At 52.0% G+C, this 48,062-nt stretch carries 50 protein-coding genes, 2 pseudogenes, 1 riboswitch and 1 other annotated feature; of the genes and pseudogenes, 12 read left to right on the top strand and 40 right to left on the bottom strand.

Features of this window, described 5'->3' with window-relative positions:
* Positions 1-122: 122 nt before the first annotated feature.
* From JZI27_RS18565 to JZI27_RS18550, 4 genes are all read right to left on the bottom strand, one after another.
* On the bottom strand, positions 123-1,316 hold the full coding sequence (locus tag JZI27_RS18565) for a M20 family metallopeptidase (protein WP_251243712.1): 1,194 nt from the start codon (positions 1,314-1,316) through the stop codon (positions 123-125).
* Positions 1,317-1,365: 49 nt separating this feature from the next.
* Positions 1,366-2,601, bottom strand: a complete 1,236-nt coding sequence (locus JZI27_RS18560) for a Zn-dependent hydrolase (RefSeq protein WP_280208635.1) — start codon at positions 2,599-2,601, stop codon at positions 1,366-1,368.
* A gap of 119 nt (positions 2,602-2,720) precedes the next feature.
* Entirely contained in the window at positions 2,721-3,254 is a 534-nt protein-coding gene (locus tag JZI27_RS18555; protein WP_251243711.1) for an HXXEE domain-containing protein, read from the bottom strand.
* Positions 3,255-3,270: 16 nt separating this feature from the next.
* Complete coding sequence (locus JZI27_RS18550; RefSeq protein WP_280208627.1) at positions 3,271-3,861, bottom strand: TetR/AcrR family transcriptional regulator; 591 nt, start codon at positions 3,859-3,861, stop codon at positions 3,271-3,273.
* 129 nt (positions 3,862-3,990) lie between these two features.
* Positions 3,991-4,256: a binding site (T-box leader), on the top strand.
* A 69-nt stretch (positions 4,257-4,325) separates the two neighbouring features.
* On the opposite strand from JZI27_RS18550, the gene trpS (JZI27_RS18545) reads away from it, so the two are divergent.
* Positions 4,326-5,312, top strand: a complete 987-nt coding sequence (trpS, locus tag JZI27_RS18545; RefSeq protein WP_280208626.1) for a tryptophan--tRNA ligase — start codon at positions 4,326-4,328, stop codon at positions 5,310-5,312.
* A gap of 330 nt (positions 5,313-5,642) precedes the next feature.
* Positions 5,643-6,545, top strand: a complete 903-nt coding sequence (gene trpS / locus JZI27_RS18540) for a tryptophan--tRNA ligase (protein ID WP_280208625.1) — start codon at positions 5,643-5,645, stop codon at positions 6,543-6,545.
* 98 nt (positions 6,546-6,643) lie between these two features.
* Here the strand turns inward: trpS (JZI27_RS18540) and JZI27_RS18535 are convergent, their stop codons facing one another.
* Entirely contained in the window at positions 6,644-7,324 is a 681-nt protein-coding gene (locus JZI27_RS18535; protein ID WP_280208623.1) for a queuosine precursor transporter, read from the bottom strand.
* A gap of 201 nt (positions 7,325-7,525) precedes the next feature.
* Entirely contained in the window at positions 7,526-8,098 is a 573-nt protein-coding gene (locus tag JZI27_RS18530) for a ferritin-like domain-containing protein (RefSeq protein ID WP_280208621.1), read from the bottom strand.
* Positions 8,099-8,248: 150 nt separating this feature from the next.
* Between JZI27_RS18530 and JZI27_RS18525 the strand changes: the two genes are divergently transcribed.
* On the top strand, positions 8,249-8,602 hold the full coding sequence (locus JZI27_RS18525) for an SDR family NAD(P)-dependent oxidoreductase (RefSeq protein WP_280208620.1): 354 nt from the start codon (positions 8,249-8,251) through the stop codon (positions 8,600-8,602).
* On the opposite strand, the gene JZI27_RS18520 is transcribed toward JZI27_RS18525, so the two are convergent.
* Positions 8,582-8,980: a VOC family protein gene (locus JZI27_RS18520; protein WP_122910759.1), complete on the bottom strand. Its 399-nt coding sequence runs from the start codon at positions 8,978-8,980 to the stop codon at positions 8,582-8,584. The genes JZI27_RS18525 and JZI27_RS18520 overlap by 21 nt on opposite strands.
* A 109-nt stretch (positions 8,981-9,089) precedes the next feature.
* On the bottom strand, positions 9,090-10,382 hold the full coding sequence (locus tag JZI27_RS18515) for an NCS2 family permease (protein WP_481752825.1): 1,293 nt from the start codon (positions 10,380-10,382) through the stop codon (positions 9,090-9,092).
* A 142-nt stretch (positions 10,383-10,524) separates the two neighbouring features.
* Between JZI27_RS18515 and JZI27_RS18510 the strand changes: the two genes are divergently transcribed.
* Positions 10,525-11,394 (top strand): LysR family transcriptional regulator, encoded by an 870-nt coding sequence (locus tag JZI27_RS18510; protein WP_251243705.1) that lies wholly within the window; start codon positions 10,525-10,527, stop codon positions 11,392-11,394.
* On the opposite strand, the gene JZI27_RS18505 is transcribed toward JZI27_RS18510, so the two are convergent.
* On the bottom strand, positions 11,375-12,028 hold the full coding sequence (locus JZI27_RS18505; RefSeq protein WP_251243704.1) for an FMN-binding negative transcriptional regulator: 654 nt from the start codon (positions 12,026-12,028) through the stop codon (positions 11,375-11,377). The two genes, JZI27_RS18510 and JZI27_RS18505, sit on opposite strands and share 20 nt — an antisense overlap.
* Positions 12,029-12,114: 86 nt before the next feature.
* Between JZI27_RS18505 and JZI27_RS18500 the strand changes: the two genes are divergently transcribed.
* The gene (locus JZI27_RS18500; RefSeq protein WP_280208618.1) at positions 12,115-12,513 is read left to right on the top strand and encodes a GNAT family N-acetyltransferase; all 399 of its coding nucleotides are present in this window, start codon (positions 12,115-12,117) and stop codon (positions 12,511-12,513) included.
* On the opposite strand, the gene coaA is transcribed toward JZI27_RS18500, so the two are convergent.
* Positions 12,508-13,434, bottom strand: a complete 927-nt coding sequence (gene coaA, locus JZI27_RS18495; RefSeq protein WP_280208615.1) for a type I pantothenate kinase — start codon at positions 13,432-13,434, stop codon at positions 12,508-12,510. The genes JZI27_RS18500 and coaA overlap by 6 nt on opposite strands.
* Before the next feature lie 239 nt (positions 13,435-13,673).
* Here coaA and JZI27_RS18490 point away from each other — a divergent pair, with 239 nt between their 5' ends.
* Positions 13,674-14,411, top strand: coding sequence for a cyclase family protein (locus tag JZI27_RS18490; RefSeq protein ID WP_122910764.1), 738 nt, complete (start codon positions 13,674-13,676; stop codon positions 14,409-14,411).
* 36 nt (positions 14,412-14,447) lie between these two features.
* Here JZI27_RS18490 and JZI27_RS18485 read toward each other — a convergent pair whose 3' ends face one another.
* The 8 genes from JZI27_RS18485 to JZI27_RS18450 all read right to left on the bottom strand — a co-directional run bounded on the left by JZI27_RS18485 (position 14,448) and on the right by JZI27_RS18450 (position 22,611).
* A complete protein-coding gene (locus JZI27_RS18485; RefSeq protein ID WP_251243702.1) occupies positions 14,448-14,705 on the bottom strand; it encodes a hypothetical protein in 258 nt (85 codons plus the stop codon).
* Between the two features lie 266 nt (positions 14,706-14,971).
* Positions 14,972-15,424 (bottom strand): Dps family protein, encoded by a 453-nt coding sequence (locus tag JZI27_RS18480; protein ID WP_251243701.1) that lies wholly within the window; start codon positions 15,422-15,424, stop codon positions 14,972-14,974.
* A 79-nt stretch (positions 15,425-15,503) separates the two neighbouring features.
* Positions 15,504-16,706, bottom strand: coding sequence for a M20 metallopeptidase family protein (locus JZI27_RS18475; protein ID WP_251243700.1), 1,203 nt, complete (start codon positions 16,704-16,706; stop codon positions 15,504-15,506).
* A complete protein-coding gene (locus JZI27_RS18470; RefSeq protein WP_280208611.1) occupies positions 16,703-17,632 on the bottom strand; it encodes a S66 peptidase family protein in 930 nt (309 codons plus the stop codon). The genes JZI27_RS18475 and JZI27_RS18470 overlap by 4 nt, the downstream gene beginning before the upstream one ends.
* A gap of 19 nt (positions 17,633-17,651) precedes the next feature.
* Entirely contained in the window at positions 17,652-19,289 is a 1,638-nt protein-coding gene (locus tag JZI27_RS18465) for a peptide ABC transporter substrate-binding protein (RefSeq protein WP_280208610.1), read from the bottom strand.
* A gap of 338 nt (positions 19,290-19,627) precedes the next feature.
* Entirely contained in the window at positions 19,628-21,046 is a 1,419-nt protein-coding gene (locus tag JZI27_RS18460; RefSeq protein WP_280208609.1) for a HAMP domain-containing sensor histidine kinase, read from the bottom strand.
* On the bottom strand, positions 21,027-21,716 hold the full coding sequence (locus JZI27_RS18455) for a response regulator transcription factor (RefSeq protein WP_122910773.1): 690 nt from the start codon (positions 21,714-21,716) through the stop codon (positions 21,027-21,029). The genes JZI27_RS18460 and JZI27_RS18455 overlap by 20 nt, the downstream gene beginning before the upstream one ends.
* A 163-nt stretch (positions 21,717-21,879) precedes the next feature.
* The gene (locus JZI27_RS18450) at positions 21,880-22,611 is read right to left on the bottom strand and encodes a stalk domain-containing protein (RefSeq protein ID WP_122910774.1); all 732 of its coding nucleotides are present in this window, start codon (positions 22,609-22,611) and stop codon (positions 21,880-21,882) included.
* A gap of 393 nt (positions 22,612-23,004) precedes the next feature.
* On the opposite strand from JZI27_RS18450, the gene JZI27_RS18445 reads away from it, so the two are divergent.
* The 6 genes and pseudogenes from JZI27_RS18445 to JZI27_RS18420 all read left to right on the top strand — a co-directional run.
* Entirely contained in the window at positions 23,005-23,502 is a 498-nt protein-coding gene (locus JZI27_RS18445; protein WP_280208608.1) for a cation:proton antiporter regulatory subunit, read from the top strand.
* 2 nt (positions 23,503-23,504) lie between these two features.
* A complete protein-coding gene (locus tag JZI27_RS18440; protein WP_122910841.1) occupies positions 23,505-24,743 on the top strand; it encodes a cation:proton antiporter in 1,239 nt (412 codons plus the stop codon).
* A gap of 238 nt (positions 24,744-24,981) precedes the next feature.
* Complete coding sequence (locus tag JZI27_RS18435; RefSeq protein WP_280208607.1) at positions 24,982-25,398, top strand: NUDIX domain-containing protein; 417 nt, start codon at positions 24,982-24,984, stop codon at positions 25,396-25,398.
* 32 nt (positions 25,399-25,430) lie between these two features.
* Positions 25,431-26,372, top strand: a complete 942-nt coding sequence (locus JZI27_RS18430; protein WP_280208605.1) for an acetamidase/formamidase family protein — start codon at positions 25,431-25,433, stop codon at positions 26,370-26,372.
* A gap of 65 nt (positions 26,373-26,437) precedes the next feature.
* Entirely contained in the window at positions 26,438-27,250 is an 813-nt protein-coding gene (locus JZI27_RS18425) for an alpha/beta hydrolase (protein WP_348521371.1), read from the top strand.
* A pseudogene (locus JZI27_RS18420) lies at positions 27,214-27,462 on the top strand (DoxX family protein); the annotation flags it as partial. The gene JZI27_RS18425 and the pseudogene JZI27_RS18420, both read left to right, overlap by 37 nt.
* A gap of 12 nt (positions 27,463-27,474) precedes the next feature.
* Here JZI27_RS18420 and JZI27_RS18415 read toward each other — a convergent pair.
* The 22 genes and pseudogenes from JZI27_RS18415 to JZI27_RS18310 all read right to left on the bottom strand — a co-directional run.
* Positions 27,475-28,122 (bottom strand): precorrin-2 dehydrogenase/sirohydrochlorin ferrochelatase family protein, encoded by a 648-nt coding sequence (locus tag JZI27_RS18415; protein WP_122910779.1) that lies wholly within the window; start codon positions 28,120-28,122, stop codon positions 27,475-27,477.
* Between the two features lie 56 nt (positions 28,123-28,178).
* A complete protein-coding gene (cobA, locus tag JZI27_RS18410) occupies positions 28,179-28,952 on the bottom strand; it encodes a uroporphyrinogen-III C-methyltransferase (protein WP_280208602.1) in 774 nt (257 codons plus the stop codon).
* Complete coding sequence (gene cobT, locus JZI27_RS18405; RefSeq protein WP_280208600.1) at positions 28,949-29,998, bottom strand: nicotinate-nucleotide--dimethylbenzimidazole phosphoribosyltransferase; 1,050 nt, start codon at positions 29,996-29,998, stop codon at positions 28,949-28,951. The genes cobA and cobT overlap by 4 nt, the downstream gene beginning before the upstream one ends.
* Positions 29,995-31,515 (bottom strand): cobyric acid synthase, encoded by a 1,521-nt coding sequence (locus tag JZI27_RS18400; RefSeq protein WP_280208598.1) that lies wholly within the window; start codon positions 31,513-31,515, stop codon positions 29,995-29,997. The genes cobT and JZI27_RS18400 overlap by 4 nt, the downstream gene beginning before the upstream one ends.
* Entirely contained in the window at positions 31,508-32,896 is a 1,389-nt protein-coding gene (locus JZI27_RS18395; RefSeq protein WP_280208597.1) for a cobyrinic acid a,c-diamide synthase CobB, read from the bottom strand. Before JZI27_RS18395 ends, JZI27_RS18400 begins: the two co-directional genes overlap by 8 nt.
* Positions 32,893-34,035, bottom strand: a complete 1,143-nt coding sequence (locus tag JZI27_RS18390) for a cobalt-precorrin 5A hydrolase (RefSeq protein ID WP_251244955.1) — start codon at positions 34,033-34,035, stop codon at positions 32,893-32,895. Before JZI27_RS18390 ends, JZI27_RS18395 begins: the two co-directional genes overlap by 4 nt.
* The gene (cobM, locus tag JZI27_RS18385) at positions 34,032-34,814 is read right to left on the bottom strand and encodes a precorrin-4 C(11)-methyltransferase (RefSeq protein WP_122910785.1); all 783 of its coding nucleotides are present in this window, start codon (positions 34,812-34,814) and stop codon (positions 34,032-34,034) included. Before cobM ends, JZI27_RS18390 begins: the two co-directional genes overlap by 4 nt.
* On the bottom strand, positions 34,811-35,527 hold the full coding sequence (gene cobI / locus JZI27_RS18380) for a precorrin-2 C(20)-methyltransferase (RefSeq protein WP_122910786.1): 717 nt from the start codon (positions 35,525-35,527) through the stop codon (positions 34,811-34,813). Before cobI ends, cobM begins: the two co-directional genes overlap by 4 nt.
* Positions 35,520-36,752, bottom strand: a complete 1,233-nt coding sequence (cbiE, locus tag JZI27_RS18375) for a precorrin-6y C5,15-methyltransferase (decarboxylating) subunit CbiE (protein WP_280208594.1) — start codon at positions 36,750-36,752, stop codon at positions 35,520-35,522. Before cbiE ends, cobI begins: the two co-directional genes overlap by 8 nt.
* Positions 36,715-37,851: a cobalt-precorrin-5B (C(1))-methyltransferase gene (locus JZI27_RS18370; RefSeq protein WP_280208592.1), complete on the bottom strand. Its 1,137-nt coding sequence runs from the start codon at positions 37,849-37,851 to the stop codon at positions 36,715-36,717. Before JZI27_RS18370 ends, cbiE begins: the two co-directional genes overlap by 38 nt.
* A 2-nt stretch (positions 37,852-37,853) precedes the next feature.
* Entirely contained in the window at positions 37,854-38,504 is a 651-nt protein-coding gene (locus JZI27_RS18365; RefSeq protein ID WP_122910789.1) for a precorrin-8X methylmutase, read from the bottom strand.
* Positions 38,504-39,280 (bottom strand): precorrin-6A reductase, encoded by a 777-nt coding sequence (gene cobK, locus JZI27_RS18360; protein ID WP_251244957.1) that lies wholly within the window; start codon positions 39,278-39,280, stop codon positions 38,504-38,506. Before cobK ends, JZI27_RS18365 begins: the two co-directional genes overlap by 1 nt.
* A gap of 12 nt (positions 39,281-39,292) precedes the next feature.
* Positions 39,293-40,258: a sirohydrochlorin chelatase gene (locus JZI27_RS18355; RefSeq protein WP_280208590.1), complete on the bottom strand. Its 966-nt coding sequence runs from the start codon at positions 40,256-40,258 to the stop codon at positions 39,293-39,295.
* A 22-nt stretch (positions 40,259-40,280) separates the two neighbouring features.
* Positions 40,281-42,029 (bottom strand): precorrin-3B C(17)-methyltransferase, encoded by a 1,749-nt coding sequence (cobJ, locus tag JZI27_RS18350; RefSeq protein ID WP_280208588.1) that lies wholly within the window; start codon positions 42,027-42,029, stop codon positions 40,281-40,283.
* 41 nt (positions 42,030-42,070) lie between these two features.
* Positions 42,071-43,030: an adenosylcobinamide-phosphate synthase CbiB gene (cbiB, locus tag JZI27_RS18345; RefSeq protein ID WP_251244960.1), complete on the bottom strand. Its 960-nt coding sequence runs from the start codon at positions 43,028-43,030 to the stop codon at positions 42,071-42,073.
* Complete coding sequence (locus JZI27_RS18340; protein ID WP_280208587.1) at positions 43,023-43,652, bottom strand: histidine phosphatase family protein; 630 nt, start codon at positions 43,650-43,652, stop codon at positions 43,023-43,025. Before JZI27_RS18340 ends, cbiB begins: the two co-directional genes overlap by 8 nt.
* A 20-nt stretch (positions 43,653-43,672) precedes the next feature.
* Positions 43,673-44,416 (bottom strand): adenosylcobinamide-GDP ribazoletransferase, encoded by a 744-nt coding sequence (gene cobS / locus JZI27_RS18335; RefSeq protein WP_280208586.1) that lies wholly within the window; start codon positions 44,414-44,416, stop codon positions 43,673-43,675.
* Positions 44,413-44,952: a bifunctional adenosylcobinamide kinase/adenosylcobinamide-phosphate guanylyltransferase gene (gene cobU / locus JZI27_RS18330; protein ID WP_280208585.1), complete on the bottom strand. Its 540-nt coding sequence runs from the start codon at positions 44,950-44,952 to the stop codon at positions 44,413-44,415. Before cobU ends, cobS begins: the two co-directional genes overlap by 4 nt.
* Positions 44,949-46,055 (bottom strand): threonine-phosphate decarboxylase CobD, encoded by a 1,107-nt coding sequence (gene cobD / locus JZI27_RS18325; protein WP_280208584.1) that lies wholly within the window; start codon positions 46,053-46,055, stop codon positions 44,949-44,951. The genes cobU and cobD overlap by 4 nt, the downstream gene beginning before the upstream one ends.
* Positions 46,055-46,603, bottom strand: a complete 549-nt coding sequence (gene cobO / locus JZI27_RS18320) for a cob(I)yrinic acid a,c-diamide adenosyltransferase (RefSeq protein WP_280208583.1) — start codon at positions 46,601-46,603, stop codon at positions 46,055-46,057. Before cobO ends, cobD begins: the two co-directional genes overlap by 1 nt.
* A 115-nt stretch (positions 46,604-46,718) precedes the next feature.
* A riboswitch (cobalamin riboswitch) is annotated at positions 46,719-46,930 on the bottom strand.
* A 218-nt stretch (positions 46,931-47,148) separates the two neighbouring features.
* Positions 47,149-47,475 (bottom strand): DUF4406 domain-containing protein, encoded by a 327-nt coding sequence (locus tag JZI27_RS18315; RefSeq protein ID WP_251244966.1) that lies wholly within the window; start codon positions 47,473-47,475, stop codon positions 47,149-47,151.
* A 336-nt stretch (positions 47,476-47,811) separates the two neighbouring features.
* Positions 47,812-48,062 (bottom strand): annotated as a pseudogene (locus JZI27_RS18310) (hypothetical protein); the annotation flags it as partial.

Genomic DNA, 48,062 nt, shown 5'->3' with positions numbered 1-48,062 from the left:
TGCACTTATACTATCTTCCGCTAATCTTTTTAGCGCTTTAGCGCACTTAAACTTTCCGATAGTACAAAAAAACCTCCTGCTGATGAGGAGGTTTTTCAATGGATGATTCGTTTGAATGAACTTTACTCTGCGCGTTCCATGAGGATTTTTCTTGCCGCATTGACAAACATCTTCACGCCGATTTCCAGCGCATCCTCGTCAATGGTAAAGCGAGCATGGTGATGCGGGTAGGTAATGCCTTTTGACTGATTGCCAGCCGCGATGTAAAAGAAGCAGCCAGGTGCTTTTTGCTGGAAGGCAGAAAAGTCTTCTCCGCCCATCGTCGGACGAGGACGGGCTACCCATTCTTCGCCAAGCGACTCTACCACGACTTCTTCCATCAGACTGGTTACCATTGCGTCATTGATCACAGGGCGGTAGCCGTTCTCGTATTTAAACTGATAGGTTGCCCCGTGCGCTTCCGTAATTCCTTTGATGACGCGCTCCATCAGTCCCGGGACGCTTGCACGCAGATTCGGATCGAAGCTGCGCACGGTACCGCAAATTTCCACCGTGCCAGGAATGACATTATGCGTAGTTCCGCCAATAAATTGCGTCACGGAGACGACCAAATTATCCAACGGATCGGTATTGCGCGACACAATATGCTGCAGATTGGTCACGACCTGAGCCGCAACGGCAATGCTGTCAATCGTCTGGTGCGGCAGGGCGGCATGCCCTCCCTTACCGTTCACCGTAATCCAGAAAGTGTCCGGTGCAGCCATCATCGGTCCAGTGCAAATGCCGACACTCCCGAATTCCATTGAGGACCACAGATGCGTCCCGATCACCATATCTACGCCGTCCATGACGCCTGCTTGTACCATCTCCTCGGCTCCACCAGGAAACAGCTCTTCCGCATGCTGAAACAAAAAGCGGATTTCGCCCTTTATTTGTTCTTGCATGCCCGATAACAGCTTGGCTGCACCCAAAAGCATCGCTGTATGTCCATCGTGGCCACAAGCGTGCATCACGCCCGGATTTTGCGAAGCGAACTCGAAGGTGTTCTCTTCCGTGATCGGCAGGGCATCCATATCCGCACGCATGGCGAGAACAGTTCCCGGGGCTGGTCCGATCAGGCGAGCCATGACACTGGTTTTGGTCGGACGGGTGATCTCCAGGTTTCCAAAGGATTGCAAGGTATCATAGACAAACTGCGCCGTGTTTTCTTCGTGAAAAGATAGCTCTGGATGCTGATGCAGGTGCCTCCTCCATGCGATTACCTGCTCCCGAATCTCCTCTACTGCCTGGTTTAACGTTGCAACTGCTGTTGTCATAGACGTTCTCCTCCTCTGGATTGGTGAAAGGAATTGATTTCGGCCTCATCTATTCATGATTCGGTTGAGCCAGTGAGTAAACCGTGCGATACAAAACCGCCGTACTGTGTGCACAATCCTCTTTTGTCGTATATTCCGCAGGATTGTGGCTTATGCCATCACGGGAACGGGCAAAAATCATTCCTACAGGGCACAGGTCTACCAGCTGCATGCCATCGTGACCTGCACCGCTCGGCAACAGCATCGTCTCCAGGCCTTCTGCTTCGCAAGCTGCCAGGGCCGCTGCCTGTACTTCCCTAGAGCAAATGACTGGGGCTACGCGCTGCATGTTTTCCACCTGCAGAGTGACACCACGCCGTCCGCAAATCTCGTTGGCATCCTGCAGGATCTTTTCTTCCACCTGGTCGCGAATCGCTTCATCCACATCGCGCAGGTCGAGCGTAAATTCGACGCGACCGGGGATGACATTGACTCCTCCCGGAAAAGCCTCCAGCTTGCCGACCGTTCCTACTGAACTGCCTGTCTTCGCTGCTTCACGCTCGATCGACAGCATAATTTCGGAAGCAGCAGCCAGCGGGTCTCTGCGCAACGTCATCGGTGTCGTTCCTGCGTGCCCAGCCTCCCCTTCCAGGACGAATTTGACCCAGATCGGACCGGCAATTCCACTGACGACACCCACTGCCAAGCCTTTGCTTTCGAGTACCTTGCCTTGCTCGATATGCAGCTCCACGTACGCCTTGACACTTCCCGGCTCGCGCTTTGCGGATACGATCCGTTCTGGCTCAAGACCGCTTTGGCGCATGGCTTCCGCAATCGAGACGCCGTCCTTGTCACGCGCAGACAGCTCCTCTACCTGCAATCGTCCACCGAGAGAGCGACTGCCGATCATGCCGTAGCCAAAACGCGTCCCCTCCTCGTCCGTAAAAGCGATCACTTCGATGGGGTGCTCCGTTTCCACACCTCTGTCGTTCATGGCCTGCAGGATTTCTACACCTGCCAAAACGCCCAGAGGTCCGTCGAAATCACCTCCATTAGGGACAGAATCGATATGCGAGCCGACCAGTACGACAGGTGCCTGCGAGTTCGTACCGTCCTTGCGTCCAATCAGGTTGCCCGCCTCGTCTTCCCGTACCGCCAAGCCTGCCTCCAGCATAAAGCCCTTTACCAAATCCTTCGCCGCGCGTTCTTCGGGTGTAAAGGAAAGTCGTGTCACACCACCCGCTTCCTGCCTTCCAATGGCACCTAGCTGCATCAAGCGTTCCCACAGACGATTCGCATTGATCACGGTTGAGCCACCTCTTGTATCTGCATTTTCATTTTGCTTCATGGTGCTTGTCTCATCCTTTCCATTGTAGAATAATCTGTCAATTTCGAAAAGATCGATAATCGCCACACATCATGTCATTACAATTTTATCGGTTTACTCGCCTTCTGTCCAAGCGAGAGTACAAGATGCAAGACTGGAACGATCAGCAGCACGAAAGGGAGCGTGCTCACCATCAAAGACCAGGTGATCACTCCTTCCTCCAAAAGCCGTGCGTACGTGTAAAGCCCATAGGGGAGGATCAGTGCGACGGCTGTTACGACACCTGGTGTATAGGCGCGCAGCAGAATCGTCTGTCCGATATGTGTAAAAACATGGAGGAACATGACGTGCAAGCAGACGAGAAAAAAAGGAAGATAGGTTCCTTTTGACCATGTCGCAGCGGTAAGTAGAACGGCTGCCGACAGGATGATAAATATCCCCGTCACGGCTACTGCAAATTGCGCAGTCGTCATGAAAAGCAGCGGTTTGAAATGCTTTTCCAATGCGACAGGCAATTTGCGAATCAGCTGCTTGCGGTGGCGAGTCAGCCAGTTTTCCACGACAATAATCTCCTCCAGATCATGCAGCATAAAGACGACCAAAAACAGCCAGATTACATTCACCAATTCCATGCTTATCCCCGCCTTTTCATGGATGAGGTCGGACGATGCCGTGCGCAATCAGCGTTACCGCCTGATCAGCCAGCTCCTCCGCCGTCTTTTCTCCGTTTAGCAAATACCGCTCCGTGAGCCGATACAAAATCGCCACCATGGCTTCTGCTGCGACCTCGGGGCTGAATTCCCCCCGTAGATGTCCAGCCTCCTGATTGCGCCGCAGGTTGGATTCCACCATCTGTGCCAACTGACGATGCAGATTTTCTCCTTCATCGGTTGCTTGCAGAAATACCTGTGTCAGCTTTGGCACACTCGCAAAAAACTGGAACAGCTCCAACAGATTTTCTTTTAATTTCGGAACCGTCCATTCCTTTGACAGAGGCGTCACCTTTCTTCCTGCATCCGCCAGCTCCCAGAGCTTATGGAAAAATTCGTCACGCAGCTCCTGATACATGGCTTCCTTGCTCGGGAAATACAGGTAAAACGCAGCTTGAGTCAAACCGGCCCGTTTGACAATATCGCCCACCCGGGTAAGGTGGTAGCCTTTTCCTGCAAACTCCTCGGCTGCTGCTTCCAACAGGCGATTGCGGCTCATTTCCCCTTTTTCAGTCCTCGTTCTGTTCATTGTCCCACCTCAAAACTAACTAATCAGTTATATAACTACAAAGTTAGTTTACCAGCTTTTGGACTTTTTCCGCAAGAGGCTCTTGCTTTTTTTCTGTTGACTCGGTAGAATAATGCCTCAAAGGAAGATTGCACAGCGATGAGGAAGAAGAGTAGGCATTTGATGAGACTTCAGAGAGCTGATGGTTGGTGAGAATCAGCGTCGAGTGAATGTTGAATGGGCTTCCGAGCTCCAGACCGAACCCGCATATTTGCGGTGCGTAGGCTTTGGCGTGACGTCCGTACGTTATCATGGACACCGTATCGATTTTGGGTACGGAGCAAAGTGATTTTGCGCGCGGCTGTTCGTCATGTGCGAGATAACAAGGGTGGCACCACGGTTCATTCGTCCCTGTCTAGGGCGGATGGACCTTTTTTGCGTTCAATTCGCGATATGAATTTGAAAAATGAAAGGAGCTTTTCACCATGAAAACCATTTTCTCCGGCATTCAACCAAGCGGCATCCTGACACTGGGCAACTACCTGGGTGCCATGAAGCATTTTGTCCCCCTGCAAGAGGAATTCAACTGTTACTACTGCATCGTCGATCAGCATGCGATTACCGTTCCTCAAGAGCCTGCCGTCCTGAAACAGAACATCCGTCGTCTGGCGGCACTCTATCTGGCTGTCGGGCTGGATCCGAACAAAGTGACCCTGTTTATCCAATCCGAGGTGCCCGCTCATTCCAAGCTGGGCTGGATCATGCTTTGCACGTCTTACCTCGGTGAGCTTGAGCGCATGACCCAGTTCAAGGACAAATCGGACGGTCGTGGCGAATCCATCCCTGGCGGACTGCTCGCGTACCCGCCGCTGATGGCAGCCGACATTCTGTTGTATGATACAGACTTCGTACCTGTCGGTGAGGATCAGAAGCAGCATTTGGAATTGACCCGCGATCTGGCCAACCGCTTCAACAGCCGCTATGGCGAAGTCTTCAAGATTCCAGAAATTCGCTTGCCGGAAACAGGTGCGCGTATCATGTCGCTGCAGGAAGGCACGAAGAAAATGAGCAAATCGGATTCCAACCAGGGCGGATTTATCTCCATGCTGGACGACGCTGACACGATTACGAAAAAAATCAAGCGTGCACAAACCGACTCCGACAGCAGCGTACGCTTCGATAAAGAGGCAAAACCAGCAGTATCCAACCTGATGACCATTTACTCGCTGTGCGCAGGCAAAACACTGGAAGAGATTGAAGCGATGTATGAAGGCAAAGGTTATGGCGCTTTCAAATCGGAGCTGGCTGAAGTCGTGGTCGAGACGCTTCGCCCGATTCAAGAGCGCTACGAGCAGCTTTTCCATTCTTCGGAGCTGGATGACATTCTTTCGGATGGCGCTAGAAAAGCGAACGAGGCGGCGAATCGGATGCTGCATAAAGTAGAACAGGTCATGGGAATGGCGCGAGTGTAACCCACTGGATCGTTCTAGACTGATCAAAATACAAAAAGGTAGAGGTACGTTTCAACGTGAAAATGAAGTCCTAGACTACCACTGCCTTTACATGATTAACGATGTTGATGAAGAGCAAGTACGTATCAGATAATGAGGTTCAGAGAGTCGGTGGTTGCTGTGAACCGATCCTCACCTGATGCCGAATGGGCTTCTGAATCGCTCCGCTGAACAAAAGTAGGCGCTGCCGGAATTCTCTCCCCGTTATCAAGAGAGGAGTATCGTAATGATGATGTTCCACATCTTACCGTACTTTCGAGTGAATCGCTTTTTGCGATTAAAAAAGGTAAGTTGCAAACCCAATACGATACTTACTTAATCTTGGCTGACGTCCAAGCTCTAACTACTCATTTTGAAAAACCAGAGTTGATTAAACAAAACTTACGTAATGTGGCGTTGGATTATTTATCAGCAGGTATTAACCCTGATCATGCAACCATATTTATTCAGTCTTTGATCCCCGAGATTGCTGAGTTAACTACTTATTTTTCCATGTTTGTTACGGTCAATTCTCTACGGCACAATCCTACAATAAAAGCGGAAGCCGCGGAACGTGGGTTTCAAGATATGTATTACGGGTTCCTTGGATACCCCGTAAGTCAGGCGGCTGATATTACTTTTTGCAAGGCGACGTTGGTTCCCGTAGGAGAAGACCAGGTTCCTCATATCGAGCAAACAAGGAAAATTGTCCGTCGCTTCAACCAACTGTATAAACCTGTGTTCGTGGAACCAAAACCACTCGTTGGTGATGTTCCACGTCTTGTCGGATTAGACGGAAATAATAAAATGAGCAAAAGTCTTGGAAATGCCATCGATTTGGACTCTACCCCAGAAGAGGTTAGTGAGAAGATAAAAAAAGCGACGACTGATCCTGCACGCATCCACAAAACGGATAGCGGCCATCCTGAAATTTGTCCAGTCTATGCTTATCATCAAGTATTTCGTAAAGAGGGCTCCGCTGAGATTTATGAGAGTTGTAAAAAGGGGCAAATTGGATGTATGGAATGCAAACGAAAAATGACGCAAAGTATTAACGATTTACTAGAACCTATGAGGGAACGGAGAATCGTGTATCAAAACGCTCCCAAAAAGGTCGATGAAATTCTTATGTTGGGTACAGAAAAAGCACGCCTTGTAGCAAAAGAAACCATGCAAGAGATACGTGAGGCAATGAGTATGAACTATTTTAAATAAAAGCTACTCGTTTGTTTTATCAGTCTATAACCATACACTTCATCAAACAAGAGGATGTACCACAAGTAGTCTGATACTACTGGGGTACACCCTCTTTCTTAATCCTCCGGAACCTTCATATTGCGTGCAATATAGAGTACTGGCGTCGATGCTGCTGATACGACGAATTTGATCAGGTAGGTGGTAAGCAGAATTTGCAGCCAGACGTCAAAGGGATACAATCCCCAAAAAGCGATGGTGCAAAACGTCAGGGAATCGAGCAGTTGGCTGATCAAAGAGCTTCCGTTGTTGCGAATCCATAGCTGATTGGGACGCGGACATTTTACTTTTAGCCAGCTATAGATTTTCACGTCCACGAACTGACTGATGAAATACGCGGACAGGCTGCCGACCACCAGCTGCGGCATCAATTCGAACAACGCTTGCAGATGAGGCTGGGCAAAGTCCGTCTCGGTCGGCTCAAAGAGAAGGACCAGCTGCATGATGATGGTGGTGGCAATCAGGCTGAAGAAGCCGAACCAAACCGCTTTTTTGGCTGCCCTCTCGCCGTATTTTTCATTCAACAGGTCGCTCGTCAAATAGATGGATGCATAAATGGTGTTTCCCAGTGTCATGACGATTCCAAACATCTCAATCGTTTTCAGAACCTGGATATTTGCGAGCACGGTAGCCACTCCCACCCATGCGTAGAGACCCATTCTGCCAAACAGGCGGTAACAGAGCAGAAAGAGACAGAAGTTTACGAGAGCAAACCCCACTCCCAAGGAAAAATTAAACATGATAAGTGCCTCCTAGTTTTGGTAACGCGGGAGTTTTCCGAACCGCGGCCCTGTGATGGACATTCTGTCATTCTACGTTTTTTCACCCGCTTTGGCAATAATCTTCCCATCTCTTCGCACCATGAGCCACATTGCCAGCAACCATGCAAAAGAACCCGTTCCACCACTTGAAAACGGGTTGTATTCTTCTCTGTCCATCCGCTACTTATTTTTCGCATACAGCCAATTGTAGTAGCTGGCATGCTTCATTTCATCCGTCATGATCTCAAAAATCGCATCGCGATATCGGGAGGGGATGTTCTGGTAGATCACGCGATACTTTTCAAAGGCCTTCAATTCTCCCATCAATGCCTTTTCGATCCCGTCCAAATAGCTCTCCGGCTTTTGAAATGTCTCTCGCTCCTCCATCGCAGGGGGCTGTTGACCAGTCAGCTCGGTGTAGATCTGACGAAACCAGCGGCGATGCTTTCGCTCGTCATCTCGGATGCCCGCAATCACCTGTTTTTCCTGCTCCGTCGGTGCCACGCTGATCAGATAGTCGTAAAACAGCTCGTCGTGGCGCTCGTCACCGATTGCCTCCTGGATCAGCCTCAAGGCAATTTGCGTCTGATTGTCGTACCGAGGGGTTGCGACAGGCAGCAGCATTTCTTCACCTGGAAACGTATACGGGTCGTAAGTTGCGTAGGCGTATGGCGGATACCAGTATCCATTCATTCCCATCATTTTGCTCGCTCCTCCCAGCTTTTTCCCAATCAGGGTATTCGCCCCGTTCACGAAAAGAGCTTTTCCCAAGCACAAATATTGTTTAATTCGCCTTTTCACATGGTAGAACCATCCTGCTTTCGAGGAATGGCAGATGGAATTCTGGATAACCTATCTAGCGAACAGCACTATGATTGTAGTCTAGCTATGAACGGGGGAAGAATGTTGGAATTAAAGGAGAAGAAAGCGCTCATCACTGGAGCTGGCAAAGGAATCGGCCGGTCCATTGCGCTTGCCTTGGCAAAGGAAGGTGTGCATGTCGGCTTGGTCGCCCGCTCAGCTGCGGATTTGGAACAACTGGCAGGATCCATCTCGAACGATTATCCTGTGAAAGCCGTCTACGCCACTGCAGATGTGGCCATTCGAAGCGAGGTGGAAAAAGCCTATTCCTCCATCAAAAATCACCAATCCGCAATAGGTTGGTGCCCAACAACAGACAGATACCAACCTGTGCAAGAAGTCGAGAATGATCGCCTTCTGTACAGGCGGTACTTTTTATTGCGCTTCTATTCCTAGTATCGCGTTGATTCGCTCGCCCATTTCATGCGGGTCCTTGTATTGGAAAAGTCCGATCTGATTCCCCCAAGGATCAGCAATTGTACCCCACCTGACCGGCACTTCTTCTCTCTCGTAGATTTCAAATGGCTCAACGCCGAGCTCCTTGATCATCCGCTCCCGCTCCCGATCGAGATTCGTGACGCCCAGTCTCAACGGGCCACTTTTTGCCGCAGGCTCTCCCTCAGCCACCTGTAGCCAGCAGCCGGGTATCAGCTCCCACTCTGCAAACCCCTCATGCGGCACAAAGTCTGGTTCCCGTTTCAACAACGTCTGGTACCAGCTGCGTCCCTTTTCAAAATCAGACACTCGTATCTGAACCGTCATTTCGTAGATCATCGCTTGCCTCCCTGAGAACCCTTTTTCGATTCGTGTATCTATCCTAGATTCCCCAAGCATCTGTGCTTTTCCTACTAGTAAAGCCCCCGACCAAAGTCAGGGGCTTTCTTTACGTCAACATCGGCAACACCAGATTCAGCAAAAACAGTCCGGAAATCACGTACAACAGGGCAGGCACTTCACGTCTTTTGCCCAAAGCCAGCTTCAGCAGCGGATAAGCCACAAAACCAAAGGCGATTCCGTCTACGATACTGTAAGACAGCGGGATGATAGCAATGATCAAAAATGCCGGAAAGCCCTCGGTGAAATCCTTCAGGTTGATATTCTGAACATTTTGCAGCATCAAGGCACCGATGATGATCAAGACAGGCGCTATCGCCCCATCCGGAATCATTTTGACGAGGGGCAAAAGTCCGAGTGAGATCAGGAAAAGTGTTCCTGTCACTAATGCGGTCAAGCCGGTTCTCCCCCCAGCCGCAATCCCCGCAGCAGTCTCCACCGTTGCGACCGTCGGACTGGTACCCATCACACCCGATATCGCTGTGGACAAAGCATTGGCTTGGAGTGCACGACGGAATTTCTGCGGCTGCCCGATCATCGCGGTATGCCCGTGAATCAAGCCGATATTTTCAAAAACGATGACCATCGCCAGCGAAAAGGTCGCGATCCAAAACGGCAGCTCCCACATTCCGCTAAAAGAGAGCCCGGCGAATACTTGACCATACTCAGCCAGGGAAAAGGAGCCTCCCTCTCCCGGCTCCACGACCCCAAGCCATAGCCCCAGCCCTGTACCAACTGCCATTCCGATCAAAAAGTTGCCTGGTACGTTGCGGACAAACAGGATCAGCGTGATGATCAGGCTAACTATCGTGACGATGACAGGAGGACTGGACAAATCCCCCAAGGCCACAAAGGTAGCCGGGTTGGTCACGATCAAGCCGCCTTTCTGCAGTCCGATAAAGGTCAGGAACAAGCCGATGCCGACCGTAATCGCTTCCTTGAGCGAAGCTGGAATCGCATTGGAAATATGCTGCGCTACTCGGGTAAAAGCGATCACGGTAAAAATCAAGCCGGAGACAAATACGGCTGCCAGCGCTTCTTGCCAGCTCAGTCCCATCGATTGACAAAGCGTATAGGTAAACAGCGCATTAATCCCCATGCCTGGCACCAGAATAATGGGTGCGTTTGCCCAGAAGGCCATCAAAATCGCGCCAATGAAAGATGTCAAGACGGTCGCGAGGATACCTGCCGCAAGCGGAATTCCGGCGTCCTCCAAAATCGATGCGTTTACGGCTACAATATAGACTATGGTGATAAAGCCGATTAACCCGGCCATCAGTTCCCGTCGAATCGTCGTGTCGCAAGCGCGCATGTGAAATTTCTTTTCTAGACACGTACGCACAGATTTTCCCTTCTTTCTGTCTTTTCCTTAAGAAAGCTACGAAACATATGCTATCATAGCCCTATCGATATGAAAAATATCGAGTAAATCTACTTTTCATATCTTTTTCATATGGAAGACTGCAGAAAGGGGCATTCAGATCTTGGATATTCGCCAATTGCGTTACTTTATCGCCATCGCAGAGGAAGGCCAGATCACTGCAGCAGCAAAAAGGCTGAACATGGCCCAGCCCCCGCTCAGTCAGCAGTTAAAGCAAATGGAGGATGAACTGGGAACCAGTCTCGTCGAGCGCTTCGGAAAGCGGATCGAGCTGACGGAAGCGGGTCATTCCTTGTACAAGCAAGCCGTCAACATTGTACATCAGATGGAGGAAGCCATCGCGGAGGTCAAAGAAACAGGCGATGGCTTCCGCGGCACCCTCTCTATCGGAGTAAGTGCCTTGTCCGCCTATCGCCTGCCTGAGCAAATTCGGCTGTTTCAGCAAAAATATCCGCTGATCACCTACAAAGTATGGAAGGGAGACACCCAGCTGCTGAACCAGTGGCTGGAGCGCCGTTCCATTGAAGTGGCTATCGTCCGGCTCCCTCATTCCTTGCATAATTGTATGACGATCCCTTTGGAGGAGGAGCCCTTCGTCCTGATCGTCCCCTCCAGTTCAGCCTTTGCGACCAAAAAACAAATTCACATGCGTGAAATCGCAGACCTCCCGCTGATTATGCCGAGTATTCCCGGTCTGGGCATCTACGACTTGATCGTCAAGGAATTCGCCAGACTGGGTGTCTCCCCTCACGTGATCTGCGAATGTCCGGATATATCCCTCATCGCTAACATGGTAGGCGCTCAAGTCGGTGCCTCCATTGTCCCCCTCTCCGCCTGGGAGACACATCGCAGCGAGCACATCCAGGGGGTCCAGATCGAAGGAACAACGATTCACTCGGCTGCTGCTGTGGTCTGGCAGTCTGGACGCCATCTGTCCAAGGCAGCCAAACGGTTTATCGAGATGTTTTCGTAAACACCTGATTGGCTCTGGATTCCTCCAGGATTCGCATGGCAGCAGCCACAGACTGCTCCTGTTCTCCTCCAGCTTCAAGCTTGGCGATGATAGCTGCCCGATCCTCGCTGCTCCGATTCTGGCTCAGCTTGTACTTGCCTTCCACCCGCTCCAGCTTGATTTCAAAGCAGAGGATGCCTGCAAGAAGGCCACTCATCATCTGTGCAGGCACAGCCTCCCAGGTGACAGGCTGCTCCTGGGACTGCTCGTATTTAGCAAGCAGATCGCGCATCCTGTATTCGATCTCCTCAGGCGAAGAGATGAGCTTTGCCTTTCCATAAGCATGTACGGCCATATAATTCCAGGTCGGCACACTCGGCTTCGCGTACCAGGAGGATGAGATGTAAGCGTGAGGTCCCTGAAAGACTGCAAGCACCGAATCCGGCTCCTTTTCCAGCGCTTCTCCCTGCGGATTGCTTCGAGCGAGATGACCGGTCAGATACAGCTCTTCTCCCCTTACTTCCACTTCAAGAGGGAGATGCGTCACAGTGGGAATCCCATCCTCTGTCGTGATCAACAGGGCAAACGGATGGCGCTGCATGAAAGTGACCAACTCATCCTGATCCGTAACGGCAAAATAGGGTGGAATATACATGAAAAAGCCCCCTCTCGTTTCTTCTCATCCTAGCATGTGCAGACCTTTTGGCTAGGGGCAATTTTGCACAAAAACAGGGGGGCAGTTTGCATCTGATTTACAGGTCTTTTTCTGACTGTACCGCAATGCCGTTACGCTGGAACAAGGCTGCCGTCAACACAACGAGCTTCGTCATAGAGAAAGACGAGATGCTGGTTGCCTTTTTGATCGGCTTTCAGTCTCAAACACACGCCAATGAAGCCTACATTCATTTCATCGGGGTTCATCCCGATTATCGGAAGCATGGGTTTGCACGGGAACTGTATAATCGATTCTTCCAGAATATCCGCGAAAAAGGGTGTGATACCGTTCGCTGCATTACCTCACCCGTTAACGAAGGCTCTGTGAGGTTCCATACACAAATGGGCTTTAACTCGTCTCTGGCAACCGATTACGCGGGTCCCGGGCAAAACCGGATACTCTTTGTCAAGCACTTGCCTCTATAGTCTGCGCAGCTTCACGCGCTGCACCATATGATTTTGTCCCTTTTCCAAAATCAGACGTGCCCTCACGCGGGTCGGCAATATATTTTCACGCAAATTCAGTCCATTGATCTCCGACCAGATTCCTGTCGCGACTTCAACAGCTTCGTCGTCGGACAGACTGGCGTAACGCCGGAAATACGAAGCAGGGTTGGAGAAGGCAGTCTGCCGCAAAACTTTGAAACGATCTACGTACCATTGCAAAATATCCTGCTCCTTGGCATCCACATAGATCGAGAAATCGAAGAAATCTGATACAATCAGCTCGGAGATGCTCTCGTCTTTTGGCGGCTGCAGGACGTTCAGTCCTTCTACGATCAAAATGTCTGGCTGGCGAACCGTTTGCCACTGATCGGAAACAATGTCATACACCAGGTGGGAGTACACAGGTGCCGATACTTCGGTCACCCCTGATTTGATCTCTGTCAAAAACCGGATGAAGCGACGCAGATCGTAGCTTTCCGGAAATCCTTTGCGCTTCATGATCCCCCGCTCTTCCAGCACACGGTTGGGATACAGAAACCCGTCAGTCGTAACCAGCTCTACCTTGGGGTGATTGGGCCAGCGAGACAAGAGCGTTTGCAAAATCCTGGCTGTCGTGCTTTTCCCTACGGCGACACTGCCCGCAATTCCAATGATGAAAGGAACCTTGGCATCCTCAATCCCCAAAAACGTATGCGAAGCCTGGTGTAGCTCTTGTGTTGCTCCTACATGCAAATTCAACAGCCTCGAGAGTGGCAAATACACATCCGATACTTCGTCGATCGAGATATTTTCATTGACACCCTGCAAACAGGCAAGCTCTTCATCCGATATGGTCAACCGCGTAGAAGCTCGCAACTGCTTCCACTGCTCGCGATTAAAGGTTACGTATGGTGATGCCATCATGTACATCCTTTCCATCATGAAAGTGCTTACTTCATTTATTACACAGCTAGTTTACACCAGTTCGCACTCTCTTGGGAATAACACAGGGTTTTTTTGAATGATGAACGGCTACACGAAGAATAGGAAAATCCAATATAAACCAATAACCTTACTAACTCTATATTGACACTCGGAATTGAACAGTTTAAAGTATTCCGTAATTAATAAGATTAAATACGGATGAATGAGGTGAGCGGATGGCAAACGATTTGATTCAAGCATTAAAATGGCTGAAAGAGAAAGAATGGGTGGACCTGACGCATACATTTGGTCCAGAGTCTCCTCATTTTTCAGCTTTCGAACCAGCTGATTTTACTACTTTATTTACACATGACGACGGTTTTTTTGCACAAAGATTTACTTTCCCTGGTCAGTACGGAACTCACATTGACGCACCGATTCATTTTGTGCGAAACACGAGATTTCTGGATCAAATCGAGCTGAAGGAGCTTGTCTTGCCGCTCGTTGTCATCGATAAATCCAAAGAAGCTTCCGAAAATAACGATTATTCCCTGAGTGTTGAGGATATTGTGCAGTTTGAAGCAGAGCATGGACAGATCGAGGAAGGGTCGTTCGTTGCCCTGCGCACGGACTGGAGCAAGCGTTGGCCGGATTGGGACGCCTTTAACAACAAAGATGCAGATGGCCATAACCATGCACCTGGATGGTCTCTCGCAGCGCTGAAATTTTTATTTGAAGAAAGAAAGATTAAAGCAGTTGGCCACGAAACCTTTGATACAGATGCAAGCATAGACTACCAGAAAAACGGTGCTCTGCTTGGCGAGTATTATGTGCTTGAACAAGATACGTATCAAATCGAGCTGTTGACCAACCTGGACAAGGTCCCCGCAAAGGGAGCTGTCATTGTCAATATTGTCCCGAAACCGGAAAAAGCATCCGGATTCCCTGTGCGTTCTTTTGCCATCCTGCCCTAACCTCTTGCGGATTCAAAAAGGCTGTCCCCCTGTCAATCAGACAATAGGGACAGCCTTTTGTTCGTTATTCCTGACGAAAACGGGCCAAACTGCTGCCAGTACATAACTGAAGCCCGTCGAGAGAAGATTGCGCACGAACAGAAGCAGGATGGATTTTTGAAGATAAGCAAGCATGCAAAACAGGATAAAAGCGATAAAATAGCCGTACAAACGCTGACCATAGGCATCCCAAGCCATTCCTATATATGTAAAGGGAACCAGGTGCAATAGTAATACAATCCAATTTCTGCTCAAGAGAAATACCCCCATTTTTTCTACACCTATTAAAGGGGGTTCTTCGAAAAACGAAAAGTACCAACTTTTATGGGTACCAGCTAACGGGTCCACCTCACCCCATCTGCTGATCCACCCACCCTCTCCCCTGACCTGTGGTTGGAAAAGCTCGGTCAATTACCGCCTCCTCTGCACTTTCACGATTTTTGGACATCGGTTTATCAGACGATTACAAACTAGAAAAAAGAGCTGGAACCAGACCACTGGCTTCAGCTCTTTCCTTTTTCTTATTTCCCCAAATAGGCTTGCAGCATCCAAACATGCTTTTCGAGGCTGTTGCTCATACCCACGAACATGTCAGCAGTCGCATCGTCATCCGCAGCCTCGGCTGCTGCAATTCCTTCCTTCAACTCGTTGATCAGGGTATTAAAGTCGTTGACAACGGACTGCACCATTTGTTCTGCGGTTTCTCCACCGGAAGCCTCCTGGATGGAAGCTTGCTGCATACAGGCTTTCATCGTAGAGACAGGCTTGCCGTTTTTCGCAAGCAATCGTTCTGCCAGCTCATCTACATAAGATGCAGCCTCGTTGTACAGCTCTTCAAATTTGCTATGCAGCGTAAAAAAATGGGGTCCAGTCACATACCAGTGAAAATGATGCAGCTTTATAAAGAGCACAGACCAGTTGGCAACCTGCTTGTTCAGCACTTCAGTGACAGGACGGCTCATCGTAATGCTCATGATACGGCTCTCTTCCTTTCATGGAAAATCTTATTGGCGTCTGTAGTGTTCCCGCCTCAAGCCGTATCCTATACGCCTGCTAGCGCTGCTCCTTCTCCTGCAAATAAACCAGTGTATTCAATGCCTGCATGGCAGCACCCACTGCCAAGCTGCTCTCATCCAAATCAAATCGCGGATGGTGAACAGGATAGACGCACCCCATCTCTTCATTGCGCACGCCTAAATGGAAAAAGGCACCTGGAACATGCTCTGCGAAATACGCGAAGTCTTCTACCCCCATGTTGGGCAGCTCATTGACACGCACTTTTTGTTCTCCCAGCATCTCTTCCCCGTTGCGTTTCACCAGATCGACCAGCTCATCATTGTTGATGAGCGAGGTGTAGCCTTCCTCATACTCCACTTCAGCCTCTCCACCCAGACTGCGAGCCGTCCATTCGGCCACCTCGCGAATTCTCTCCTTGACCTGCTCGCGTACACTTCTTTCCAGCGTACGGATCGTTCCGGTCAATTTGACCTCCTGAGCCAGGATGTTGTTGGCTGTCCCCCCGGAGATGATGCCGATCGTAATAACTGCCGATCGGCGCGGATCTACGTTGCGGCTGACAATCGTCTGCAATGCCGTAATGACATGAGCAGCAATGACAATGGCATCTCGTCCCATGTGCGGATAGGCGCCGTGTCCGTTTTCACCGCGCACGATAATGCTCAAGTCATCGGAGGAAGCGTTCATTTGACCGTATTTGACTCCGATCTGTCCAGCTGGAATATCGCTGGAGACATGCAGACCAAATACCGCATCCACCTTGGGATTTTCCAGCACGCCTTCCTGAATCATCGGCAATGCGCCGCCTACCGTCTCCTCAGCTGGCTGGAAAAACAGCTTTACATTGCCCGCCAGCTCAGCCTTGTAGGAATGGAGGATACGTGCAGCCCCCAGCAGGCAGGTCATGTGCGCATCGTGACCACAGGCATGCATTTTCCCCGGTACCTTCGAGCGGTATTCGCGGTCTTCTGCTTCCAGGATCGGCAACGCATCCATGTCTCCGCGCAGAGCGACAGTCGCACCAGGGCGTGCCCCTTCGATCAGACCTACAATCCCAGTTCCCGCCGATTTGGTGTAGGGAATCCCCATTTCATCCAGATAGCGCATGATTTGCTCCTGGGTGCGGAATTCTTCGAGTCCAATTTCCGGATACTGGTGAAAATCACGACGAACCTCTGTCAACCAAGGCAATATCTCCTGTGCCTGCTGCCAAACCTGTTCTTTTTTCACGCTGCTCATACTGTCACACTCTCCTCAATAGTTAATACGCCACTCGTCGCATCCAATGTCGCATGGACGCCGAAAGGCAAAGCCATGTTGTTCGCTCCATGACCGATCTGAATGTTCCAAATCATCGGCTTTTGATAAGGCACGACGATGTTCTGGAACACGTCCCAAACCGAGAAGCCCTCCCGTTTTTTTGGTTCACAGTTGGTCCAGGTACCGAGAATCACCCCGGCGCAATCATCAAATAGTCCACCCAATGCCAGCTGTGTCAGCATCCGGTCGATACGATACGGTTCCTCGTCAATATCCTCCAGGAACAGCAGCTTGCCTCTGGTATCCAGCTCATATGGGGTTCCCATCAAAGCAGCGACAAGAGCCAGATTTCCTCCCACAATAGGACCGCTCGCCTGGCCATCCACCATGCAGATGACCTCTTCCTCCGGCGGGTTGATCATTTCGCCCAACGGTTCAGGTTCTGTCAGCGCACGCAACAAATAGGACATGGACCAGTCATCCAATCCGCGAGCCAGACAAGACGAAGCCATCGGACCGTGCAGTGTTGCCAGGTTGGCGTCTTGACCAAAAACCGTATGTAGTGCCGTGATGTCGCTATACCCGACGAACAGCTTGGGATTTTGTGCGATGCAGTCGTAATCCAGCAGGGGCAGGATTTGCGGGGCACCGTAACCGCCCCGCAAACAAAGGATGCCGTCCACCTGATCGTCCGCGAACATGGCGTTCAGCTCAGCCGCACGAAGCTGTGGTGTTCCTGCCAGATAGCCTCCGTAGGTTTGTCTGCACGTTTCCCCAACCTTCACCTTGAAGCCCAGTTCCTCGACTTTCGCAATCGCTTTTGGCAGCAGCTCCAGGTCTCCCGGGCTAGAGGGCGCTACAATGCCAATGGTATCCCCTGCTTGCCATGCTCTTCCTTTGTTCATCTCTCATTTCTCCTCTTTTTTATTCGAGATAAGCCCATTTTAAGTCGATCTTGCTGAGCGGATCAATCCTTACTCCTTTGACCTTGTCGCTTTGTACCCAGGCATTCACATCACTGAAGATCCCGGTCAAAGGCATTTCCTCCATCAGCAAGGTCTCGGCTTCCAATAGAATTTGCTTCCGTTTTTCTTCGTCCGTCTCCACGTACGATTTCTGGATCAGCTCGGAATAAGCAGGGTTGTGCCAGCGTGTAATATTGGACGAGCTGTACTTCCCGATGAATTTCTGCAAGAAGTTGATAGGATCATTGTAGTCCGCCGTCCAACTGGAACGGGTAATCTCAAACTTTCCCTGCTCCTGATCATCCAGATAGACCTTGGTTTCCTTGTTCAAAAGCTTTACATCAACACCGAGAACGTTTTTCCAGGTGGCTTGCAGCGTTTCCGCGATCGCTTTGTTGCGGTCAGAGGTGTTGTACAGGTACGTAATTTCCGGCAGCTTCGTAATGCCCAGCTCCCTCATGCCTTCTTCCAGCAGCTTTTTCGCTTCCTCCGGCTGATTGTCAGCAAAGAATCCATCCGGCTTCAAGCTGGCCGTAATAGGCGTGATCCCCATCAAAGGCGTCTGTCCAGCCTGCCCGATGTTGTCGGCGATTTCCTTTCGATTGATCGCGTAGGCGAATGCCTTGCGTACCTTGACGTTGGTAAACGGCACCCGCTCGGCATTGAAGCGAATGTAGTACGACGTAGCCTTGGGCTTCGTTTGCAGCTTGCCATCCTGCATGAGCGGAGCAATCGCATCGATGGGAAGACCGCTGATCGGATTCCCAGCCCAGTCCAGATCATCGTTGTCAAACATGGACAGCTCCGTATTGGCATCCGAGATCATCGAGAACTCGATCTTGTCCAGCTTGACGACATCAGCTTCCCAATACGTCTCGTTCTTTACCAGCACAATCTTGTTTTTATGCCGCCACTCCTCCAGCTTGAAAGGGCCATTGGTGACGATGGTCTTCGGATCGTTCGCCCATTTGGGATTGGACTCCGCTACCTTTTTATTCACCGCTGGCAGGAATGAGACCAATGTCGGGAAGAAGGGAGTAGGATTTTCCAACGTGACCTGCAGCGTCTTGTCATCCATCGCCTTCACGCCTACGTCCTCGATCTTGGCTTGTCCAGCCGTAAAGGCTTGCCCGTTCTTGATGCTGTAGTAGTTGTAGGAGGCTGGAGAGCCTGTTTTCGGATCGAGTGCACTCTTCCAGGTGTACTCGAAATCATGCGCGGTGACCGGATCGCCATTGGACCACAAAGCGTCGCGCAGAGTGAAGGTATAGGTCAGCTTGTCCGCTGACAGCTTCATGTCGGATGCAAGCGAGTTGACCGGATTGCCATTCTCGTCGAGGCGAGTCAGGCTGTCGTAAATCTGGCGGATGACAGATCCTGAGACGGTATCCTCTGCAAAAATCGGATCAAGCGTGGCTGGCTCCTCCATGTTCAATCGCATGACCTGTGGCCCTTGCTTTGTCGCTTCCGAAGCCGGTGCTTCGGCAGTTGACGGAGCAGGCTGGGTAGCAGGAGCACTCCCCCCTCCGCTACAGGCAGATAACAAGCTTCCTGCTACGAGCAGGATACTCCCATATGAAGCAATCCGCTTTTTCATGTGAGATCACTCTCTCCTTATTGACCTTAATCAGCAATAAGCATGCCAGTCTAAAAGAGTGCCTCTTCCTCTCCTCTTCTATTCAACCTCGAATTATACTATCTAAAAATTGCTACTATTCAAACGTAATGGTCTATTCAGAACGGAATTGATCCAATTCAAGATTGAATTGGATCTACGATACATTGACTTTATTCCTTCACCCCCGTTGGCTGCCACCCCTGCTACTACCTCTACTCGTATACATTCCAGATTCATCCGCTCACTCCTTCAAGGGAAATGCCCGGAATTGATACAAGAAATCGAAAAGCTTCACCAGGCTCGGTGAAGCTTTTCTTTCATCCCGATATTTTTGGCAGGATCAACGTAAACGTAGAGCCATTGGCATCGCTTTTGGTCAGGATGAGATCCCCTCCCAATGCTCGTGCCATCATTTTTGAAAAAGACAGACCCAGTCCGAGACCCCTGACCTTTTCTTTTTTGTTGCTCCCTCTGAAAAAGCGTTCAAACACCAGCGACTGCTCCTCTTCTCTTATCCCCTTGCCGTTATCCGTAACATCGATGCGAAGCTCCGACTCTTTTTCATAGAGATGCAATTCAATAACGCCATCGTCTGTAACTGCTTGTCTGGCATTGTTCAGCAGATTGATCAAGATTTGCTGCACGCGTCCAGGGTCTACCAGAATCGTCCATTCCTGATCCGGCATGCGCGTGGTTAGAGTGATCGTCTCGACATCCTGTCCGATCTGCCACTGGGAGGCAATCTCGTGAATCAGCTTGTTCAAATTCTGCGCTTCTGGCTGAACAGTGATCTCGCCAACCGCAAACGAGTTAAAATCGAGCAAATCTTCTACCATTTTTTCCAGCCGCTTGGTTTCATTGAGACAAATCTCCAGAAATTCTCTTTCCTCGTCACCTGAGACGACCTTGTCATTGATCGCCTGAATCAAGCCACTGATCGAGGTGACAGGTGTTTTCAGCTCATGGGTGACGCCTGCCAAAAGCTCCGTGCGCGTGCGTTCCAGCTGCCGCAGTCGATCCGCCATCTCTTTGAAGGTGTGAACCAGCTCGTGAATCTCTCGTTCCTTGATGTTTTTCGTAATTGTCACATCATAATTGCCTTCTACGATTTGCTTGGCTGCTTCCACCACGTCCTCGATCGGTCTAGATAGCTTTTTCGAGTGAAAGTAGATGACAGCCCAGCCGAGGACACCGAGACTGCCCAGCATGATGACCAAATATTGCAGCTGCTCCTTGTTTACGCGGATGTCTGTTTCCGGGAACAGCAAAATAATGGTCCCCAGCTTTTGCAGGTCATTCTCCAGGTCTTTTTTGACGACAAACAGCGTGTCTCCGTGACGGGACTTGACCTTATCCGCCTTTTCTGCAATCTCCAGCACACGATCCAGATCTTCTTCAAAGGACGAGGGCAATCCCGACTTTTTATAGATGATCTGGTCATGCTCGTCCTTGATGAACAGCAGCAGGTTGCGGTCTACTCCCATAAAACGGCGCCTGCTCTCCAATATTTGATGCAGAGTCTCCCCCACATAGAGCTTTCCTTCATCGTCCACGACGCGATCCGCTACCTCTTCCGCGAACAAGCGGGTTACATCCAGCTGCTTTTCGGTTGCTGCGTCCTTGATCCAGATGGACGAGACAATCCCGATGATCAGCAGCCCCACGCACAGTGTCAACAGATAGCGGGTCGTCCAGTACCTAAGCAGAGAGATGGGTTTATTGCTTTGTAAATACACTGAACTGATAACCCACCCCTCTTAGCGTTTTGATCTCCCCTTCGGAGGCGGGCCAATTCTGCAAGGTTTTCCGAATTCTTTTAATCGCCAGATCTACTGCCCGGTCGCTTCCCTCGTAGTCCATCCCCCACAAATGCTCGATCAGCTGCTCGCGCGAATATGTACGGTTGGGATTCTGGGCCAGGAAAAGCAGCAAGGACAAGTCCTTTGGATGGAATTGCAGATCGATGCCATGCAAAGTGACGCTATGTGATTTGAAATTGATCTTGAGATTACCAAACAGTCGGGTTTCCTGATCCTTGTCCAGAATCACGGAACGACGCATAACCGCGTTGACCCGGGCTACAACTTCCTCTGCCACAAACGGCTTGGTGATATAGTCATCTGCTCCCTGGTTGAATCCCTTCAGCTTTTGATCGGTCTGTCCCAGTGCCGTCAGCATGATCACCGGACAGGAGCTTTTCTCCCGGATATACTGCAGGACATCCCAGCCACTCATTTCGGGCAGCATGACGTCCAGCAGAACAAGATCCGGCTTTTGCTCATCAAAAATACGAATCGCATCGACACCGTCATCTGCTTGCCATACCTGATATTCCTCTTTTTGCAAATAGGCTTTTAAGACACGGGAAATGACGATTTCATCTTCCACCAGTAATATCTGTTTCATGAATGCCGCTCCTGATTCAAAGACATGGTTTCTTCTTTCGCTTCTTCCAGTCTACCTCTTTTCTCTTTATATTGGGATTCCTTCATTTTGGAAATAGGAAAAAAGCCTTGCTTTTCCCAGATAGGGAGCATGCAAGGCTTTGTGTCGCGATTATAAAACTTTATTAATACTCCTCGAAATAGAGGTCATCATCGTAATCTGCTTCGAATTCGTACAGTTCTTCATCTTCATCGCTATCGATGATATAACCGGTGATATCTGCTTCGAATACATCCCAGATGTCATCGATGATATTTTGAACCAATTTTTCTTTTCTGCTCTCAGACAGATCGTCGAACTCATCAGCCCAATCGGACAGGTCGATCTCAATCTCCACTTCGATGTCGTCTTCATCGTCACCGTCGAGGGTAATTTCCCACTCAAGCTCTTCAAAATCGCCCCAGTCGTCGTTTAGCTCTTCCTCAAGGTCAGCTAATTCATCATCGAAATCGTCATCGTCGTCGTCATCCAGCTCATCTTCCAGATCTTGAATCTCTTCATTCAAGGCTGCGATCTGGTTTTTCAGACGAGTGATTTCAGCGTCTTTAACAGCAAGCTGCGCTTGGGCACCTGTATCTGGTTTGTCCAGAACGTTGATGGTGTAGTTGGTGCCATCCCAAGTGATGTCTTTGTTGAATACTCCTGCCATCATGCGCAGTGGAATGTACGTGGTTCCATTCACAATGAAAGGCTCGACAGGAGTGGAAACTTGATAGCCGTTATACAAAACTTTGATGTTGTTGTATTTTGCTTGCAGGTTTTTGGTTGCTACTTCCGCGCTCGCGCCAGATGGAATCACAGCCGTTGCCAAAAGCAAACCAGCAGCTGCCGTAGCCAGGTAGTGTTTCTTAAACATAAAAACTCCTCCATTCTCCGGATGTGTTTTCCTATACGTGTTTCTATGTACATCTATTAGATTACATAGAGAACATGTCGAGATGATGTCAAATCCACAATCTTCTATTTTGTATCGCAAGACCAAAAAGACGAAAACAACCAGTTTGACCATATTATTCTAATACATCCTGCCAAACCTTACAATGCGAAATTAATTAAAAATACGCTTACAGGTAAGATTGGAGAAGATGAAGAACAGGCGAATTAGCTTTTGGATGCCTAGCGTACAAAAATGCCCTCTTTTTACAGTTTCATTTGAAATGTTGCGTATTTTCGATACAAATTCATGTATAATAATATGTGCAAACACTGATGTTTGTACAAGGAAAACCACTATGAAGGAGGCTGTTGCATGTTCTCAATCAAGGAATCAGACTTGCCTGGAATTGGTAAAAAATACCAAATCGAAACAAAGAGTGGCGACAAACTTGTCGTTGTCATTCACGATGACGGACGAAGAGAACTCTATCACTTTAATCATGACGACGTGGAAGAGACGATCTCCATGGTAACGTTGGATGATGACGAGGCTCGTCAAATCTCGGCCATCGTTGGTGGTATGACGTACAAACCATCTGCATTGGAAACCGTAGAAGTGGCCTTGGACAAACTGGTGATCGAATGGTTCAAAATCGACTCCGGCTTCGTATGTATCGGCAAGACGATCGGTGAATTGAGCATCCGCCAACAAACAGGGACCAGTATTATTGCGATCATTGAAAAGGATCAAACGCAAACGATCAATCCCGGTCCTGACCAGGTCTTGACTGCAGGCGCGACACTCGTAGTCGCGGGAGAACGAAAGCAGGTGAAGATGCTCAAAGCCAAGCTAAGTACAGGAGGTGAATGAAATTGGAGCACATCGTCTTTGAAGTCGGTTTGGCTCTTGCCCTCATCGCAGTTGCCGGCTTCATTTCACTAAAACTAAAATTCTCGATTGTCCCCTTCTACATTTTGATTGGTATGGCTGTTGGCCCCCACGCACCCCACTTTGGACTGTTTGACCTCCGCTTTATTGAAAGTGCCCCCCTTATTGAATTTTTAGGCAGGGTTGGCGTCTTGTTTCTCCTCTTTTATCTCGGATTGGAATTTTCCGTCGGACGCTTGATTAAAGCTGGGAAATCCATTGCCGTCGGCGGTACGATTTACATCGCCATCAACTTTACCCTGGGCCTGATGTTTGGATGGGTTGCAGGCTTTCCCTTGAAAGAAACACTCATCATCGCTGGTATCACCACAATTTCCTCCAGCGCCATCGTGGCCAAGGTACTGGTCGATCTCAAACGTACTGCAAATCGCGAAACAGAGATGATTCTCGGCATCATCATGTTCGAAGATATATTTCTGGCCGTGTACATCTCGATCGTATCCGGGCTTGTTCTCAGCGGTGCCACATCGCTTGGAGATGTCCTCACATCCGCTCTGGTAGCGCTTGGCTACATGCTCTTGCTCATCGTCATCGGCCGCAAAGCGGTTCCTTTCCTGAACCGCGCGCTCAATATCAAATCAAATGAAGTGTTTATGATCACGGTCTTTGCCGGATTGTTCATCATTGCTGGTTTTTCCGAAACCATTCACGTAGCTGAAGCGATCGGTGCTCTCCTCGTAGGGCTGATCCTGGCTGAAACAGAGCATATGAAGCGGATTGAACACATGATCTTGCCGTTCCGCGATTTCTTTGGAGCGATGTTCTTTTTCAGTTTCGGTTTGACGATTGACCCGATGTCCCTCGGCGGTGCCATTTGGCTGTCTTTGGGTGCTGTCATCATCACACTGATCGGTAACGTGGCTGCCGGCTTGTTGGCTGGACGTCAAGCGGGCTTGTCTGCAAAAGCTTCTACGAATATCGGTTTGACGATCGTCTCTCGCGGTGAATTCTCGATTATCATGGCGAACCTGGGGAAATCCGGTGGACTTATGGATATCCTCCAGCCCTTCTCAGCTCTGTACGTCCTGATCCTGGCTATTTTGGGACCACTGCTGACCAAGGAATCGAAGCGTATCTTCCAATGGATGAACGCCGTCATTCCACTAGAGCGAAAGCCCAAAGTAAAAGCTCCTTTGCCAGAACAGGAAACCCACTCTCAATAATTCCTGAATGACCGGAATCGCGGGGATTTTGACCTCAATAAACGCAGCGGTAGTTTGGAACGCACCCTACGTCCCAGATTACCGCTGCGTTTATTCCATGACGGACTCTATCAGATGGTTTCGCCCGTCATCTTATGCTATACTTTCTCTTGCTTCTTCCTCTTTTTCGGGTGAAAGAATCAGGATTTTTTCTCGACGAGGTGAGTATCTGAATATTAGAAATTCTGCCAAAGCCCTGGTGATTCATCAAGGGAAGCTACTCGTCACCAAGTGCTACAATCACGAGGAAGGCGTCTATTACCTCCTGCCTGGAGGTGGACAGGAACCTGGTGAAAAGCTTCTCGATACCGTCGTGCGAGAATGCTGGGAAGAGACGGGCTTGCGGGTGATCCCTCACGAATTGCGATTTCTGCGGGAATGTTTCCTGAAAAAAGATGTTCACCGCGTAGAGATGATTTTTACATGCAGCTTAACTGGAAGCTCGGTTCCCGCTCCTGCTGCACAGCTGAATTTGGACGAGGAACAGGTAGGTATCGAGTGGCTTTCACTTGATAACCTCGCTGCTGAACCGTTGTTTCCGCAAGAGCTTCGCACCCTGATCTCGAGTATGTCTTCATTTGCTTCCTCTCCTGTTTATATTGGAGAGATTTTTTAAACGAAATGATCATCCTGCTAGGAGGTTAATTTATGGCTCGTTACTCGCTACGTCCGGAACGGTCTACCCTGCACGGTTCGTTCTCCAAGGAATTCGCACCGATCCTCACGATTCAATCTGGGGATACCGTTCAGTTTGAAACGCTCGACGCAGGTTGGAACGCAGGTCCTTTTCAACCAGGCATGCCGAGAGAAAAGTTTTGCGAAAGAGAGCTTCCCCGCGATCGAGGTCACGCCATGATCGGCCCGATCTTCATCGAAGGGGCTCGTCCCGGAAAAACCTTAGCCATTCAGATCAATGACTTGCAGATCGGTACTTGGGGCTGGAGCAGCGCAGGCGGATTTGAAAGTGTAATCAATAAGCGGTTGGGACTTCACGAAGGGCCAGAGTTTGAGCTTGTCTGGACACTGGATCGCGCGACTCTTACCGGAACCAGCCATCTGGGGCATAAAATCCCCTTGAATCCATTCCTGGGCCTGCTTGGCATGCCGCCAGACGAAGAAGGCTACCACCCCACCCATCCACCACGTTTTTGTGGAGGAAACATAGACTGCAAGGAATTAGTTCCGGGAAGCACCCTTTATCTGCCCATACCGGTCGAGGGCGGTCTTTTTTCCTGCGGGGATGGTCACGCAGCCCAAGGTGACGGCGAAGTAGCCAGTCCTGCCCTGGAATGCCCGATGGAGCTGGTTGACCTGACCTTTCACGTGCTGGATCAGAAGTTAGCTTTTCCACGAGCAGAGACCCCTACCTCCTGGATTGCCTTTGGCTTTCATGAAGATGTCCACGAAGCTGCCATGATTGCCCTGGAAGGCATGCTGGACTGGATGCAGGAGCTATTCGGATTCGAACGCAAGGAAGCCATGACCTTGTCCAGTCTGCTCGTCGACTTGCGGATTACGCAGCTCGTCAATGGTGTGCGTGGCGTTCATGCCATCCTGGAGAAAAGCAAACTGCCTGGCAAGGAGGCGTAGCTTTGCTTAGCTCAGAAGGAACCTTTGCTGGGGCACATGGTGCGGAGCTTTTTTATCGCAGTCTGGTGCCTGTGACATCCCCGAAAGCCGCGGTCATCATCCTGCACGGATTGGGGGATCACAGCGGGGGCATGCAAGCGATCAGCAAATACTTGTGCGAACACCATTATGCGACTTACTCCTTTGATCTGCGTGGTCATGGCAAAAGTCCAGGGACGCGCGGCTATGTCCGCAGGTGGGAGGATTATCGCAGGGATCTGCATTCTTTTCACCAGATTGTTCAAGAGCTGCATGCTGATCTGCCCCTCTTTCTGGTGGCGCACAGCCTTGGCGGATTGATTTGCCTCGACTACTGCCTGCATGAGGACACAGGTATTGCAGGCCTTGCTGCCATCGCACCCGCACTTTCCTACACGTTCAAACCAATGGAAAAATGGCTCATCCTCTTGATGAGCTGCATAAAGCCGGATTATACGGTGGAAAAGCCTGTTCATTCACGCAGTGCACGGGGGTCTGATCGAAACAGCTGGAATCATGGCGATTCACTGCGTCATCAAATTGTCACTCCTGGCTTGGGGCGTGGAATGATCACAGCCCTGAGCTCGCTCCAAAAGCACTCGCCTTCCATCCAGGTGCCCTTTTTATTACAGTACGGCACAGCAGACAGGGTGACACCGCCAGAGCAGCTTCGCGAGTTCTTTGCTAGAATCGGCTCCAGGGACAAACAGCAAATTGCTTATGAACACATGCGTCATCGCCCTTTTGACGAGGAAGGAAATTCGGCCTTTCTCGCAGATTTGTTGAATTGGCTGGAGGATCGGAGCACTTCCCGAACAAGCAACAGCGATACGACTATCCACTGTGGTTCATGTCTGTGACAGGTGCCTTGGAAATGATCGGAGCCATCGCCATGATCGCAGGATTATGGAATCGTCATCTGGCTGCAGGATCGGCGTTCTTGTTTGTCTTCTTAATGTTCGGCGCCATACACGCCCATCTGTTTCGCGCTGATCAGCCCATTGTCATGGCCATTCCCGCAAGCATCTGCCTGATCCTGTCTGTCTGGATTCTCATCCGAAATCTTGGATGACCGAGCTTCTGATCAGAGAGGTTGTTCACGAATGTACCGCTGCACCAGCTCTGACGCCTCCCGATCCCTTCGTTCGATTTCTCCCATCTGCGTCCAGGAAAAAAAACGGTCATTCAGCAATTCACGCAGAATGACCTGCTTGTCTGCATGCGGCAACCCAAGGGACAGGACCCGCTGTCTCATCTCCTTGAGAAAATGCGTGTAAGACTCGTATTCCGGTCCGATCCACTCCTCTACCTGGCGGCGCATTTTTTTCGCCAGACCGGGATTGGCCCCGCCCGTTGAGATGGCGACTTGCAGATCACCGCGCTCTACCATTGCCGGAACGAAGAAGCTGCACAGATCAGGACGATCGACAATATTGACCCACTGATGCGGCTGACACGCGTGATACACGGCCAAATTGACCGCAGGATCACTGGCAGCCGCGATGATGATCGTCATTTCCAGTACATCCTCCGGGCGAAACGCGCGCAGATAGAGGGTCACTTTTTCCTCCTGACACCACTTTTGAATGTCCGCTGTTGCCGTCTGGCCGACTACCGTGACCCTGGCCCCTGCGGCAAGCAAGCTGGCGATTTTCCGTTCCGCCACCTTGCCTGCGCCCACGACGAGGCAAGCTTTGCCCGCTAGATTGACGAACATGGGATAATAGCTCATCCCTGATGCCCTCCTCGCTCCTTGCATGTACTGGATACGCTCTGATTCAGAACGATTTACGCTTTTACCTGTGTGGATTCAAACCATTTGATCTTTTCACGCAAGCGTACCACATCGCCAACCAGAATGATCGCCGGATTGGTAATGTGCGGATTCTCGGCCAAGCGCTGTTCGATGTCCGCAAGCGTTCCCGTTACTGTCGCTTGATCAGGGAGTGTTCCCCACGCGATTACCGCTACAGGGGTATGGCGATCTTTCCCGTGCGCGATCAGCTGCGCGCGAATCATCGGCAGATTGCCGATGCCCATGTAAAAAGCCACCGTATCGATTCCTTGCGCCAGTGCGCGCCACTTCTCCACCGCCAGCTCCGGCTTCTCCTCGCGCAGATGTCCGGTCACCACCGCAAAGGAAGAGCCGTAATCCCGATGTGTGACAGGAATTCCGGCATAGGCAGGAGCAGCGATGCCTGCTGTCACGCCGGGAACGATCTCATATTCGATCCCGCAGTCGACCAGGTGCTCCGCTTCCTCTCCGACTCGACCGAATACACTGGGATCGCCGCCTTTGAGCCGTACGACCGTATGACCTTCCAGCGCCTTTTCCGCCAATAGTTGATTGATGGCTTCCTGCTTCATCGTATGATGGTCGGGAAGCTTTCCGCAGTAGATCCGTTCCGCGTGCGGCGGCGCATATTCCAGCAGTGCCGGATTCGCCAGACGGTCGTAGACGACGACATCTGCCTTCTGCAGGCATTCCATCCCTTTGACCGTGATGAGCTTCGGGTCGCCGGGCCCTGCACCAACCAGGTATACCTTTCCTTTTTGGCTCATTTATCGCTCACGCCAGCCGATGCGAAGGTGGCCATCTCGTTCACCATCCGGCTCGCTGCCTCCAAAACAGGATAGGCGACTGCAGCGCCAGTTCCTTCACCCAGTCGCAGCTGCAAATCCAGCAGCGGCTCCTTGCCAAGTGCTTTCAGAACGTAAGCATGTCCAGGCTCCTGTGAACGATGACCTGCGATCAGAAAATCAGCCACATTCGGGCAGAGGCGTACCGCCAATAGTGCTGCTACAGTAGCGATGAAGCCATCCAGCAAGACAGGAACACGTCTTGCGGCTGCGCCGATGATGGCACCTGCCATCGCCCCGATCTCCAAGCCGCCTACCTTGGCCAATACGTCAATCGGCTGTGCTGCTTCAGGTCGATGCAAGGAAATCGCTTGTCGGACAGCTTCCTTTTTCCGCTCCCAGCCAGCATCGTCCAGACCTGTACCGCGCCCGACGATCTCATCCGGATCAGCTCCGGTCAGTGCAGCCAGAATCGCACTGCTTGCGGTCGTGTTGGCAATCCCGACCTCACCGACGATCAGCACCTTGGCACCTGCATCGAAGATTTCCCACGCGGAATCGATACCGATCTGGATCGAGCACTCTGCTTCGTCATGGGTCATCGCAGGCTCGCGCAGCATATTGCCCGTACCGGCCTTGATGCGGCGATTGATGACGCCAGGAGCATCCACTTCCGTCGCCACTCCGACATCCACAATACGCTGCAAAGCGCCGATCTGGCGTGCAAATACGTTGATTCCCGCTCCCCCATTCGCCATGTTCGCTACCATCTGCACCGTTACTTCCTGCGGATAAGCAGATACACCCTCGACGGCTATGCCGTGATCAGCGGCAAACACGATCACACCTGGGGGCGTAACGACTGGAGAGCTTTCACCTGTGATCGCCGCCAGTTCTACAGCCAGCTCCTCCAAGCGTCCCAGACTGCCGAGTGGCTTCGTCAGTTGATCTACGTGCAGTCTTGTCTGTTCCGCTGCTTCGTGGTTGCGAGCTTCGATTGTATGTAAGAGCTCTTGTAGTTTTATCATCGTTTACGCACCTCGTTTTGCTCGAATTCCTTCATTCTTTCCTCGATCACATCGAGCCGGACATGGCGTCTGACCGTGTCGGCAAGCAAGTCGTAGCCCTGTTCGCGCAGCGCTACAAAAGACGGGCGTTCGTCAAGCGGAGCCAGTCCTTTGTCCGCTCGAAGCTTGTTCAACAGCAAAGTTCGGAAACCATCATTGTGAAACAGCCCGTGAAAATAGGTTCCGATCCGCTTTTGCTCCTCCTGGCAGTAGCCGTCCATGCCGTTTCGCAACTGGATAAAAGCTGCGTCGTTTTGATCAAAGACGGATTGACCCATATGGATTTCATAGCCTTCCAGCTCGAGCTCTTGACCTGCAAAGCGGGCTATGCCTTTAGATAGGACGGTTGTCTTTCGCTGTTCCATCGTCGTCACCATCGGGATCAGGCCCAAGCCTTTCATCGATTGCAGCGGCGACTCCACGCCTGCGGGGTCGTGGATCCACTCACCGAGCATTTGATAGCCGCCACAGATTCCGATGAGGGTACAGCCCCGCTCGCGATGCACGCGCTCGATACTGGCCGCAAGCCCCGTCTCACGTATAAATTGCATGTCTTCTATTGTGTTTTTACTCCCGGGAAGAACAATCAAATCCGGCTCACCCAGCTCCTCCTCCCGCGACACAAAGCGCACGCGGCAATCCGGCTCGACAAAGAACGGGTCCACGTCCGTAAAATTGGAGATGCGTGGATAGCGAATGACAGCGATATCCAAATCCCGAGGAGTCTCCCGCTGTCCCTGATAGCGATGCAGAATCAGCGAATCCTCCGCATCGATCCACAGATCAGGAATGAACGGCACCACCCCTAGTACCGGAACCCCTGTATACGACTCGAACCATTCCAGCCCCGGCTGAAGTAGGCTGAGATCGCCGCGGAAACGGTTGATGATCACCCCGATGACCCGCTCCCGATCCTGTGGCTCCAGCAGCTGCAGGGTACCGACGAGACTGGCAAAGACCCCACCTCGCTCGATATCTGCGACCAGGATGACCGGTGCATTCGCGAGGCGCGCGACCCGCATGTTAACCAGCTCACGGTCATTCAGATTCACCTCGGCAGGACTGCCAGCTCCTTCAATGACGATCCGCTCGCAGGATGTTGCCAGTCTATCGAAGGATTCCTGAATGATCCGCAAGCCTTCGTCATAAAAATCCGTCCGGTAGGCCATCGCCTTCATATTGCCGTACGGCTCGCCGTTTACCACGATCTGCGACTCGGCATCCCGCGTCGGCTTGATCAGGATCGGATTCATGTCTGTCGTCGCGATGATCCCTGCCGCCTCTGCCTGAACCCCCTGCGCTCGGCCAATCTCTTTGCCATCGAGAGTCACGTAGGAATTGAGCGCCATGTTTTGCGACTTGAACGGGGCTGTCTTGTAGCCATCCTGAGCAAAAATCCGGCAAAATGCTGTCGCGATGGCACTCTTCCCCGCATCCGAACTCGTTCCCTGAATCATCAGCGGAAGCGCTCTAGTCACGTCCGGCCACCTCCAGGCAGCGCGTGATCCAGCGCTCTACGAGATCCGGATCGGAGCCGAAATGCAAATGCGTATAGCCTGCGACCAGATTTCCCTGTGCGAAGCCCTCCTGCTTTGTTCCGCGCAAGCCCTTGGTTTCATAAGCGTGTGCCAGCTCCACATCTGAATCGGTAGCATAAGTGGAGTAATGGAACTCATGCCCTTTTGCCTGTTCCGCGGCTCCGATCAGGTAGTTGGTAGCTGTGCCCCGCACCTCCCGATAGCCGAGCGCTGCCAGCTTCCTTTGCATCGTCACCTTGCCTGGAATGATCCCAACCATCGGATAGCTCGTCCCATCTGTCGCCACAATCGCTTCGGTCAAATACATATAGCCGCCGCATTCTGCTAGAGTCGGGATGCCTGCGCCTGCATGAATGGCCTGTCGAAACGATTCCTGCACTTCTTTATTTTGCGAAAGCTCTGCGGCAAATTCCTCGGGAAAGCCGCCGCCGATGTACAAGCCTTCCGCTTCTTCCGGCACGCCCTCTCCAGCCAGTGGGGAGAAAAACAGAAGCCTGGCACCGTATGCTTCCAACAGCTCCAGATTTTCTGGATAGTAAAAGTGAAATGCCGGGTCTTTGGCAACCGCAATGGTGACGCGTTCTGATGCTGACTTGCGGGCAAACAGGGTTGGCGTGGCGTCAAGCGATCCTGCCTTTGCCAGCTCCCAGATCAGATCCAGATCCACGGTTTGCGTGATCATCTCTGCCAACCGACCGAACAAAGCATCCAGCTCACCGCGTTCTACGGAAGGAATCAAGCCCAGATGGCGCTCCGGTATTTCTACATCGCCCTCTCGCTTGAGGTAACCCACTACCGGAATCCCGCACTCCTGCTCGATTGCTGCCTTGACGATCTTGTGATGCCCCTCGCTGCCTACCTTGTTGGCAATGACACCGACGATCCGCACAGCAGGATTGAGCAGCTGAAAGCCTTTGACGATGGCAGCCGCACTGCGCGCCATACTTTGGCAATTGACCACGAGCAGCACCGGCGATTCAGTAAGGATGCTGATCTCTGCCGTACTCCCTTTGTCGCTGGTTGCTTCCTTGCCGTCATACATGCCCATGACACCCTCGATGATGGAGATATCCGCGTCCTTACTTCCACGGACAAAAATCTCCTTTACTACGTCATGGGTGAGCATGTAGCTATCCAGATTGCGCGAAGGTCTGCCCGTCACAGCAGTATGATAGGTCGGATCGATGTAGTCGGGGCCGCATTTGAAGCCTTGGACAGCGTAGCCCTTTTGCTTCAGAGCAGCCATCAGACCGATGGTTACGGTTGTCTTGCCCGCCCCGCTTCCCGTACCTGCGATGACCAGACGGCGACCTGCACTCATGAGCGCCCCTCCTCGTGATACGGCATAAGCCCTACCGAAATTGTGGTATTGCCCGATTTTTTCTTGGTCAGGACCAGCTTGTCGATCCCGGCATACAGTTTGGCAGCCGGTTCACTGACGCCATAAGCTCCGGTAAATTTGAAGACCGTGTCAGAAGGGTCACTGATTTCCACCTGATTCAGCTCCTCTGGGGAATACCAGACGAACGGCCAGCCGTATTTTTCGCAGACAGCGATCAGTCCGGCCTCATCCTTTTTCAGAGCAATCGTCGCCAGTGCCTTCACACTTTTGATCGAGAATTGCAGCTCGCCCAAGGTTTCCTTGATCACGGCTTCGATCTCTTCGGCTGATGTTCCTCTGTTGCAGCCCATTCCGAGCACGATAACCTTGGGGCGATAAACCACGCCGTTCTGGAGGATCGGCTGTTCCTCAGGCGTCAGCAGGCGATGAGTGACGACCAAGGCACCTTGCGGCTCAGCAGCCAGAGCTTCCATGATCGTCGGGTACTCCTTGATGGAGGGAGGCATCGGTGTGTCGTGCATCCACCAGTCTCGCTCCCCGGATTCGTTGACCACAGCTACCCGCTCTTCATTCACCACCGAGGCGCTTACCGGGGTCAGCTTTTCATCAGAATCCCATTCCCAGCCAAAACGACGGCCGAACAAGTCCACCGGAATCGTCTTCTGCACATCGGAAGCTGTCGTGATGATCGGACGTGCCCCCATCACAGCCGCTACCTCATGGGTCAGTTCGTTCGCTCCGCCGAGATGTCCGGACAGAACGCTGATCACATTTTCTCCGCGATCATCGATGACGACGATCCCTGGATCTTTCTTTTTATCCTCCAGCAATGGCGCAATCATCCGTACGACAGCACCCAAGGAAATAATGATGATCAATCCCTTGTACACAGGCCAGACGGCAGGAAACAGCAGCCGCACGCTTCCCGAGAAAAGCTGGATGCCTCGCGCCTCTTCGTCGCCACGCTCAAATTTGCGCATGTAGTACAGATCCGTACCGGGGAATTTCAGAGCCAGATCACGCGCCATCTCTACACCGTGCTTGGTGATTGCGATCAGGGCGTATTCACCACGCTGCTCGATTTTCGGGATTTCTCCCTCCTTGAGTTCGATGATCATCCTTCTTTCACACCTTTTCTGTACCCGTGCGTGAAGGTTTTGTCGTACAGCTTGGAGCGGTATTGCTCGCTTTTTTCATGGATGTCGGGGTCCAACGCCCAGCCAGCCAGAATCATCGCGTGCTTGCGAATACCGTTCTTGCCCATATCCTCATCCAGATGCTCCAGCGTCGTGCGGATGATGAGCTGATCCGGCCAGCTCGCCCTCTGTACGACCGCAACCGGTGTGTCCTCGCGCCAGCCAGCCTCGATCAGCTCCCGAACCACTTTTTTCGTCAAAGTCGCACTCAGATACAACGCCAGCGTGCAGTGATGCTCAGCCAGCGCACGCAGCTTTTCTCGTTCCGGTACGGGTGTGCGCCCCTCTGCACGTGTCAGGATCAGCGTCTGGGTCAGCTCCGGGATTGTCAGCTCGGCACCCACAGCAGCAGCAGCAGCAAAGACAGAGCTGACTCCGGGCACGATCTCCACCTCGACGCCTTCTGCTTTAAGTAAAGCGATCTGCTCCATGATCGCCCCATATACGGAAGGATCACCCGTGTGCAGACGAACGACGGTTTTTCCTGCACGAAGATGAGTCAGCATCAGTTCGACCATCTCTTCCAGGGCCATGCCAGAGCTTTGCAGCACCTCTGCTTCCGGATTGCCCATCGCTACCAGGTCTTCGTTAACCAGCGAATCTGTATACAGAATCACATCTGCCTTTTGCAGCAGCTTCAAGCCTTTGACCGTGATCAGATCGGGGTCTCCAGGACCCGCTCCTACGATGTACAGCTTCATCCCTTTTTCACCACCATCAACGTAAGATAACCTAGCTCCGCGCGTTCCAGCTCACGCATGTCCGTCCATACCATTTCTTCCGAAGATGTGACCTTGGTCGCCACAGCAGCTTTGTCTGCTAGTCCCATCTCCTTCAACAAGTCGATGATCATCGGCAGGACCTTGGCGACTTTGAGGAAGACGACAGTGTCATGTCCTGTGATCGCCTGACGCATCGCTTCCCGATCCTCCGTAGCCGGGATGATGCCAATCTGCTCGTCACCGTCAGCCAAGGGCAGATTAAAGCGGGCCGCAGCGCCGAGGAAGGAGGACACGCCTGGAATCGTCACAATCGGCACCTCAGGATGGGCAGTCTGCATGCCGCGCATCATATGGATAAACGTGCTGTAAAAGAGCGGATCGCCCTCTGTGACGAAAGCGACATCCTTGCCTTGGGAAAGTCTGTCCCAAACGATTTCCACCGTATTGGTCCACTCACGCTCCAAAATCTCCTGATCGCGCGTCATCGGAAAGACTAAGCCAAGCATTTCCTTGTCCGATGCAGGCTTGACGTACAGCTCTGCGATCTGGTGGGCGTAGCTTTTGCTGCCCATCCGTTTTTTCGGGTAGGCGATGACTGGTGATTGCTGGAGCAGGCGAAATGCCTTGACCGTAATCAGCTCCGGATCGCCAGGACCTACTCCCAGTCCGTAAAGGGTTCCGATCTTACTCATCTGTCTTGCCTCCTTCTGTCGTTGCCTGTTTGGCCCATGCGGTAATGATGTAGATCGGATTGAGTGCTTCGAATCGAGTCAGCGACAGAATCGGCTTGCTGCGCGACAGCTGCGCCAGTGTGACAGAGGTTTCAAACCCTTCGTCGGCAAAAGCCTGTGTCGCTTCGTACAACGTCTCAATCGTAGCGGCGTTGACGACTATCCGTCCCCCCTCGCGTAGCCGGGTGCAGCAGAGATGGAGCAGCTCTCGTAATTCACCGCCGCTTCCTCCGATAAAGACGGCATCCGGGTCGGGAAATGCCTCCAAGCCTTGAGGAGCCCGCGCGTGAACCACAGTCAGATCCGTGCGAAACTTTGCCATGTTCTGGTGGCAATTCTCCAGATCATCTGCATTTTTTTCCACGCCGTACACTTCACCGTCACGGGCAATCCGCGCCGCTTCGATGGCGACAGAGCCTGTGCAGGTGCCGATGTCCCATACGATGCTCCTCGGATGCAATTGCAGCTGGGCGATGCTCAGGATACGCACTTCCCGTTTGGTGATCAGACCCTTGTCCGGCTTACGCTGGGAAAATTCTTCATCCGCGATGCCGAGCGGCCAGATTGGGCTTGTACGCTTTTTTTTCAGAATGACGACATTGAGCTCGGATGCGGCCATGTCCGTCATTTCCTCAAGTGAATACCAGCCTGTCCGTTCATCCGGACTGCCCAGATTCTCGCCCACGAAGGCATCGTATTCAGTCATACCAAAAGCGAGCAGATACTTGGCGATCGTGGCAGGCGTGTTTTCCTGATCGGTTAAAAGGGCCACCTTTTCCTTGCCGTCGATGCGCTGTGCCAAGCCCTTGATGCTGCGCCCATGCACGCTGGCAAATGTCGCGTCCTGCCAAGCCTCGCCCATTTTGGCAAAAGCAAGCTGAATCGAGCTGAGATTGGGGTAGATCTCCACATTCAGTTTCTTTGCCAGAAGGCTGCCAATCCCGTAGAAAAGCGGATCTCCCGAGGCGAGAATGACGGTCTTGCGCGTCTCAGCGGCCAGCTCCTCCACTAAGGTTTTGAGACCGCCCTTCAGCACCCTTTTCTCACCCGTATGCTCGGGGAAAAAGGACAGATGCCTCTCCCCTCCGATCAACAGCTCGCACTCGTCTATCCAAGTCCGGTACAACGGCAGCAGGCTTTGCTGTCCGTCATCCCCGATGCCGATCACTTTCATCGTCTGTGTCATTCCGTGTCACCCTTCCCAACAAGGACCCTTTCATCGTTATGATCATCGTCTCGATCTCCATTCTGCCCCTGACTTCCTTTAGTCCGGCCAGGCAGCAGTTCTCGCCCATCTTTTCAAAAAAGGCGGGCGTATCTGCCATCAGATCCCCCACCTGCGAGGCGGTGTTTGCCTCTTTGATCTGCCGGACCATCTCGGCATCTGCTCCAGCTGCTTCTGCCATCTGCGCGAGAAAGCCAAAATCGACTGGAGCGCTCTTGGAGTGAACCATCATGACGCCCTGTGCCACTTTGGAGAACTTGCCCATCATCCCGACCAGCGTCACCTTTTTCATCTGCTTGCGTTTGCACTGCTGCAGGGCAAAGCCGACGAAATCACCCATCTCGACGAAAGCCTCCTCCGACAGCTCGGGATACATCTCCATCCCGAAGGACTCCGACTTCCCTCCGGTGGACAAGACGATATGGTCACATCCCGCTTCTTTTGCCACGTTGATCGCCTGTGCCACGCTCGCCTTGTAGGCGGAGGTGGAAAACGGCACCACGATGCCGCGCGTGCCAAGAATCGAGATGCCGCCGAGGATGCCGAGTCTTCCGTTCAATGTTTTCTTGGCGATCTCCTCGCCTGCCGGAACCGAGATGACGATCTTGATGCCGCGTTCTACCTCATACTGATCGAGGATGGCTTGCGCAGTCTCGCGAATCATCTTGCGCGGAACCGGATTGATCGCCGCTTCGCCGATGGGAACAGGCAGACCGGGCTTCGTCACACGTCCCACACCCACGCCGCCGTCCAGTACAATGCCGGGTTCATCCAGCCATTCCACACGACTCAGGATCAAGGCTCCATGGGTGGCATCCGGATCGTCTCCGCCATCCTTGATGGTCCCGGCCATAGCGCTCTGCTCGTCATATTCGCAGCTGTCCATCTCAAAAGTCACGTCCTGGCCAATCGGCAATCGGATCGTCGCATGGCTTTGTCGTTCCTGGGTAATCAAAGCGATCAGGGCAGCCTTCGTCGCTGCCGTAGCACAAGAGCCTGTCGTATATCCGTGACGGAGCGGTTTGTCTTCCTTTTTTTCCTTCGCCGCCATAGCCGCCATGCTTATCCCAACCGTTCCGCCATCAGCGAGATCGCGTTGAGGGAAGCCACGGTCACTGGGCTTCCGCCTTTACGCCCGATATTGGTGATGAACGGAACATCCAGCTTGGCCAGCTCTTCCTTGGATTCTGCAGCCGACACGAAGCCAACTGGCATACCGATGATCAGGCCCGGCTTGGCTTCACCTTCCTTGACCAGACGAATCAGCTCCAGTAAAGCAGTAGGTGCATTGCCGATGCAGAAGATGCCGCCCTCCGCTTCCTTGATCGCCTTGCGCATGGAAATGATCGCACGGGTGGTGTTGAGGCGCTTCGCCTCTTCCATGACGTCACGGTCCGAGATGTATACCTTTACTTCACCACCGTATTTCTCGATCCGGTTCTTGCTGATGCCGACCTGCACCATCTGCACGTCTGCCACGACCTTTTTACCGCTGCGAATCGCTTCGATTCCTGCTTTTACGGCATCCGGGTGGAAGACGAGACTCCGGCCCAGATCAAAGTCAGCCGAGGCGTGAATGACGCGCTGTACGACCTTGAACTGCTCCTCGGAAAAAGGATGCTCCCCCAGCTCGTCCGTGATGATTTGAAAGCTCAGTTCCTCAATTTCCTGCGGTTGTACCGTCATGGGTTTAAATTCCGTGCGAAAATCCATTATGCTTCTCCTCCCGTCACCTGCTTCAATTGAGTCATGATCGGATCAAAATCGGAAAACTTCGTGCCGTAATCAATCTGCGGACGGCCGATGACAATCGTCTCGATGCCCATTTCCAACGCTGCCTCCACCTTTTCGTCAAAGGCTCCCACCTTGCCGCTCTCTTTGGTAATCATCAGGGTCACGCCGTAGTGGTCGTAGAGCGCTTTGTTCAGATCCTTGGAAAAAGGGCCCTGCATCGCAACGATGTTCTTCTGCTCAAGCCCCAGCTCTTCGCACTTTTGCATGTTGTCCAGCCGCGGCAGCATACGGGCTACCAGTGTCGTATCCGGCAGACCCAATAGGCGGTCGGTAAAGATCTTCAGCGTCTTGCTTCCGGTCGTCAGCATGATTACGCCTTTTTTATCCGCTGCCAGCTCGGCTGCCTGCACGTAATCCTCCACGACAATCAGCTTATCGGAGCCTGGAGCTGACACACTTTCCCGCTCGTAGCGAATGTAGGGAACACCGGCATCCTTTGCCGCTGCCATTGCATTTTTCGACGCTTCCTCGGCGAAGGGATGGGTCGCGTCCACGACGGCTTTCACGCCTTTTTCCACAATCAGTCTGATGAGATCAGCTGCCGTCAGTCTCCCTACCTGTACGGGGAGATTCACGTCCTCCATGCTTTTCGCTGCGCTATCCGTCACGACAGTACTCAACAGCTCATAACCCTCGTCCTTGATGCGAACCGCCAGCTCCCGGGCATCGCTCGTCCCGGCCATTACGAGAATCATCTTGCGTCCCTCCTACTTGGTCACATGCTTGTGGTCGTGATGTTTATGGTCGTGTTCGTGGTCATGGTGCTCATGGTCGTGGTCATGATCATGTTGGTGGTGGTGATCATGTTGGTGGTGGTGATGGTGGTGATGTCCATGCCCGTGCTCGTCATCGTGGTGATGGTGGTGGTCGATATGCTCCATCGCTGCCAGTCTGTACTGACAGGTGTCGCAGTTCAGCTTGACTTCACCATCCAGGGCTTCCTCTACGCGATCCTTCAATACTTCCTTTAGGAGCGGATGAAAACCGAGGTACTCCGCCAGTGTAAATTGCGCATCCGGATATTGCGCACGGAACTGCTCCAGCTGATCTGCCATGCGCTTGATCAATACCCCTGTAAACAGGAAATAGGGCAGGACCACCACATGCTTGGCTCCGAGCTTGAGGCAGCGTTCGATGCCTTCCTGATACAGCGGGAATGTGACGCCCATAAAAGCCGTTTCCACCCATTTGGCCTTCCAGCGCTCCCAGAAGAGTCGAGACATTTTGTAAATATCGCTGTTGGCATCGGCATCGCTGCTGCCGCGTCCAATCACCAGCACGGCCAAATCTTCATGCTCTTGCGCCGATGCGAAGCCCGCTTCCTCCATGCGCGTCGCCAGAATGTTCAGCACCTCCTCGTGGATGCCGATCGGACGTCCGTAGATGAATTGCACATGCGGATACAGCTCTTTGGCTTCATCGATCGCTGCCGGGATGTGGATTTTGGCATGTCCGGCTGAAAACAGAATGATCGGAATAACGGCTACGCGGGTGGCGCCTCTTTTTACACAAGCACTGAGACCCATCAGCATATCCGGGCGCTCGAACTCCAAAAAGCACGTCTCGATGATCGGCACATCCATTTCCGGTGCCAATCCATTCACAAACTGACGAATCTCTTCATTTCCCTCTGGGTCCTTACTTCCGTGACCGACGAATAGGACTGCATCCATTTTCATTCACCTTGCTTTCCTTTTAATCGCCACAAGCGGCGTTCTCGATCTCAAACTTGGCTGGTTCGCGCCAGACGTAGCCTTCCAATTCTCCTACCCTCTGAAAGAACTTGTGGAAGCGCTCATTCGGGAAGGCGTCTCTTACAAACCGCGTCACGATGCGTTCCACCAATGGCACGATCTCTTCTTTTGGAATGCCTTCTGCGACTGGAATACCCGAGTGAGCGTTTCTGCCGACTGTTTTGGCTCCCAGGAAAAGGTCAAATTTACCTTTGCGGAACACGATCCCGATGTCATCTGTCACTGCTTGATAACAAGCCATTCCACACCCGTTGAAGCCGATGCGCGTCTCTTTGGGCATGGGCTTGCCTCCCAGAAGCCGTTGCAGCTCCTCTGCGTACGGAATCCCGTCCTTTTTCTCTCCGTCGCAAAAATCGCATGCCTTTACCTGCAGGACGTCCCCTGTAGGACTTAGCATCAAGCCCGCCTCGCGCAAACGGCTGGTCACGCTCTCCGGGTCCGCCGTCGGAACGCGCAGGATCATTTGGTGGTGAGGCGTATACTCGATTTCGCCCCGCTCGCCCGCCACCTCTGCCAGGAGCATCATCTGCTGCGTCGAGATCTTTTTGTTCGCAACACCCGGACTGACTGCACACTCGAAGATCATTTCCGGTGTAAAGCTGTCTACAGGACGTGCAACTGTATGAGTGACTGCCGCAGCTTCAGTAACCACACCATTCGCTTCATTCACCAGCTGTAAGGCCTGCGTCGCCCAATCGAGCGGTGTCGGCTCCTCTGCTGAAACCACGGACTCCCGTTCTGCAACTGAAACCGCAGCTTGCTGCTCTGTCACGGTAGCAGGGGGTGCCGAACGAATGAATGGCTGCTCCTGTGCTTGTGCTGCCTGTGGAATGTCGGCATCCTTGCCCTCCGCATCAGTCGCCTCCAGTGACCACGGCTCGTTCTCCACGCGAAGTCGCTGGTGTGGCTTCAACGGCTGTTCGTCGGCAGACAAGGTGTACTTGCGCTGGTAGCCGCGCGGCGTAATCATCTTGCCATCGTAGACAAACGTAGAGGAATTCCCGATGATCACTGTCGTCAGCATGCCGATATCATGCTCCAGCATCTGTGAGAGGGTAGTGACAACGACATGCTCTCGTTCGCGGAACGCACTTTTCACAATACCTACAGGGGTATTAGGTGAACGGTATTGAAGGAGAATGCGCTGTGCCTCGACAATCTGTCGTGTGCGCCTTCCGCTGCGCGGGTTGTAAAGCGCGATGACGAAATCCGCCATCCCTGCTGCATCGATTCTCCTCGCAATCAGCTCCCAGGGGGTCAAATGGTCACTCAGACTGATCGTGCAGGCATCATGCATAATCGGAGCGCCGAGAATAGCGCCACAGGAATTGATCGCCGAAATGCCCGGGACAATTTCCAGCTCGACACCTGTTGCCTGTGTCCAGCCTTTTTCCACCAACACCTCGTAGACCAGACCCGCCATGCCGTATACGCCAGCATCTCCACTGGAAATGACCGCGACTTTTTTGCCTTCCTCTTCTGCCTGACGAACCGCTTCCCGCGCTCGGGTCACTTCCTCCGTCATTCCGGTGCTGACGATCTCCTGATGGGTAAGCAATTCACGAATCAGATCCACATAGGTGGAGTAGCCGATAATGACATCACTTTCTTCGATGGCTTCCCGCGCCCGTTTGGTGATATGTTCAAAACTGCCCGGACCAAATCCGATCACAAACAACTTGCCTTTCATACCGATGAACCTCCTCTTTTCCCCACATGCTTTCCCTGCAACTAACCCCGCAGCAATTCCACCATACCCACACAGACAAGCACACTCAAAAGCGATGCGAGATACATCAGGCGCACTGTCGTCTGCACGTCCTCTGCACGCAGCGGGCGATGCGCATCGCCCATCTTCGCCCGGTGGGAAGCAACGCCTTGATACGTGTTGAGACCTCCCAGCTGCACACCCAAGGCTCCTGCCACTGCTGCTTCCGGCAGCCCGCTGTTCGGACTCGGATGCAGGTGCGCGTCCCGCTTGATGATTCGCCAGCTTTGCCGATAATCCAGTCGGAGCAGCCAGCTTGCCGCTACTAGCAGCAATGCGGTCAAGCGAGCCGGGATATAGTTCGCCACGTCGTCGAATCGGGCAGATGCCCAGCCCAGATTCCGATACTTTTCGTTTTTGTAGCCCACCATCGAATCCAGCGTATTCGTCGCGCGGTACGCCATCGCTAGCGGGGCTCCCCCGATCGCTGCGTAGATGAGCGGAGAGACGATGGCATCGACGATATTTTCCGCCACTGTTTCCACCGCACCGCGGCAGATCTCCGGCTCGTCCAGATGCTCGGTATCTCGCCCCACTACCTTGGACAAGGAACGCCTTGCTTCAACCATATTTCCTGACAGCAGATGGCGCATGATCTCCATTCCGGCGTCTGCCAATCCCTTGGTGGCGATGGTCGTGGAGATCATCCAGGCCGATAGTGCAAAAGCCAGCCAAGGTGATACGTGCGCGGCTGCCCAAATGATCAGCCAGACCACAGCGTAGCTACCCGTCACGATCAACAGCGGGAGCAGCACTCCTGCCGCCTTTACATATTTCTCCTGCTTGACGCACCTGCGAATCAACCACTCCAGACGCGAAATCCACCATCCGATGATAACCACAGGGTGCGGCAGTTTGCGCGGATCACCTACAATACGATCAATCAAATAGGCCGTGATGATCACCCACGCCAGTTCATTCATTTGCTTCTCTCCTGCTCAGAAAATGAGGTTGCACAGTCCAGCGGTTTCCGTCCCAAACCGTCAACATGGCCTCTGCGTGCCTGAGTCCTTCTACCTGCCAAAATCGGCTTGGGTCCTGCTCCAGCCATGCCGCTTGAAACCAGCGGATCACCCCGCCGTGTGTGACAATGATCTGTGTATGCGCTCGCGGCTCATCTCTGTACGCCTGCTCCCGACTCATAAGCCATGCGTCGACGCGTTCTCCGAGCTGTCGCAAGCTTTCCCCCTGAGGAGGACTGTATTGGAGAGGATCGTCGTACCATCGAGTCGCACGTTCCTTGTCATTTGCCATCAACTCTTCGTATGTACACAGCTCCCATTCGCCAAATGAAAGCTCTCGCAGTGCTGGAACAGCCTGCACCGTACAGGGCATCTGCTCTGCCAGCAGCTCCGCCGTTTGCAGACAACGCTGCAAATCACTGGTATAGAGGTTCACGGGTTGCCGGATCACGGACTTGAGCTGCTCTGCCAATCCTTTTACCTGTCTGATTCCATGCTCATGCAGCGAGACATCGGTATGGCCCAGATATCTGCCCTGTCTATTCATAGACGTCTCCCCATGACGTACCCATAGCCATCTCATCCTTGCCCACTCCTGACGCTTTATCCGATACTTATCAGCAAGGCAATCAGCATCGCAGCCTCGCTACTCTCGATGACGGCTCCGTAGCAATCGCCGTTCAATCCCCCCAGCTTTCGTGCCACACTTCGGGCAAACCCGATTGCAAACAACAGGGACAATAAAACCGCTCCCGCTGCCTGCAAACCGCCAAGCCACCAGCAGGCACCAGCCAAAACGGCGTACGCAATCACGATGTGAACGCCCGAAAGCCCCTCGCTGATCCCTTTTCCAATCCCCTGATCTGCCGAGAGATACGGCCAGTAGCGAATCGCCAGCAGGACGTGCGTACGGGCGATCGCCGGGACGAAGACAAGCATCATGCCCCATGCTGGCTCGGTCCATTCGGACAGTGCGGCGGTTTTCAACAACAGCAGCAACAGTGCCGCCAAAACCCCCATCGCTCCGACGCGACTGTCTTTCATAATCTCCAGCATTTTTTCTTTTGTGCGACTGCTTCCAAGACCATCCGCCAAGTCCATCCAGCCGTCGAGATGAAGTCCCCCTGTGATGTACACCCAGACGATCAGGGTCCATACAGCTGCAAGCAACGGGCTAAACAGCCAAAGCCCTGCTTGATGCACACCCCACAGGATCAGACCAATCACCAGACCCACAGCTGGATACCACGCAACACTTTTTTTCCACGCTTCCTCAGAAGGCCGCAGCCAGGGAACAGGAATCCGGGTGAAAAAGGCGATGGCATGCCAAAATGCATGTAGATTCATCCTTTGATCCTCCAGGGAATTCCCGAAAAGACTGCATACACGGTATCCGCGCGGCGTGCCGTCATCTGATTAACATCCCCGAGCACGTCTGCAAACCAGCGACCCAGCTTATTCATCGCCACCCCGCCCAAGCCTACCTCGCTCGTCACGGCGATCACGGTCTGCGGTGCCGCAGCAAGCCCGTCCAGCCATGCTTTTGCCTCCTGGTAGATCTCTTGCGTAATGGCGTCATTTCGCCATTTCTCTTCGGGAACAGCCATTAGCCAATTGCTGACCCAGGTTGACAGGCAGTCGAGGAGCACGACCTCATATTCCTTCGCTGCCTGGATCGAGTGAGACAGGTACTGCGGGATTTCCACACAGCCCCACTCTGCCGGACGGCGAGCTTGATGCAGCTCAATTCGGTTTCGCATTTCCTCGTCCTTCGCTTCGCCTGTCGCGACATACAGGACCCTCTTGCCCGTCTCAGACGCCAGTTCTTCGGCAAAGCCGCTTTTGCCAGAACGTACTCCTCCAGTGACCAGGATCAGGCTCATCGGTACGTTCCCCTTTCCAGACAAGCTTCGCGTAGCGCACCCAGCAAGCGTTCGTTTTCTTCCCGTTTGCGCACGGCAATGCGGAAATCTCGCGCAGTCAACCCTGGGTACATGGCACAGCTTCGAATCAGGACGCCTTTTTTGCCGAGTACTTCCTGCAGCTCTTGCGCCGTCCACTCCTCAGAGGTGCGGACTAGCAGAAAATTCGCTTTGCCCGGCCAAACCTTCCAGTCCCATTCCTGCTGAAGAGCCGTGCTGAGGTAAGCGCGTTCCTGAGCAATCAGCTCTCGCGTCTGTCGCTCGTATTCCCATTCCTCCAGGCAAAGCTCTCCTGCCACGAGCGCCAAAGCATTGACACTCCAGCTGACCTGCTTTCCTTTCATCCGAGCGATTACCTCGGGGTGAGCGATGGCGTAGCCCAGCCTCAATCCCGGAATCGCATACATTTTGGTCATCGAGCGCATCACGATCACGCGTGGATATTTCTTCAGCTGGTCGACCAGTGTAAATGGCTTTTCTTCCTCTACAAAATCGAGAAACGCTTCGTCTACGATCAGCCAGGTATCCGTCTTTGCGGTCCATTCCGCCATTCGCTGCAGCTCTTCGGCTGTGTACAAGATGCCAGTAGGATTGTTGGGCGAGCCGATAAACACGAGATCTGCTTGCTGGAAAAGCCTGTACAGCTGTGTCTCTTCTGCTTTGTAGCCATGCTCCTCCCGGCCGTAGCAGCTGATCACCCGAGCGCCGAACTGCTCCGAAAGTTGCGCGTATTCGGAAAAGCATGGGTAGACAACACCCACTTTCTGCGGGCGCAAAGCCAAGAGCGCCAAGGCCATCGCTTCGGCAGCTCCGTTTGCAGGCAACAGCCAGTCTTCATGCAAATTCAATCGTTTGCCCAAAGCATGCCGGAAGGAACGGTGAGCTGGATCAGGGTACCGCGTCACTTCCTGCAGCTGGGTTTGCAGCGCTGAAATGACAGACTGCGGCAGCCCTAACGGATTGATGTTGGCGCTGTAATCGAGAAAGCCGTTTGCCGGAAGTCCGTATCGCTTGGCAGCCGACACCCAGTCACCGCCGTGGCCGTATTTTTCCAGAACCTCCATCAGAACTCTACCCCCAGAACGGCAGGGATGCCCTCGTCATAGTAGTGCTTGATCGGCTTCATCTCCGTCACCAGATCGGCCAGTTCGATGATCTCCTGCTTTGCGCTTCTTCCAGTAATGGCTACATGCATTTTTGCCGGACGATTTTTTAACGTCTCCAAAACATCTGCTAAAGGCAGCACGTCATCGATCGGAAACTTGTCGATGGCAAGCGCGTTGTTGATTTCGTCGAGAATGATCAAATCGTAGGTATCGTCGAGCAGTTTTTCCTTGGCGAAGCGCCACGTTTCAGCCAATGCTGCGCGATGCTCCTCAGGCGTCTTGGTCCACGTAAATCCGATCCCCTTTTGCAAAATCTCGATTCCCATACGGTCAAACATGATCTTTTCCCCGTAGGTTCTATCTGGAGACTTGATGAACTGAATCATCAGCACCTTTTTGCCCCTGCCTGTAGCACGTACAGCAAGGCCAAGTGCTGCCGTCGTTTTCCCTTTTCCATCTCCTGTATAGACCAAAAGCAATCCCCGTTTGTTAGGCTGCTGGTTCACATGAATCCCTCCTGAATTAAAAAACGCTTCGTTCTCCCTAGATACCAAAAGGAAAACAAAGCGCGGATAGCTGAAAGCCACAATCCTCACCTTTTCCTTTGACCCGAAGGAAATCAGTGCAACACGAAAACAGGCAGGTCTCCTGGCTCAAGAATCATCACCTTTCTTCTCCTTCCCACCTGGATAGGCAGTGGATGGCATGTGCCGCGAAGAAAAGCTCCTCTCATACAGTGGCGGGACCGCGTTGGCTTTTCACCAAACTTCCCTTTTAACCCTGCTCATTCGCATGGACACGAATGAACAAGGACCTGTTTGTCTATCTTATTCACTTTTTGTCTGACAAGTACTTGTTCTAATCATAGCAAATGCTGGTCGGGATTCAAGTAAAAGCTGAGGGGAAGTGCTTTGTATGGAATCTCGATGCTAGTTTTAATCACATCTAGGTTCGGATAAATACTTCAAGAGCAATTCCTTGCATCCTCAAAGTTTTTGTACTCCGATATTTTTTGAATCTTGTCCTTCTGCACATGGGTGGTTCGCGTTTTTCATCCATTGAAAACATTGGAAGGTACCTCACCGCCTGAGTAATAGCGAATTGGCTTCCCCGTTTTCTCAGCATACTCAATCTCTTTTCGCGTACTCTCGCCTATGTAGCCATCAACATCAATGACAAAAATCTCATCGGAAAGATCAATCTTTCTGAAATGAAGGTTGCCCAATAATTCGGCTTGTTCCTTCGTGATCTGGATCCCCTCGCTATGCTCAAAAAAAGCAACGCTAATGACAATATTCCCTTGAAGGGTCAGATAGGCGTTCGTCTGTTCAAATTGTTTCTTGAACTTTGTAGAACCGCATAATGTGATGATGCGCATATTCCATTCTCCTCAGTATCACTTTGTGAATGATTGCCATTAATCTCGATTTTATCCCCAAAGAAATCCTAACCATTTGGCCAACATCTGACATTTTTATTACCATAATCCCCAAATAACCAAAACTACTCGCACCTTCCCCCCTCTTGGCGTAGCTTAAAGCTATTGCATTAAACAAAGACAGCATCATGATTACAAATGCTGCTGATCGCGTTTTGTTATGACTCTTAAAAATTCCTATCAGGATAAATACAAGACAGATAAATACAAATAAAAAGTCCATGAAAAACCCCCCTCTCTTCTATAAAAGTCTCTATTGTCTCTCATACCCACCCGTCAATTTTTCCGTGCATCAAATAAATACTCTACGAGATTTTCACAGCCAGACGACATTGCATCCGCTTCCCCTTTTGCACAAGAAGTGATGACGTAGCCTTCTATCGGAAGATCATGGTTTGCAACCTCTTGCCATTCATTTCCTCGGATCACATATGTTTGCCTATCTTCTATTACATGAATCAATTTCATAAATCTGAGCCCTACGGGCTCAAGGTTTTTTGAGCATAGAAAAAGGAGTACCTCCCCAA

It is taken from the genome of Brevibacillus sp. AY1 (assembly GCF_029870785.1).
Classification (GTDB): domain Bacteria; phylum Bacillota; class Bacilli; order Brevibacillales; family Brevibacillaceae; genus Brevibacillus; species Brevibacillus invocatus.
The sequence above is the reverse complement of the archived record's forward strand: the minus strand, read 5'-3'. Positions and strand labels throughout refer to the sequence as shown.

Bases quoted from the DNA above. Each gene is read 5' to 3' on its own strand.
- JZI27_RS18565 (WP_251243712.1), bottom strand. From the start codon at position 1,316: ATGACAACAGCAGTTGCAACGTTAAACCAGGCAGTAGAGGAGATTCGG.
- JZI27_RS18555 (WP_251243711.1), bottom strand. From the start codon at position 3,254: ATGGAATTGGTGAATGTAATCTGGCTGTTTTTGGTCGTCTTTATGCTG.
- JZI27_RS18550 (WP_280208627.1), bottom strand. From the start codon at position 3,861: ATGAACAGAACGAGGACTGAAAAAGGGGAAATGAGCCGCAATCGCCTG.
- trpS (WP_280208626.1), top strand. From the start codon at position 4,326: ATGAAAACCATTTTCTCCGGCATTCAACCAAGCGGCATCCTGACACTG.
- JZI27_RS18535 (WP_280208623.1), bottom strand. From the start codon at position 7,324: ATGTTTAATTTTTCCTTGGGAGTGGGGTTTGCTCTCGTAAACTTCTGT.
- JZI27_RS18525 (WP_280208620.1), top strand. From the start codon at position 8,249: ATGTTGGAATTAAAGGAGAAGAAAGCGCTCATCACTGGAGCTGGCAAA.
- JZI27_RS18520 (WP_122910759.1), bottom strand. From the start codon at position 8,980: ATGATCTACGAAATGACGGTTCAGATACGAGTGTCTGATTTTGAAAAG.
- JZI27_RS18505 (WP_251243704.1), bottom strand. From the start codon at position 12,028: ATGTATATTCCACCCTATTTTGCCGTTACGGATCAGGATGAGTTGGTC.
- coaA (WP_280208615.1), bottom strand. From the start codon at position 13,434: ATGGCATCACCATACGTAACCTTTAATCGCGAGCAGTGGAAGCAGTTG.
- JZI27_RS18490 (WP_122910764.1), top strand. From the start codon at position 13,674: ATGGCAAACGATTTGATTCAAGCATTAAAATGGCTGAAAGAGAAAGAA.
- JZI27_RS18480 (WP_251243701.1), bottom strand. From the start codon at position 15,424: ATGAGCATTACGATGAGCCGTCCTGTCACTGAAGTGCTGAACAAGCAG.
- JZI27_RS18475 (WP_251243700.1), bottom strand. From the start codon at position 16,706: ATGAGCAGCGTGAAAAAAGAACAGGTTTGGCAGCAGGCACAGGAGATA.
- JZI27_RS18470 (WP_280208611.1), bottom strand. From the start codon at position 17,632: ATGAACAAAGGAAGAGCATGGCAAGCAGGGGATACCATTGGCATTGTA.
- JZI27_RS18465 (WP_280208610.1), bottom strand. From the start codon at position 19,289: ATGAAAAAGCGGATTGCTTCATATGGGAGTATCCTGCTCGTAGCAGGA.
- JZI27_RS18455 (WP_122910773.1), bottom strand. From the start codon at position 21,716: ATGAAACAGATATTACTGGTGGAAGATGAAATCGTCATTTCCCGTGTC.
- JZI27_RS18450 (WP_122910774.1), bottom strand. From the start codon at position 22,611: ATGTTTAAGAAACACTACCTGGCTACGGCAGCTGCTGGTTTGCTTTTG.
- JZI27_RS18445 (WP_280208608.1), top strand. From the start codon at position 23,005: ATGTTCTCAATCAAGGAATCAGACTTGCCTGGAATTGGTAAAAAATAC.
- JZI27_RS18430 (WP_280208605.1), top strand. From the start codon at position 25,431: ATGGCTCGTTACTCGCTACGTCCGGAACGGTCTACCCTGCACGGTTCG.
- JZI27_RS18415 (WP_122910779.1), bottom strand. From the start codon at position 28,122: ATGAGCTATTATCCCATGTTCGTCAATCTAGCGGGCAAAGCTTGCCTC.
- cobA (WP_280208602.1), bottom strand. From the start codon at position 28,952: ATGAGCCAAAAAGGAAAGGTATACCTGGTTGGTGCAGGGCCCGGCGAC.
- cobT (WP_280208600.1), bottom strand. From the start codon at position 29,998: ATGATAAAACTACAAGAGCTCTTACATACAATCGAAGCTCGCAACCAC.
- JZI27_RS18395 (WP_280208597.1), bottom strand. From the start codon at position 32,896: ATGAGTGCAGGTCGCCGTCTGGTCATCGCAGGTACGGGAAGCGGGGCG.
- JZI27_RS18390 (WP_251244955.1), bottom strand. From the start codon at position 34,035: ATGATCATCGAACTCAAGGAGGGAGAAATCCCGAAAATCGAGCAGCGT.
- cobM (WP_122910785.1), bottom strand. From the start codon at position 34,814: ATGAAGCTGTACATCGTAGGAGCGGGTCCTGGAGACCCCGATCTGATC.
- cobI (WP_122910786.1), bottom strand. From the start codon at position 35,527: ATGAGTAAGATCGGAACCCTTTACGGACTGGGAGTAGGTCCTGGCGAT.
- cbiE (WP_280208594.1), bottom strand. From the start codon at position 36,752: ATGACACAGACGATGAAAGTGATCGGCATCGGGGATGACGGACAGCAA.
- JZI27_RS18370 (WP_280208592.1), bottom strand. From the start codon at position 37,851: ATGGCGGCTATGGCGGCGAAGGAAAAAAAGGAAGACAAACCGCTCCGT.
- JZI27_RS18365 (WP_122910789.1), bottom strand. From the start codon at position 38,504: ATGGATTTTCGCACGGAATTTAAACCCATGACGGTACAACCGCAGGAA.
- cobK (WP_251244957.1), bottom strand. From the start codon at position 39,280: ATGATTCTCGTAATGGCCGGGACGAGCGATGCCCGGGAGCTGGCGGTT.
- JZI27_RS18355 (WP_280208590.1), bottom strand. From the start codon at position 40,258: ATGGATGCAGTCCTATTCGTCGGTCACGGAAGTAAGGACCCAGAGGGA.
- cobJ (WP_280208588.1), bottom strand. From the start codon at position 42,029: ATGAAAGGCAAGTTGTTTGTGATCGGATTTGGTCCGGGCAGTTTTGAA.
- cbiB (WP_251244960.1), bottom strand. From the start codon at position 43,030: ATGAATGAACTGGCGTGGGTGATCATCACGGCCTATTTGATTGATCGT.
- JZI27_RS18340 (WP_280208587.1), bottom strand. From the start codon at position 43,652: ATGAGATGGCTATGGGTACGTCATGGGGAGACGTCTATGAATAGACAG.
- cobS (WP_280208586.1), bottom strand. From the start codon at position 44,416: ATGAATCTACATGCATTTTGGCATGCCATCGCCTTTTTCACCCGGATT.
- cobU (WP_280208585.1), bottom strand. From the start codon at position 44,952: ATGAGCCTGATCCTGGTCACTGGAGGAGTACGTTCTGGCAAAAGCGGC.
- cobD (WP_280208584.1), bottom strand. From the start codon at position 46,055: ATGGAGGTTCTGGAAAAATACGGCCACGGCGGTGACTGGGTGTCGGCT.
- JZI27_RS18315 (WP_251244966.1), bottom strand. From the start codon at position 47,475: ATGCGCATCATCACATTATGCGGTTCTACAAAGTTCAAGAAACAATTT.